We start from the raw sequence: 56,128 nt of genomic DNA, 5'->3' as shown, positions 1-56,128 counted from the left end.
AATGTCCAAGTTGAACTTTGCTGCTCTCGTCGTCGTGGCCGCGATCTCCGGAGCGGCTTCGGCACAATCGTCCGATCCACGCGGCGCGTGCAAGGCGGATTACGACAAGTTCTGTGCCGGCATTGCGCCGGGCGGCGGCATCGTCGCCTGCCTCAACGGCAAGCGCGACCAGCTCAGCGCGACCTGCAAGGCGGCGCTGGACAACAGGAAGAAGAAGTAGGCGGCTGACGGCTTAGCTCGGCAGCGGCGGCGGGCTCGCCGGCTGCTCGACCGGCGGCGGAGAGGACGGCTGCTCGGCTGCCGGCTTTGCCAGCGGCTCCACCACATTGCCGCCCTTGTAGACGCGGGCATAGCGGTGGCCGAGGCTGGTCAGCACCTCATAGCCGATCGTGCCGAAATGATGCGCGAGCTCGTCGACGGTGATGCCTTCGCCGATCAGCGTCACCAGGTGGCCGCGCCGTGCCGCGTTCGGCGGCAGATCGGTGATGTCGATCGCGATCAGGTCCATGGAGACGCGGCCTGCAACCGGGCAGCGTTTGCCGGCAACGATCACCTCTGCGCCGCGCGTGCCGTCGTTTGAACTGGCGGCGCGGAAATAGCCGTCGGCATAGCCGACCGCGATGATTGCAAGCTTGGTCGGCCGGCGCGCGGTCCAGGTGCCGCCATAGCCGACGCTCTCGCCGCGCTCGACATTGCGAATCTGCACGATGCGCGCCTTGAGGTCGACCACCGGCTGCATCGGATTATCGGCCTCCGGCGTCGGGTTGACGCCGTAGAGCGCGGCGCCCGGCCGCACCAGGTCGAACTGGAACGGCGCCCCGAGGAAGATTCCGGACGAATTGGCGAGCGCCGCCGGCACGCCGGAGAATTCGCTGGCGATGCCGCGGAAGGAAGCGAGCTGTTTGGCATTGACGGGGCTGTTGAGCTGCTCGGCCGAGACCAGATGGCTCATCACCAGCGTGATGCCGTGGTCGCCGGCATTGATGCGGGGGATGATGGCCTGTGCTTCCGCAAGCGTCAGCCCGAGCCGGTTCATGCCGGTGTCGATGTGAACAGCGGCGCCTCCGTTCCAGCCGGTGCGGCGGCAGAACACGTCCCATTCGGCGAGCTCGTTGAGATCGCCGATCACCGGACGGCAATTGATCTGGGCGTAGTGCTCGCCGGTGTTCTGGAAATAGCCGCCGAGCACGTAGATGGTCGGCTCCGGTACGGCGGCGCGCACCTTGCGCGCCTCCTCGATGGTGGCGACGAAGAAGGTCTTGCAGCCGGCCTTGTGGAGGGCACGCGCGACCTGCGCGGCGCCGCAGCCATAGGCATCGGCCTTGATCACCGCCGCGCATTCGGCCGGCACCGCCGTCTTCTCGACCTTGCGCCAGTTGGCAATGATGGCGTCGAGGTCGACGGTGAGCACGCCGCCGAAGGCAGCGAGCGCGGCGGCATGGTTGGCCTCCGCTGAGAGAAGGCCGGATTGCGGGTTCATTTTCGGGTCGGACGCCATTGTCATGGCGCCGTTTTACGCAAGAGGCAGGTCTGGTTCAAGGAACTCAGTAGTCGTTGCTGCTGCGAGCCGGCATCTGGCTGTCGGGCGCGAGGTCACCGAACCGCGTGACGGAGGCTTCGAACGCCAGATCGACGGTGCCTGTCGGGCCGTGGCGCTGCTTGCCGATGATGACCTCGGCTTTTCCGTGCGCAAGACTCATGTCAAGCTGCCACTTCTCGTGTTCAGGCGTGCCCGGGCGGGGCTCCTTCATCGCGAGGTAATATTCCTCGCGGTACACGAATAGGACGACGTCGGCGTCCTGCTCGATCGATCCGGATTCACGCAAGTCGGAGAGCTGCGGCCGCTTGTCGTCGCGGGATTCGACCTGGCGTGAGAGCTGGGACAGCGCGATCACGGGAACGTTGAGCTCCTTGGCGAGCGCCTTCAGGCTGGTCGTGATCTCAGTGATTTCCTGCACGCGGCTGTCGCTGGCGCGCTTGCCCGAGCCGGACAGCAGCTGGATGTAGTCGATCACGAGCAGGTCGAGGCCCTTCTGACGCTTCAGGCGGCGCGCGCGCGCCATCAGCTGCGCGATCGACAGGCCTCCAGTCGCGTCGACATAGAAAGGAAGCGATTGCAGCTCGATCGAGACCTCCCGGATCTTCTCGAAATCGGCTTCCGAGATGCCGCCGCGGCGGATGTGGGAGGAGGGAACGCCGGTGCGCTCGGCCACGATACGCGTGGCGAGCTGGTCGGCCGACATTTCGCAGGAGAAGAAGCCGATTACGCCGCCATTGGCGGCCTTCGTGGTGCCGTCGGCCTGGAGTTCCGGAACGTAGGCGCGTGCGACATTGTAGGCGATGTTGGTCGCCAGTGACGTCTTGCCCATGCCGGGACGTCCCGCGACGATGATGAGATCGGAGTGCTGCAGGCCGCCCATCTTGGTGTCGAGGTCGCGCATACCCGTCGAGATGCCCGACAGCTTTCCGTCGCGCTGGAACGCCTTTGCCGCGAGATCGACCGCGACCGCCAACGCCTGCGAGAATTTCTGGAAGCCGCCGTCATAGCGCCCGGACTCGGCGAGTTCGTACAGCTTTCGCTCGGCGTCCTCGATCTGCGCGCGCGGCTGGAAATCGACCGGGGCGTCATAGGCGACATTGACCATGTCCTCGCCGATGCCGATCAGGTCGCGCCTGAGCGACAGGTCGTAGACGGTGCGGCCGTAGTCCTGGGCGTTGATGATGGTGGTCGCTTCGGCAGCGAGGCGCGCCAGATATTGCCCGATGGTCATGCCCCCGACGTCGGTATCGGCGGGCAGGAACGTCTTCAGCGTGACGGGCGTGGCGATCTTGCCCATCCGGATCAGGCTGCCGGCGGTGTCGAAGATGGTCTGGTGCAGCGGCTCGAAGAAATGCTTCGCCTCCAGGAAGTCGGAGACGCGGTAGAAGGCATCGTTGTTGACCAGGATGGCGCCCAGAAGGCTCTGTTCCGCCTCGATATTGTGCGGCGCGCTCCGATAGGTCGGAGTTCCTGCGTCAGGCGCGAGTTTGAGAACGTTCGAATCAGTCAGGGCCATGGTCGGACGTGCTTAGCAATTTTCTTGGGCGGATGCGGGGCCGGGATAAAGCGCCGCCTGCGCCCAAAGCGGAAGCAAAAGCTCGCCGCTATCAACCGCTCAGTTAAAATGGTGGATGATTAGCAGCCGCAGCATGCGCCGCGCTTGACGGATTTTTGCGGAACTCCCCCCGGCCTGGAAGCGGCCGCGACTGTGCCGCGGAAAAATACTGAAACAGTGAACCTAATGGATTGGGGTGCAGACGTATGAAGAGCGCGCGAAATGACGCGCGCTGGCCGCTTTCGGCTCGGGCTCAGACCAGCAGGAGGTAGACCAGTGCAACCAGGGCCGCCCCGACGCCGGTAGCGATCAGGGCGTAATCGGTGCGGAGGTCGTCCTGCACGTCGAATGAGGTTTGGGTCTCTTTGCTCATGGCGACGGTCTAAGCCAGGCCCGACCAGACTTATGTGAAGCAGATCACATCTCCCCGGATTCTTTCGGGGGTAGAGCCTTCGGGGGTAGAGCCGGAACGGACGGGCGGACAGGGGATTGTCCCCGGTAACCCGCCATCAGGGGGACGAGGCAAGCGATGCGGCCAGAACGGCAGCACGGGATATGGCGAAGCGAGGCAGGCAGCCGGCTCTGGCTGTCCGGGCTGATCGCGGCCATGCAGCATGCCGAGCGCCCCGAAGTCCGCCGCCAGCCGGTCGCGCCCGAGATCCTGGCGGAACTGCGGGCGCAGTTGGCGTTAACGGCGTCTTTCCGCTCTTCTCCGATTTCAACCTCGCGCCACTAGCCTCTATTCACCGGCCAGCTTCAGCCGTGGCTTGGCGCCGCCCTCGATGGCCCGGAGGCGGGCTTCTTCGTGCGCGACGTAGTCACGGGTGATTGGCACCACGCCCTGACGCTTGGTGAGCTGGATCTGGAAGTTCATCATGTGCTGCTTGCGGAACGTCATCTCGCTGGCCGCCAGATAAAATTCCCACATCAGGGCGAAGCGCTCGTCGTAAAGCTGCACGGCCTCCTCGCGCCGCGCCATGAAGCGCTCCCGCCAGGCCTTCAGCGTCTCGGCGTAATGCAGCCGCAGGATCTCGATGTCGCAGACCAGGAGACCAGCACGCTCGATCGCCGGCAGCACTTCGGACAGAGCGGGGATGTAACCGCCCGGGAAGATGTACTTGGCGATCCAGGGATTGGTCGAATCCGGGCCCTGTGAACGGCCGATCGAGTGCAGCATCATGACGCCGTCCTCGTTCAGGAGTTCGGCGCAGCGCTGGAAGTAGGCGTCGTAGAACCTGACGCCGACATGCTCCAACATGCCGACCGAGACGATCCGGTCGAACGGCCCGTCAATGTCGCGATAGTCCTGGAGCAGGAATTTGGCCGATCGGGTCAGGCCCTTTTCGGCCGCGCGCGCATTGGCGAGCTGCAACTGCTCTGACGACAGCGTGATGCCGGTGACGTCGGCGCCTGCGGTCTCGGCGAGATAGAGCCCGAGGCCGCCCCAGCCCGAGCCGATGTCGAGCACGCGCTCGCCGCCCTTGACGCGAAGCTTTGCGGCGATGTGGCGCTTCTTGGCGAGCTGCGCGTCGTCGAGGGTGCTCTCCGGCGTCTCGAAATAGGCGCAGCTATATTGCTTGTCGGCGTCGAGGAAGAGGGAATAGAGCCGGGCGTCGAGATCGTAGTGATGCGCGACATTGCGACGCGAGCGCGCGCGCGGATTGAACTGCTTCAGATGCCGCGTCAGATAGCGCAGGTGCCACCAGGGTTTTGCCCACTGCGGCAACAGGTCGGGTTGATCGAGCAGGATCGCGAGGGCATCAGCTATGGTGCCGCGCTCGACGACGAACTCGCCATCCATATAGGCCTCGCCAAGCCCGAGCTCGGGATTGATGAGGATCTTCCGTTCCGCGTCCGCAGTCACGAAACGGACTGCGATCGGTTCGCCTGAGCCGTCGCCGACGGTGAACTTCGACCCCTTCGCCGTGGTCACCGTCATCGACCCGCGGCGAATGAATTGAGACAGGAATTGACGCAACAAACGGTCCATCGACACCTTCCTCTCGAGCGAACCCGAAGAGATGCGACCAACCCGGCTTTCACATCAGACGCTCAGGTCCCGCTCAGGTTCCTATGCGTTTGCATCTAAATCTAGGGAGGGTATTCCGCTCCCGCTATTGCGCTGTATTCAATGCCGATATTCCAAAAGCGCTTAATCACATCCTTGCGCGCGGACCCTGCTTCCATTCGCGGCTCAATCCGGTAAAAGGTGACCGCCGCCGCGCCGGGATGCCGGCTGCATTCGCGGAAATTCAACGGAGATGATGGGAATGTCGAGCCGAGCGCTCAGCCTCGCGACGGTAGTGCTTCTGATCGGCTTCGGTGCGGCCGATGCCGTTCTGGCACAGGCGACGAACCTCGAGGCCGGCAAGGCCCCATCCCAGCTCTTCGCGCAGACCTGCAGTGCCTGCCACAAGAGCCCGAGGGGGCTGCTGAAGACTGTCGCGCCGGGCTCGCTCCCGGGTTTCCTGCGTCAGCACTACACGACCAGCTCCGACATGGCCGGCGTGCTGGCCTCCTACCTCGTTTCGAACGGCGCCACCGACACCCGCTACCAGGCCAAAGACGGCAAGGACAAGAAGGACGGCGCCAAGGACAAGGAAGCGAGCACCAATCCTGCGCAGTCGCCCGAGCATCAGGGCCGTCGCCAGCGCTCCCAGGAGGCCGCCAAGCCGGAAGGCGAAACCGCCGCTCCAGCCGCCGAGGGCGCGCGCCAGAAGCGCGCGGCGCGGCCGAGCGAGGAGGGGGTAAAGGAAGGCGCGAAGCCCGAGGGGCAAGCCACGCCGGAGGGCCGCAAGGCCAAGCGTCTCAGCAAGCGCGGCAAGCCCGAAACCGAAGAGGCGCCGAAGGTCGATGCCGCCGCGCCGGCCGCTGACGACAGGAAGAGCGAGCCCAAGCCCGACACCGCCAAGGTCGAGCCCGGTCGCGACGAAGCCAAGCCCGACAGCGCCAAGGCCTCGGAGAAACCCGCCGAGCCGAAGCCGGAGAGCGCCAGGGTCGAGCCGCGCGGCAGCGAAGCTCCGGCGCTGCGGCCCGATCCGGTGCCGCAGGTGACGCCGGCCCCGCCGGCGGCCGCCACGAAGCCCGCCGAGCCGGCCGCGCCCAAGGCGGCGGAAGAGGCGGCTCCCAAGCCTGCCGCGCCTGCCGCAAGCTCCGAGCCGGCGGTCAAGCCGCAGGAGCCGGCGCCGCCCACGACCGCTGCGGCCCCGCCGCCGGCGGAGTCATCGGGACCGCCAGCACCGCCGATTTCGCGCTAAGCCAACCCGCATTCTCAGATCAAGTTGCGAAGGTCGCGCTCGCCGCGGCCTTCGCATCGTCTTGACCGCGATTGGAGCAGTACTCTAGAGTGATACTCTAGGAGGCGCGATGACGACGAGCGTGCGTGACGACCTGTTGGCGGCGGGGCTGTTCGTGTTCGACCGCGTCGGCTTCGAAGCTGCGACGGTGGCTGCGATCCGCGCCAAGGCGCGCGCCTCCAACGGCAGCTTCTTTCATGCCTTCGGGTCGAAGAAGGAGCTGGCCGGCGCGCTGTTCCTGGAGGTGCTGCGGCATTATCACGCCGCGGTGCTGGCCGCGCTCGATCCCGTGCCCGACGCCGAACAGGGCATCGATCGCCTGATCCGGGCGCATCTCGACTGGGTCGTCTCGAGCCGGCGCGAGGCCCGCTATCTCTTCGAGATCTCGCGCAGCGAATGGGGCGAGGACGTCCGCGACGCCCAGCGCGCACAGAATGCGCGCCTTGCCGAAGGCATCGAACGCTGGCGCGCGCCTCTGGTTGCCGGCGGCGAGCTCCTGCCGATGACGCCGGTGACGTTCATCAGCCAGCTCATCGGCCCGGCGCAGATCTTCTGCCGCGCCTTCCTGTCGGGTCGCGATCGTGCCGATCCGCGGAGCGAAGCCGACACGCTGGTCGCCTGCGCCATCCGCGCGCTGCGGCCGCCCGATCGCATCAACAAGCAATAGGGAGAGATGTCATGCGAGCCGAAGCGGATCCGGAATTTGCGGCCGTAGCCGAGCGCATCCACGCCAATGTCGGCCGCCAGGGCTTTATGAACCTCGTCGGCGCCGAGCTCTCGGAATTGTCGCGCGGCACCTGCACGATCGCGGTGGAGCGCCGGCCGGAGCTGCTCCAGCAGCACGGCTTCTTCCACGGCGGCGTCACCGCCTTTTTGGTCGACAACGCCACGACGATCGCGGCCGCCACTTCGCGCGGCCAGGCGGCGCTGACGGCGGAATACAAGCTCAATTTGTTGTCGCCCGCTGTCGGCGAGAAGCTGATCTGCCGGGCAAGGGTGATCAAGCCAGGACGCCAGGTCTCGGTGGTCGCGGCCGATGTGTTCTGTGTCAGCGACGGGGTCGAAAAACATACGGCAACGGCGCTCGCTTCGATCGCGATGCTGAGCGAGGACGTCGCCGCCAAAGCGAAAAGCCCGGCCGCTTGAAGCGACCGGGCTTTTGATTTGTCTTCGTCATTCCGGGACAGCGCATCGGCGCTGGACCCGGAATCTCGAGATTCGGGTCTGGTCCTTCGGACCATCCCGGAATGACGACGTTGGAGTTACTTCTCGGTCTCTTCCGCAGCCGGAGCCGGCTCGACGTCGTCGTGCTGGGCTTCCGGATCGAAGAACTCGCCGGCGGCGGCGATCGCCTCGGCGGCCGCATCGCGGTCCTCGTTGCGGGTCGAGATGTCCTCGCCGCGGTTGATGCGCTCGGCCTCGTCCTGGCTGCGCGCAACCGTGACGGTGATCTCGACCTCGACCTCGGGGTGAACGGCGACGGTGATGGTGTGCTTGCCGATGGTCTTGATCGGTGCGTCGAGCTGGATCTGCGGGCGAGCGAGCGAGATGCCGTCGGCTTCGAACGCGACGACGATGTCACGCACGTTGACCGAGCCGAACAGCTGGCCGGCTTCCGAGGCCTGGCGGATCACGATGATGTTCTTGCCCTGGATCTTCTCGGCGACCTTGGACGCCTCGGCCTTGGACGCGAGGTTGCGGGCCTCGAGGTCGGCCTTCATGCCGTCGTACTTGGCGCGGTTGTCGGCGGTGGCGCGCAGCGCCTTGCCGCGCTTGAGCAGGAAATTACGGGCGTAGCCGTCGCGAACCTTCACGACTTCGCCCATCTGGCCGAGCTTGTTCACGCGTTCCAGCAAAATGACTTCCATATTCGTTCTCCTTTGAAGTGCTCTGTGAGTTCTGGGTTTCAGGGTTGGACTTAAGGGGTCGGCAGCGGCGGCGGCTGGCGGCTGCGCAGGAAGCGCTCGCGGAAGCCGAACACGGCGTCCGCAAGGCCCAGGATCACCATCGCGATGACAGGCCATCCGAACACGACGACGACGGCGTAGGTCGAGCCGAGCCAGAACGTGCGGCTCTTCAGCGCGAGCGTCAGCGTATGCAGCACGGCAAAGCCGGTCAGCGCATAGCCCATCATCAGCGCCGCCGTGGTGATTTGCGCGACGATCGCCAGCAGCCCGCCGGTGAAGCAGAAGGCGAGCGCGATGCAGAGCGCCACGAGCGTCATCGGCGGCAGCTCGGCCGTCATCAGATCCGGCCAGGGGCGGCGCAGCCGGCCCGACGTCGCCGTCACCCTGGCGCTGAGCCAGAGGTTGAGGGTCAGCGTCATCATGGCGACGATGGTGGCGGCGGCCGGCGCGATGCGCACCAGTGCGTCGACGAACTGGTCGGCTTCGCCGGAGGCTTGCGGATCGGTGGCGCGGAGAATGCGCATCAGGCCGCGCCGCAGCGTGCCGATGATGGTGTCGGCGTCGGTGCCGAGCGTGAGCAGGGCGGCGATCGTGGTCAGCGTGGCGAAGCCCGCGATCCACAGCAGGATGCGGCCGACCGGGTACCACTCGAGCCCAGGCTCGGCCGGCGGCTCGGTGGCGGCGTCCGGCGTGACAGGTCCAACCTGCCGGCTGAGCAGGACGAGATGGCCGAGCCACCAGGCCGGCAGCGCGACGGTGACGGCGAAAGCGATGCAGTAGGGTAGGCCGAACAGGGCGCCGAGGCCGATCGCAGCGGCGATGCCGCCAAGGCTCGCGCAAAGCGGTCCCCAGCCGATCGCGGCGACCATCAGCGGCAGTGGTGCGAGATAGAACAGGACGAGCGAGATCAGCGCGCCCGAAACGATCGAGGCGAACATCAGGGCCGACGCAGCGCCGGCGATCAGGGCTATCAGTCCAAAGGCCATCATCAGCTGTCCCGCTCCTTCCGAGCGGTTAGAGGCATCTCGCCCCAACCATCGGCGACCGGACGACCCGGAAGCCTTATGAAACTTCGAGAGTGCGGCCGGCGGCGATGTCGCCGCCGGCCGAATTCGTCTTAGCGAATGACATAGGGCAGCAGGCCCAGGAAGCGCGCGCGCTTGATGGCGCGGGCGAGCTCACGCTGCTTCTTCGCGGACACCGCGGTGATGCGGCTCGGCACGATCTTGCCGCGCTCGGAGACGTAACGCATCAGCAGCTTGGAGTCCTTGTAGTCGATCTTCGGAGCATTGGCGCCCGTGAACGGGCAGCTCTTGCGACGACGGAAAAACGGACGGCGTGCACCAGCTTCAGCCATTGATCTTACTCCCCATCCGTCGTGGTTTCAGCTTCTTCGCGCGGACGGCGCGGGCCGCGATCACCGCGGAAGCCACCACCGTCACGATCGCCGCCACGGAAACCACCCTCGCGGTCGCCACGGAAGCCGCCTTCACGCTCGCCGCGGAAGCCGCCGCCACGATCGTCACGTTCGCGATCGCGATCAGCCTTGCGCATCATCGCGGACGGGCCTTCCTCGAGCTCCTCGACGCGGACGCTGAGATAGCGGATCACGTCTTCGCTAATGCGCTCCTGGCGCTCGATCTCGGCGATCGCCGCGGACGGCGCGTCGATGTTGAGCAGCACGAAGTGCGCCTTGCGGTTCTTGTTCATGCGGTAGGTGAGGGAGCGAACGCCCCAGTTCTCGGTCTTGGTGACCTTGCCGCCGAGACCCTCGACGATACCGGTCATCTGCGCAGTCAGCTCTTCGACCTGCTGCGGGCTCGCGTCTTGGCGCGCGAGAAAAACATGCTCATAGAGAGCCATGGAAGTCCTTTCCTCATGTTGGCGCATCGCCCGGCGTCAAGCCCTTAAGAGGCCTTCGGAAAGGACTCTGGGATTAAGCTCAGAAGGCGGAAACACGGGACGACGGGCCGACTGGCCCTGCCACACCAAAATCACGAATGATTTGTTGAGACCGTCCGTTCAGCTCCCGGCCGGGGTCTGCGGATGCGCGCCTTATACGGATTTTGGCCGGCTTTGCAAGGTTGGAGGGCCAGGTTTCGCCTCTGGCGCCCGGGCTGGGGGCCCTTCGGCTTGATTTATTTGTTTGTATAGCATACAAATAAATCAACGGGAGGATCCCATGGCAGACAAATCTGCCCGCGCCCCATCCGAGCCGGCCGCCGGCGACCCCAAGCATGCGGCGCGCGCCACACGCTCGGCCGGTCGCAAAATGCGCTCGTTGCTGCTGGATGCGGCCAGCCCGCTGTTCCGGGAGCGGGGATTGTCGGGCGCCTCGATCACCGACATCGCGGCCGCCGCGGACGCATTTCCGAGCCAGATCACCTACTATTTCCGCACCAAGGAGGCGCTGTTCGTCGAATGCGCCTGCCGCGAGCTCCTGTACGTCGCCCGCGCGACCGAGCAGGCTGCGCTGAAGGCGCGCACGCCGCGGGACTACACCCACGCGCTGGCCGAGACGGTGACGGCGAGCGATTCGGTCGCCTTCTTCGCCGAGGCGTTGACGTTGACGCGGCGTCGCCCGGATCTCGCGCCGCTGGTCGAGCGCACCATCGAGCGTCTGCACGCCGAGGGCGCACGCGCCTATGCGAGCCAGGTCGCGCGCCACGGCTGGCGTTCCCTGCGCGCGCCCGACGAGAGCTCGCGGCGGTTCTGGGCCGTCGCCATCGGCGTCATCCTCGAAGGCTATGCCATGGGGCGCTCGCCGGATGAGCTCTGCGCCGAGATGCTGCGCGTGCTGGGCGAGCAGGCGAAATCTGCCGGCGACGCCGCGCGCCTGCGCCTCGTCGACGACCGCGACGCATCGACCACTTCGGATGAGGAGAGCTAGGCCATGACCGCACTTCGCATGCGTGCCCGCGATTTCCTGACCGAGGATCAGCTCGTCGACGTGCGCCAGCGCGTAACGTGGAAGGGTGTCGCACTGATCGCGCATGCCTGGGCGCTGATTGCCGGTGCCATCGCCCTCGTCGCATGGTGGCCGAATCCGCTGACGTACATTTTCGCTGTCGCCGTCATCGGCTCGCGCCAACTGGGCCTGTCGATCCTCATGCACGACGGCGCGCATGGTTGTCTCTCCGCCGATGAGAACACCAATTTGACGCTGAGCCAGTGGTTCTGCGCCTATCCCGTTTTTGCCGAGACGCGCGCCTATCGCCGCTATCACTTGCAGCACCACGCGCGCACCCAGCAGGAGGACGATCCCGATCTCGTGCTGTCGGCGCCATTTCCGATCACGCAGCTGAGCTATCGCCGCAAGTTCATTCGCGACATCACCGGGCAGACCGGCTACCAGCAGCGCAAGGCGCAGCTGCTCAACGCACTCGGCCCGCAGGACTGGCCGTGGCGGCAGCGCGCGGCGCATTTCTGGGAGAAGCTTGGCCCGCAATGCGTTTTCAACGCCATCCTGTTTGCAGGGCTTGCGGCGGCCGGTGTGTGGTGGGCTTACCCGCTGCTATGGCTGGTGCCGCTGCTCACCTGGATGATGGTCATCACCCGCATCCGCAACATCGCCGAGCATGCCGTCGTCCCCGACAGCAGCGATCCCCTGCGCAACACCCGCACCACGCATGCCAATTTTCTCGAGCGCCTGTTCATCGCGCCGTATTACGTGAACTATCACCTCGAGCATCATCTCTTGTTCTACGTGCCCTGCTACAATCTGCCCAAGGTCCATCGCCTGCTGAGCGAGAGTCGTCATGCCGGCCGCATGGAAGTGCAGCCGAACTACGCCGCCGTGCTGCGGCTCGCCACCGCCAAGCCGAACCGCGACGACCGGCCGGGGCAATTGGTCAGCAGCGCGCGCCGCGCGCGGGCTGGCGCCGAGGTCGGCGCGGATCAGAAGGCGGGTGGTTTTTAAGGGGCGCATCCCCAGTTGAATGCCGGTCGACGTTCCCATCTTGGCTTGACATTGCAGGCCCGGACGGTGTCTACGGCCCCCTTTGAGGCACGATCCGGAACCATGGCCCAAGGCCGCGCGTAATCGGCTGCCGGTTCTCGCAGGGATCGTGCTCGACAAGCAGGGAGCGCCGATGACGGCAGCATTCACATTTCCGGGGCAGGGGTCCCAGGCGGTTGGCATGGGCAAGGCGCTGGCCGACGCCTTCCCGGTGGCGCGCAGCGTGTTCGACGAGGTCGATGCAGCGCTTGGGGAGAAGCTGACGGCCACCATCTGGGATGGCCCGGCCGAAACCCTCCAGCTCACCGAAAACGCCCAGCCGGCGCTGATGGCCGTTTCTGTTGCGACCCTGCGGGTGCTTGAGGCTGAAGCCGGTTTTTCCGTAGGGCGGGACGCGGCCTTTGTCGCCGGCCACTCGCTTGGTGAATATTCGGCGCTGGCCGCGGCCGGCAGCCTGACAGTTTCCGATACCGCGCGGCTGCTTCGCACCCGCGGTCTCGCAATGCAAAAAGCCGTGCCGGTCGGCGCCGGTGCGATGGCCGCTCTGCTGGGCCTCGATTACGAGGCCGCCATGGAGGTCGCCAATGAGGCGGCTCAGGGGCAGGTCTGCCAGGCCGCCAACGACAATGGCGGCGGGCAGGTGGTCGTCTCCGGCGACAAGGCAGCGGTCGATCGCGCCGTCGAGATCGCCAAGACCAAGGGCGCCAAGCGCGCGATGCTGCTGCCGGTGTCCGCACCGTTCCATTGCAAGCTGATGCAGCCGGCTGCCGACGCGATGGCGGAGGCGCTGGCCAAGGTCACGATCAAGGCCCCGGCAGCTCCGCTGGTGTCGAACGTGCTGGCAACCGCCATCACCGATCCCGACGAGATCCGCCGCCGTCTGGTCGAGCAGGTCACCGGAACGGTGCGCTGGCGCGAGTCGGTTGCCTATATGGCCGGGCAGGGCGTGACCCGTTTCTTCGAGATCGGCGCCGGCAAGGTGCTGACGGGTCTCGTCAAGCGTATCGCCGACGGCGCCGTCGGTGTCGCGGTGGGCGGACCGAACGACATTGCGGCCGCCAAGGATGCGCTGGCCGCTGCGAAGCAGGCCTGAAGCGCGATGAATCGTCATCGCGCTTTGGTTCTTTAGTTTGCGCACGATCTTGCCGGAAAACCGCTGCGCACGTTTCCGGATCGTGCTTTGAAGGAGTTATCCATGTTCGATCTGACTGGCAAAAAGGCGCTCGTCACCGGCGCGACCGGCGGTATCGGCGGCGCAATCGCGCAGGCGCTGCACGCGCAGGGCGCCACGGTCGCGATATCAGGAACGCGGAAGGAAGTGCTGGATGAGCTTGCCGGCAAGCTCGGCGAGCGCACCTTCGTGCTGCCCTGCAATCTCTCCAAGGCCGACGAGGTCGAGGCGCTGGTGCCTGCGGCGGAAGCCGCGATGGGCCAGGTCGACATCCTCGTCGCCAATGCCGGCATCACGCGCGACAATCTCTTCGTCCAGCTCCGCGACGAGGACTGGGACGAGGTCATCAACGTCAATTTGACCTCGACCTTCCGCCTGGCGCGCGCCGCCACCAAATTGATGATGCGCAAGCGCTTCGGCCGCATCATCGCCATCACCTCGGTGGTCGGCGTCACCGGCAATCCCGGGCAGGGCAACTACACGGCGTCGAAGGCAGGCTTGATCGGCATGATCAAGACGCTGGGTGCCGAATACGCCAAGCGCGGCGTCACCGCCAACTGCATCGCGCCCGGCTTCATCAAGACGCCGATGACGGACGCGCTCAATGACAAGCAGCGCGAGACGATTCTGACCAAGGTTCCGGCGGCCCGGCTGGGGACGCCCGAGGACATCGCGGCGGCCGCCGTCTACCTGAGTTCAAACGAAGCGGCCTACGTCACCGGGCAAACCATCCATGTCAACGGCGGCATGGCCATGATCTGAAGTCCTCGTTCCGTGCCGCCCACATGGCGGTGCGGGATGTGGCAAACGGCCGTTTCCGATGCGAAATGAGGCTTGTAGTCAAGGCAGTTGAAGTATGGTAACCGGACCTTCAACGGATGGGCAAAGAACGCCATTGCAGGTTTTTGAAACCCTGTATATTGGCGATGCGGAGCCTTGGCCGTCGTTCGCCGGGCCCTGCATCGGTTAGGATGGGGCCAAATCAAAGTTCGTAAGCGAAGGCAGTCAACGACCACGACGGCTCGTATCGTCCCGGGGGGTCGGGTCTACAGGGAACAACACGAGGTTATGCAATGAGTGACATTGGCGAGCGGGTTAAGAAGATCGTGGTCGAACACCTTGGTGTTGAACCCGAGAAGGTTGTCGACGCTGCGAGCTTCATCGACGACCTCGGCGCCGACAGTCTGGACACCGTCGAGCTGGTGATGGCGTTCGAAGAAGAATTCGGTTGCGAGATTCCGGACGACGCCGCGGAGACGATTCTCACCGTCGGCGACGCCACGAAGTTTCTCGAGAAGAACGCGAAGAGCTAAGGCTCTTCAATTTTCGCGGGGACAACATTGAAACCGGACGGGCCGCTTCGCAGCGGTCAGCCGGTTTCTTGTTATTGGCCGTGAATCTTTCGATGCGGAGTTTGCGGATATGAGGCGGGTTGTCGTCACGGGTCTCGGCATGGTCTCGCCACTCGGCTGTGGCGTCGAGCCGACCTGGAAACGCATCCTCAACGGCGAAAGCGGTGCGCGCAGGATCGAGAGCTTCGATGTCTCCGATCTTCAGACCAAGATCGCCTGCACGGTGGTGCGCGGCGACGGGTCGAACGACACCTTCAATCCCGACAAGTGGATGGAGCCGAAGGACCAACGCAAGGTCGACGACTTCATCATCTTCGGCATGGCCGCAGCCGGCCAGGCGCTCGACGATGCCAACTGGCATCCCGAAACCGAAGAGGACAAGTGTGCGACCGGCACCATGATCGGGTCCGGCATCGGCGGCCTTAACGGCATCGCGGAAACCGCCATCCTGCTGAAGGAGCGCGGACCGCGCCGGGTGTCGCCGTTCTTCATTCCAGGCCGCCTGATCAATCTCGCCTCCGGTTACGTCTCGATCGCGCACGGGCTGAAGGGGCCGAACCATTCGGTGGTCACGGCCTGCTCGACCGGCGCGCATGCGGTCGGCGATGCCGCCCGCCTGATCGCGCTGGGCGATGCCGACGTCATGGTCGCCGGCGGCGCTGAGTCGCCGATCAGCCGCATCGGCATTGCCGGCTTCAATGCTGCGCGCGCTCTCTCGACCGGTTTCAACGAGACACCCGAGAAGGCCTCACGTCCCTACGACAAGGATCGCGACGGCTTCGTGATGGGCGAGGGCGCCGGCGTCCTCGTCCTGGAAGAACTCGAGCACGCGAGGCGACGCGGCGCCAAGATCTATGCCGAGGTGATCGGCTATGGTCTGTCGGGCGACGCCTATCACATCACGTCGCCGTCGCCCGACGGCGATGGCGGCTTCCGCAGCATGCAGGCCGCGCTCAAGCGCGCCGGCCTCACGGCGTCCGATCTCGACTACATCAACGCGCACGGCACCTCGACGCCGCTCGGTGACGAGATCGAGCTCGGCGCGGTCGAGCGTCTGCTCGGCAATGCCGCCTCCAAGGTCGCGATGTCCTCGACCAAATCGTCGACCGGCCATCTGCTCGGCGCGGCCGGTGCGATCGAGGCGATCTTCGCCATTCTCGCGATTCGCGATAATGTCGTGCCGCCGACAATCAACCTCGACAATCCGTCGGTCGAAACTGCGATCGATCTCGTGCCGCGCACGGCGAAGAAGCGAGAGGTCAACGTCGCGTTGTCGAATTCTTTCGGTTTTGGCGGTACCAATGCGTCGGTGATCGTCCGCCGTTTGGCCAATTAGTTTGCGTTTGAAACGAATCCACCGTTTTGCCGTATTCGGCGATAGTCATGGTAGTGGGCGCGTGCATTTGGCAGGGCAAACGGTTGTCAGGCCGCGATTGAACCGGCAGGATTCAGGTTGCTTCGATGAGTGAAAGGCCGCCCATTTCGCCCCGGAGTCCGCGGGCAGCGCTCGAGCCCGAGCAGGTCCCGCCGCCGCCGAAGCGATCGGACCGCGCGCGCAATCCCTTCGTGATCGTCGGCAACGCCATCATCACGCTGCTCTTGATCTCCATGATCGGGGCGGGCGCCGTCTATTACTACGGCCGGCAGGTGCTCGAAGCGCCGGGTCCGCTCAAGGAAGACAAGATCGTCAACATCCCGCAGCGCGCCGGCAAGCGCGACATCGCCGAGACGCTGAACCGGGAAGGCGTGACCGACGTCAACCCGTGGGTGTTCATCGCAAGCGTAGCCGCGCTGAAGGCGAGCTCGGACCTCAAGCCCGGCGAGTATTCGTTCCAGAAGAACGCATCCCTGCGCGACGTCATCGCCACCATCGTCGAGGGCAAGGTGGTGCAGCATGCCGTCACGATTCCGGAAGGCCTGACCTCCGAGCAGATCGTGGCACGGCTCTCCGACAACGATATCTTCACCGGCAGCGTGCGCGAGCTGCCGCGCGAGGGCACGCTCTTGCCCGAGACCTACAAGTTCCCGCGCGGCACCACGCGCGAGCAGGTGATCCAGCGCATGCAGCAGGCACACAAGCGCGTGCTGACCGAGATATGGGAGCGTCGCAGCCAGGACATTCCGGTCAAGACTCCGGAGCAGCTGGTGACGCTGGCCTCGATCGTCGAGAAGGAGACCGGCAAGCCGGACGAGCGCAGCCGCGTCGCTGCCGTGTTCGTCAATCGCCTGAAGCAGAAGATCAAGCTCCAGTCCGATCCGACCATCATCTATGGCCTCGTCGGCGGCAAGGGCACGCTGGGCCGCCCGATCAAGCGCAGCGAGATCACGCAGCCCTCGCCCTACAACACCTATGTGATCGAAGGCCTGCCGCCGGGCCCGATCTCCAATCCCGGCCGCGCCTCGCTCGAAGCCGCCGCCAACCCGGCCCGCACCCGCGACCTCTATTTCGTCGCCGACGGCACCGGCGGGCATGCCTTCACCGAGACCTACGACGCGCACCAGAAAAACGTCGCCAAGCTGCGCGCGATGGAGAAGCAGATCCAGAACGACACGGTCGAGCCGGCCGAGGACGCGCAGCCGCCGGCGGCGGCAGCGCCCGGCGCTGCCGACACGCCGACCGCGACCACGCCGGCACGGCCGAACCAGCAGAAGAAGCCGCCGGCTGTTCCTCGCCCCGCTGGTCCCGCTCCTGCCCGGCAGGGCGCGGTGCAGCCCTCGCCGCCGGTGATCCAGCGCTAGGCCCGCGCAGACCTGCCTACGGGACTTTGCGGATTCCACTTTCCGGCAAAATAGTCTTAAGATTCGCGTGCCTTGATGGCCTCGCGAATCCTGTGTTTCTGGAGAATTTGACCTGATGGCGCTGTCGTCCATGACCGGCTTTGCCCGAAGCCACGGCGCTAGCGGGCCGTACACGTTCGAATGGGAATTGAAGTCGGTCAACGCCAAGGGCTTTGACCTCAGGGTGCGGCTGCCGCAGGGGTTCGACGAGCTCGAGGCCCACGCCAAGAAGCGCGCCGGCGAGCTTTTGTCGCGCGGCACCGTCTACGCCAATCTCAACGTCAAGCGCGCCAATGCCGCCGCCTCCGTCCGTGTCAACGAGGACGTGCTCAACGCCGTCCTGAAGGCCGCCTCGATGATCGCCGGAAAGGTCGATGCGGTGGCACCGAGCGTCGACGGCCTGCTCGCCATCAAGGGCGTCGTCGAGGTCGCCGAGCCCGAGGGCGACGAGGAGGAGGACAAGGCGGCGCGCGCCGCGGCAGCGGAGGCCTTCGACAAGGCGCTCGCCGATCTCGTCGAGATGCGCAAGCGCGAGGGGACCTCGCTCGGGCAGATCCTGACCCAGCGGGTGGACGAGGTCGAGCAACTGGCGAAGAAGGCCGAAGCCGCACCCGGCCGCAAGCCGGAGGCGATCAAGGCCAGGCTCGCCGAGCAGATCGCAACGCTGCTCGACACCTCCGACCGTTTCGATCCCGACCGCCTGATGCAGGAGGCGATCCTGATCGCGACCAGGGCCGACATCCGCGAGGAGCTCGACCGTATCGCCTCGCATATCGCGCAGGCGCGAGAGCTGATCGGCAAGGGCGGCCCGATCGGGCGCAAGCTCGACTTCCTGGCGCAGGAGTTTCACCGCGAGGTCAATACCTGCTGCTCGAAGTCGAACGACATCGAGCTGACCAATACGGGGCTCGCCATGAAAAACGTGGTCGAGCAATTTCGCGAGCAGGTCCAGAATCTGGAGTGATCGATGACGACGGGCGGTCACGGAACTGACGGTGTCGAGCGGCGTGGATTGATGTTCGTGCTGTCCTCGCCGTCGGGCGCAGGCAAAACGACGCTGTCGCGCTTGTTGATCGAGCGGATGCCGGGTCTGCGAATGTCGGTCTCGGCGACCACGCGGCCGATGCGGCCCGGCGAGGTCGACGGCCGCGACTATCTGTTCGTCGACAAGCCCCGCTTCGAGGCGATGGTGCGGGACGACGAACTGCTGGAATGGGCGACCGTGTTCGACAACCGCTACGGCACGCCGCGCGCGCCGGTCGAGGCGGCGCTGTCGGCCGGGCAGGACGTGCTGTTCGATATCGACTGGCAGGGCACGCAGCAGCTGCGCGAGAAGGCGCGTGCCGACGTCGTCAGCGTGTTCATCCTGCCGCCGTCAGCCGGCGATCTCGAGAAGCGGCTGCATTCGCGCGCGCAGGATTCCGACGAGGTGATCCGCAAGCGCATGAGCCGCGCCAGCCACGAGATGAGCCACTGGGCCGAGTACGACTACATCGTGATCAACCACGACGTCGACGAGGCCTTTGCCGAGGTGCAATCGATCCTGAAGGCCGAGCGCCTCAAGCGCGAGCGGCGGATTGGCCTCGTTGGTTTCGTGCGAGGTTTGCAAGGCCAGCTGCAGGGTTAGAGCCAGGGCCAGGCTGCCTCAGCCGCGGCCCTTCCTGCGCCAGCCGTTCCAGCATCGCGGTGATGATGTCGACGTCGACCGTATCCTCGTCGCGACCAGCCGGCTTTTCATCGCCGTCGGCCCGGTCCGCAGCTAACCGGGGTGAACTGGCCTCGATCTCGAATTCCCTGTCGAATGCCGCGATCTCGGGCTCGGCGGATTCCGCGACTTCGACGATGCCAGCCGGCTCGTGCGCTTCGATCACATCGATCTCGCGGTCGATCGCGGCGAGCTGTGCCGCCTGCGGGCGTGCGGCATCGAAGTCGATCGGGCGCGGCGGCTGCGCGCGCGGCGTGACGGCCGGCATCGCCTTGAGCCAGGGCGCGCGGCTCTCGTCCTGGTCCTGCGGCTCCCAATCGTCCCAATTCACGCGGCGGTGGTCGCTCGCCTTGACGCGGGAGCGCGCACCGGCGAAGCGGTAGATGACGCTGGCGAGGATGCCGGCGATCGCCAAAGCGCCGCCGATCACGAGCAGGAGCGTCTGGAGCGAGCCGGTCGGCTTGTCGACGGGAATTTCGGCCGCGGCGAGCGCCACCGGGGCGTTGGCCTTTGCCGGTGTCGCGCCCGGCTGCGTTGCGGGTGCGGGCGCAGCGGAACTCGCGGAAGCATCGGGCCAGCGCGCGGCGACGGCGGGCTGCTGCGCGTTGTTGTCGGCGATGGCGCCCGGCGGCTGTTGCATGACCTGTGGCGCGCTCGTTGCGGCCGGCGCAGGCGCGGTCATGTTCGGCGAGCTCGGCGCGGCACCAGTCTGCGGTGCAATGTATTCCGCGCGCGCATTCTGCACCGACGGCGGCGCTGCTGAATCTGCGTTTGGCGTGTCGGCCGTCGCTTGCGCGCTCTGCGTCGCCTTGCCGCCTTCGGCACGCAGGTACCAGCACTGCCGCTTGGTCGCGCGATCGAGGCGATAGTGCCAGTGCTGTCCCTGCGGCGCGGTGCTTTTCGGCGAGGTGAGGCAGTCGGCGGCCGCATTGGCCGTGCTCGATGTGCTCGGCGCGTTCTGCGACACCGCAGCGAGGGGGGCGCCGGCAATGATACTGCCAACAAGCGCTGATATGAATTTCGCGGTGCGGTTGCCCATCCTGGTCTCCCGGTTACGCATGACGCAACTCTTAACCTTCCCTTTCTCTTCAAAGAGTTGGGTGGCAATGAGCCGCAAATCCGGAGAGGATGTGGCTTGAATCGGGCCTGCGCGGCGATCGTTCCGCCGCGAAATCAGGCATTTTCGACCATTATTGTTTGGTCGAGGTCCATGTTCCCGAGCAGCCGTCGGAGCGGCGGAAGGTTCCGGAACCGCTGCGCCCCGAAAGGCGGCCGGCGCCCGTGAACGTCACGCCATTGCCCGCGCCGGAGGTATGAACCGCGCCGCTCGCGCTGACGCTGCCGCTGACGCCCTCGCCGATGACCCGGCCCGAGCTCACGACCACCGCGCCGGAGGTCGAACCGCCGCAGCCGACGCTGAGGACGACCCAGGCGCCGTCGAAACCGCCGCCACCACCGCCGCCGCTTCTCCGCGGCGCCGAGCGTTCCTCGGCCGCCGGCTTGCTCCGGCGCGCGGAGGGCGCGGGCTCGGCCGAGCGGCCTGAAGAAGGATCCTGGCGCGAGCCGGACAGCGATTTCTCGTCATTGCCGATCGAGCCACCGGCGCTGCCGGATTGCGCGAAGGCGGACGACGAGGCGAGGGCGAGGAGGGAGGCGAGAGCGAACGTGCGGGCGATGGAATTGGGCATGAGCAAATAATCCAAAATGAAAATCGTATCAGCGGCCGGAGCCGTCGGCGCAGACGGATCCGATAATGCGGCAAGCCTTGCCAGCCTTGCCGCATTCGTCAAGCGCGGCATCCCTGGCGCGCTGGACGCCCTCGCGCTGGACCAGCGACCAGGATTTGTCGGAGATCGCGAAGGCGCCGCAGCCCTTGCCATAGAAGGAAAGCTCGATCGGACATTTGGCGCCGGCGCAGTTGCCGCGCGCATCCGCGACCGCCGCGCGCCGCGAGGCGTGGTTCCACGACATGCCCCATTTACTGCCGTCGGGGCCGTAAACGATCGAGCCCCATGGCTTCAGATCGTCCATCTTGCGCATCCGCAGCAGCAGGCCTTCGGTCGCCTCTCCGGTCGGCGCCATGGATATCCGCTGCTGAAGCTTCGTGATGGAGCGAGTAAGGCCGTCGGGCGTGTCAGGATCGAAATTGAGCTCGTAGAGCCGTTCGCTGAGTTCGCTGAGCAATGCGGCATCGCGTAGGGGGACGCGGTCAGGATCGGCGCGCAGGCGATCCGCCGGCAGCGGATCGGGCTGCACCGCCGCGACCTGCGGCGGAGCCGTCTGCGTCGGCGGCACGAAATAGAAGGTGCCGTCGATCGGCGAGGACGAGACCCAGGGCTGCTGCGCGCCCGATGTGGAGCGCTTCACGGCGAGGCCGACCTGGTTGAAGGTCTGGAATACGTCGAGACCTGCGGTCCGGATCGTCGTCGCCAGCGCCTTGGTGTAGGGGCTATGGCCGTCGCTGCCGTCCTGGGCGACGTTGCCGGGTTGCGTCGCATAGGAGATCAGCGTGCCCTCGGGTGCGCGCATTTGCGCAAGGCCGCCGTCGGAGGAACGCAAGCCGCGCGAGCCGAACGGGTTGTTGCGGCAGGCGTCGAGGATGACGAGGTTGAGCCGCGTGCCGGAGCCCTGCATCTGGCGCAGCACGAGATTGACGTCGGTCATCTGGAAGTCGACGTCGGCCTCGCGCGTCGGATTGGCCCCGACCGGCACGAGATAGTTGGAGCCGGCGACCTGGACACCGTGGCCGGCATAGTAGAACAGCGCGACGTCGGCGCCTTGCACCTGCCGGCCGAAGCTCTGCACCGCGATGTCCATCGCGCCCTTGTCGAGATCGAGCTGGGCGCGGCCGCCGACTAGTGTGAAGCCGAGCGTGCTGAGCGTCTCCGCCATCAGGCTGGCGTCCTTGGACGGGTTGTCGAGCGGCGTGATGTTCTTGTAGGCGGAGTTGCCGACGACGAGCGCGATGCGCTTATCGGCGGATGCGGGCGTTGCCGCGGCGACGAGCAGCGCTGTGGCGAGTGCCGCCAGCCCCACAACGCGATTGAAAATCCTCGCGCGCATAAAAATTCCCCAAAGCAATGGCGCCAATCTACCAGCTAGGTGCGCGGGCGAAAAGCGGTGCGACATTCTGTGCGGCCACGGGCCCGTCCGCATCGTGCCGGGAAAGAGGCGCGGCTGTGCGTTCCCGCGGCAGGTCTTGCCCGAGCCTTGCTTCCGTTCGCCGCCCGATGGAGGCCAAAGGGCGCAGGGAAGGCCGGGCGCCGGCGGCACACGCACGTCCGTGCGCGATAGAAGTGCACACGGTTTGGACCACAGGTGATGCCGGTCGCCCGGCCTTCCCTGCGCGGATGGTTTTAACGGTGTCCTTCGTGCTCTCCCCGGGGAGCGATGCACTATTGCCCCCGTCGCCCTGCCGATCGCTGATACGCGCGCCCGGTCGGGCCGCCACATCACCGCAGGACTTGACGCACAGACCCCGGGCGTCAGGACCACACGACTTCTCCGTCCGCGGACGGCCACGCCTGGTCATGCGCGTCATTCCGGGGCGCCCTGGAAGGGCGAGCCTGGAATCCACGGCAGAACGCGTAGCCCGATGGATTCCGGGCCTGCCTGCTGCGCGCGCATCCCGGAATGACGGAGCGGGAGGTGGCTTCATGGCGAGAGCCGGCGAAGGCGCCAAATTGCGAAAGCCTATTTCCAGACTCGCGCCAACGTCAGCGCCAGAAGCCCCAGCACGGCGCTCATAAGTCCCACCAACGCGTAGGATTGCGCGAACACACCGGTCTGAACAAAGACCTGCGCCGCGATAGCGAAGCAAACAGCCGCGAGCAGCAGGCAAGCGCAGCCGACGATCATCGACAGACAGCGTATCGCGACTGCGACTGGCCTTGCGGGCGATGCGGGATCGTTCATGCGGAATGACAACACATGCAGCCGACGGCGGGTTCCTCCGTTGCTGCGCGCGAGCATCAATCGCGTGCGCAGCAATCGACGAGCGCGCGCCAGATGCGCTGGATTTCGACCGTCCTTTGAAGCTCCAGGACGTGGTTCTCGCTCGTTGGGGAGGATGGCGTCTCAGGGCGGGGTTCGCGCGGCACGATCCAGCGTTCGGATATCGGATCGTACCACTTGCCGAGACTGACCACGTTCGTCTCTCCTCGTTTTACCCCCCGGTGTATCGCTTATCCCTTGCGCCTGTTGCTTGTGTTCTGGGTGAGATTGCCGTGCGCCGCCTGCTCGCGAATATTCTGCTTCTCGTCGTCGCGGTGGCCTTTGGTGGTGTCGACCGGGACCGACGGCGCGCTGCCGGCGCCCTTGTGGCTCTGGTTTTCTTCAGGAACAGGTTGCACTGTCTTCGTCAGCGGCCTTGTCATCAGCTCTGACTCCGTCGTTGCCTTCACGAGAGACAAACGCGCCCGAGGCGCGCGACGTTCCAATGTCAGGCCGAAGTGATCGGCTGGCAATCGGCATGATGGTGTGGCGGAGCGGAAGCTTCCTGTCTTCATCGAAGGGGCGGGCATTGGGCTCGATGGCGGTGGCGCATTTGCCGGAACGGGGCCCGAGGCCATCGCCCGCCGCCCATCATCCGAAGCGGGCTTCCTGCGACGGCCGGCGCTTCGCCGCGTGGGCACGCCAGGTATCGATCGCTCTGTTCGCGAGCATCAACTGCCGGCGTTCACCGGTTCTGAGCTGGGCTTCGATGGCGTCGAGAAGGACATTCGCGGTCTCGTCCGGAGGGCCGAGCTCTCCGCTCTGCTCCAGGAAGCCCCAGGCGATGAAGAACGCGCTCTCGACGGTGCAGCGAATGGACATACTCTGCCAACGCGGCGTGGCCGCAGCCGTTCCGCGCGGCGGGCGAAACTTGCGTCCGGCCGCCGCGGGCGGTGTCAGTTCTTCAGCACGATGCGGCCGACGACCTTGCCGGCGCGCAATTCGTCGATCCATTTCTGGACGTCGCCCATCGGCTCCTCGCGCATCGGCGTCGGCTTGATCTTGCCGGCGCGGGCGAGTGCCATCAGCTCCTTGGCCTCCGCAAGCGTGCCGACCATGAAGCCTTCGATGGTCATGCGCTTGTAGACCCATTGCACCATGGGCAGCGTGAACTGGCCGCCCATCAGGCCGGAGACCACGATCTTGCCGCCGCGCGCGGCGATCGCGACCGCAAACGCCATCGACTTCTCGTTGCCGGCGAAATCGACGATCTCGTCAAAACCGCCTTCGGTCTCCTTGAGGATGCGCTTGATCACGTCGGGCTCGGCCGGATCGTAGGCGTTGGCTGCGCCGTTCTTCAGTGCGGTGTCGCGCGCGGCCGGCGAGAGATCGGCGACCGTGATCGGCTGCTTGAACATCGCCTGCGCGAACGACAGGCCCATCATGCCGACGCCGCCGAGGCCGATCAGCAGCAGGTTGCGCTGGCGCGGACGGTCGACCAGGCGCTTGAGCGCGCCGTAGGCGGTGACGCCGGAGCACATCAGCGTCGCGGCCTGGTTGACGGGCAGGGGATCGTAGTCGAGCAGATATTTCGCGTCGGGCACAAGCACGTGGGTGGCGAAACCGCCGTCGATGGAGACGCCGAGGAAGCGCTGCTTGACGCAGAGGTTCTCGTCGCCATTGGCGCAGTCGCGGCACTGGCCGCAGCCGATCCACGGAAACACCGCCTTCTTGCTGCCGACGAGGCCGCCCGGAACGTCGGGGCCGACTTCATCGACGACGCCGGCGATCTCGTGGCCGAGCGTGAAGGGCAGCGTCATGCCGCGCGTGGTGTCGAGCTTCTTGCCGCCGCCGAGATCGGCATAGCCGTCCTGGATGTGCAGATCCGAATGGCAGAGGCCGCAGCGCTCGATGCGCACCAGCACCTCGGCGCCTTTCGGCTTTGGCGTGTCGACGATGGTCTCGCACAAGGGCGCATCGAACTTGACCAGCGACTGCCGACGCATCAACGCCATTTTCTTTCCTCCGGAATTTCTGTCTTAGCCTTCGCTGCGTATATCCGCCAATTCACGCGCCATGGCAACAAAGCCGGATATCGGAATGGTCTCGGCGCGCCGCGTCGCATCGACGCCGGCGGCCTGCGCAAGCCGCGCCGGATCGACGCCGAGCGATTTCAGGCTTTGCCGCAGCATCTTGCGGCGCTGGCCGAACGCGGCCGCCGCGACCTGCTCGAGCATTTTTCGATCGCATGGCAGGGGCTCGGCGCGCGGCACCAGGCGCACGACGGAGGAGGTCACCTTGGGCGGCGGCACGAAGGCGGACGGCGCGATGTCGAACAGGATCTTCGTCTCGCAGCGCCAGTTGGCGAGCACGCCGAGGCGGCCATAGGCTTCCTCGTCCTCGCGCGCCACGATGCGCTCGCCGACCTCGCGCTGGAACATCAGGACCATCATGTCGTACCAGGGCGGCCATGGTTCGGTGGTGAGCCAGTTGATCAGAAGCTGGGTCGCGATGTTGTAGGGCAGGTTGGCGACGATCTTTGCGCTTTCGCCATTGAGCAACGGACGCGGGTCTAAGGTCATGGCATCGCCGTGGACGATCTCGAGCCGGCCGGGATAGCGCGCGGAAATATCTTGCAGGGCGGGGATCGCGCGCTCGTCATGCTCGATGGCGACGACGCGCCTGGCGCCGAGCGCAAGCAGGGCGCGGGTTAGTCCTCCCGGGCCCGGGCCGATCTCGACGATGGTGGAGTTGTCCAGTGGCGCCGCCGCGCGCGCGATGCGCGCGGTGAGGTTGAGATCGAGCAGGAAATTCTGGCCGAGCGATTTGCGGGCCGACAGCGCGTGCTGGCGAATGACCTCGCGCAGCGGCGGGAGGTCGTCGATCGCGCTCATCAGGTCTTGGCAGCCGCCATGCGGCTGGCGAGCTGAAGCGCTGCGATCAGGCTCGCCGGATTGGCTTTGCCGGTGCCGGCGATGTCGAAGGCGGTGCCGTGATCGGGCGAGGTACGGATGAAGGGCAGGCCGAGCGTGACGTTGACGGCGTCGTCGAAGGCGACCGTCTTGATCGGGATCAGCGCCTGGTCGTGATACATGCAGACCGCGCAGTCATAGAGGCTGCGCGCGGCCTCGTGGAACATGGTGTCGGCGGGCAGCGGCCCCCTGGCGTCGATGCCGTCGTTGCGCAATGTCTTGAGCGCAGGCGCGATGATGGTCTGCTCCTCGTGGCCGAGCGAGCCGTCCTCGCCGGCGTGCGGATTGAGTCCGGAGATCGCGATACGCGGCCGCGCGATGCCGAAGCGGGATTTCAGTTCGGTCGCGACGATGCGCACGGTCGAGACGATCAATTCGCTCGTGAGCTGGGACAGCGCATCGCGCAGGGAGACATGGATGGTCACGGGCACCACGGCGAGCCGCGGCGACCACAGCATCATCACCGGCTGCGGCACGCGGCCGTCCTCTGCGGCGAGCTCGGCGAGGAATTCGGTGTGGCCGGGATGGCGGAAGCCCGCGCGGTAGAGCACGCTCTTGGCGATCGGATTGGTGACGACGGCGCCGGCGCGGCCGGCCCGGACATCGGCCACCGCCTGACGGATCGAGGCGAGCGCAGCCGGCGCGCTCGAGGCGTCGGGCTGGCCGGGTTCGGCCGTGGCGCGCTCGCCGGTCGCAACCACCGGCAGGGCCTCGGTGAAGGCGGCCGCGGCTTCGTGTGCGCTCACGGAGGCGATCCGGATCTCGGCGCCGAGCGCCTTACCCAGGGTCTTGTCCAGTGTCTTGGCGCGCCGCGCGATCAGCGCCTCGTCGCCGAGCAGGTAGAAGGCGGGCAGGTTCAGCTCGCGGCGCCGGAGCCAGGCTGCGATCGTGATGTCGGGGCCGATGCCGGCAGGCTCTCCCAGGGTCAGGGCGAGGGGCTTTGCTGCGTGGTTGGCCATCAGCGGTTGCGATATTCGATCATCGCCGCCTTGCGGAGCTCGTCGAGATAGGCCTTCTGGGTCTTCTCGTACTTCTCCTGATACATCTTCTCGCGGACCTCGCGCTTCTTCGGCGTGTCGATCATGGTCGGCTTGCGCGAGCAGAGCACCACCATCTCGATGCCCGCCTTGGTCACCTCCGGCGCGGTCAGATGGCCGATCGGCGTGTCGTCGAGCACCTTGCGCAGCGCCTCGGGCAGCTCCGCGGTCGTCTTGGTGACGCTCTCGCGGATGGTGGCGTTCGGCGTCGAGCGGAACAGCGAATTGGCCTCCTCGCAGCTCGCAACGCGCGAGCGATATTGTTCGGCTTCCTTCATCCGCGTTTCCTGAAAGGCCGGAGACGAGCCGCGCGGCACGATCAGCACGATCGGCTGCATCTTGTATTCGGTGCCCTCGATCTGCAGCTTGTCGCCGGCCTGGGCCTGCACCGCCTGCGCGACGTCGCGCTCGCCGACCATCAGCTTCTCCTTGAAGCGGCCGCGCACGAGGCTGGTCCAGACCATCTCGGACTTCATGCGGGCCTTCAACGTCTCCGGGCGGACGCCCTTGACCTCGAGCGACTTGGTCAGCTGATCCGTCGTGATGCGCATGCGCTGCGCCATACCCTCGAAGGACTGGTTGATGTCGGAGACGCCGGGATCGACGCCGTACTTCTTGCCTTCCTTCAGCTTCACCCTGTCGTCGATCAGCTCGTTGATGACCTCCTGCCGGCTCGGGGTCTTCTGCGTCGTCAGCAGGTCGAGCTTGGAGCGCTGGTCGATGTCGAAATCGGTGATCGGATCGCCGTTGACCATGACGACGATGTTCTGCGCGCGCGACGGCGTGCCGGCCAGAAACAGGGCGGCGAGGACGAGGAGGAGGCGGAACAAAGGCAAGGCAGTCGTCATGGATCTCGCTCGCATGTCAGCCGCGGTGAACCTGCGATTGGGGCAACGCGGTCGGCACTTCAAACCGTTTACTGGAGGCCGCCGGTACTGCTGGTCGTCGACGAGGTCGCCAGCGTACGCAGCCCGAACGTGAACATGTACGCATGGCTCAGCACTGGCGGCGTAGTGCCCGCCGAATAGCTATACGAAGTTACATAGTTCGCCGCCAGCACGAAGCAATCGTCGACATAGCCGGCGCCGAGCACATACTGGTTGATCTTGTTGGCCTCGAGGTCCCAGCGCGCCGAGCCCGACACCACCCAGTTGGTCGCGACCTTGAGCGAGCCCGAGGTCAGGATGCCCTCGCGGCGCGTCAGATAGCCGAGTTCCGGCTGTGCCGCGTAGTTGCCGTACATCACGCTGATCGACCAGCGATCGAAGTTGGCGCGGCCTTCCGCCTCGAAACGCTGGACGTTCCAGGTCTGCTCGTCCATGCGGGAGCGGACGCTGAACGTGTAGGTGCGGTTGGGCGAGTAGGCGATGCTCGCCACGTAGTCGGAGCGAGGCTTGTCGAGACCGGAATCCACGCCCGTGTTGATGGAGTCCTGGACCGCGTAGGAGTTCATGCCGAACAGCTGGTAGGACTGGCCGAACAGCGTCTTGACGGCGCCGCCCCTGTCGAACTGCGTGGTGGCCTGCACGCCGACATTGGCGCGGCCGCCGCCCTCGACGCGGTCGTAACCGGAGAACTTGTCGACGCTGAACAGGTTCGATGTGTCGAACACCATGCTCTGCGCGTCCTCGTTCGGCAGCTTGCCGGCATAGGTCTCGTTCGGGCGGATGATGATCTGCGCGATCGGCTCGATGGTGGTCGAGCCCCAGGGCTGAACGTTGATGAAGGGATAGCGGTATTCGAGGCCGACGGTCGGCATCAGGCGGATCGCCTGGGTGTCGCCGACCGGCAGGTAGTTCGACACGCCCGGCTGGTTCGAGACCGAGGAGTTGATCGCATCGGCACGGAGGCTGGCGAACGGCGTCCAGATCTGGCCGAGCGGGTCGGTGAAGGATTTGCGCCACTGCGCTTCCGCCGTCAGGCGGGTATAGGTGCCGGGGAAGCCGCGCAGCAGGCACTGCGACGGCGTGCGCGCGAGCGGATCGGCCGACGCCGTCGTGCACAGGCTGTTGGTGTTGGCGAGCGTCGTGATCGGATCGAACACGGCGGTGTCACGCGACAGGTTCACGAAGTTGGTCTTGTAGCTGAACTCGCCGCCGAACACCGGATAGTTGAGCACGTTCGAGTAGTCGATCACGGGGTAGACGATCGGCACCTGGTTCTGGTTGCCCGAGAAGCTCAGCCAGTACATCGTGCGCGCGTCGAAGAAGCTGCGATTGCCGACGCCGGTCAGATAAAGCTGCGAGATCGCATCGGTCGGCAGGTTCAGGAACGATCCGAGCGGGTCCCTGTAGGCCGCGAGGCGATAGTCCGAGAAGAAATAGTAGTCGGACATCAGGACACCGTCCCAACCCCAGACCCATTTGTCGTTCAGCGCGAACTGACCCTTGGTGTCGATAGCGCCGCGGAACTGGCGGTCTCCGGGCTGCCCGGCAAAGGCTCCGGGATCGAGCTGGTAGATGCCGTAGGCGCGGATCTGATAGGCGCCGTCGATCAAGCGCTGACGGAATTCGCCTTGCAGCAACGCGCCCTGTCGCGACATGAAGCGCGGGGTGAAGGTTGCGTCCATGTCGGGCGCGATCGCCCAATAATAGGGAACTTCGGCGCCGAAGCCGGTGTTCGTCGTGCCGGGGAAGTAGCCGGGCATCAGGAAGCCGGACTTGCGCTTCACGGTCGGGTCGGGCGTCGAGAAATAGGGCATGTAGGCGATCGGCACGCCGAAGAATTCGAGCTGCGCCGTCTCGAAGTACAGCATCTTCTCCTGCTGGTCGTGGATGATGCGCGCACCCTTGACCTGCCACAGCGGCGGCTTCTTCGGATCGTCCTTGCACGGCGCGCAGGCCGTGTAGACGCCGTTGTCGAACACCGTGTAGTTGCCGCTGGACCGGTCGGCACGGGTCGCGGCCATGCGGGTCTGGTCGGCGGTGTCCACGCGCAGCGAATCGACGAAACCGTCGCGGTAATCGTCCGAGAGATCCATGATCTCGGCATAGGTGATCTTGCCGTCGGCATCCGTCATGCGGATGTTGCCTTCGGCATGGAGCCGCTTGGTCTTCTGGTCGTAGATGACCTTGTCGGCCTCGACGCTGGTGCCGTTGTAGAACAGCTGGACGTTACCGACCGCGGAGACGCGCGAATTGTTGTAGTCGTAGTCGACCTCGGTCGCCTGAACCAGCATCTGGTTGTCGTTGGCGGCCTTCGGCGGCTTCGGACGTGGCGGCAGCGGATTATAGGTGAACTGGGCCGAGGCCGGCGCCACGGTGGCAATGTCGATCAGCCCGCCGAGCGAGACGGCAGCGACGACAGCGAGCAGAAGCCTGCGCACGGACAAGCCTCGCCCGTTCGCGCGCATCACAGTGCGGCGCGTCAAACGAGACACGGGCCCTCGATGGACGGCAGTCACTAACCGTCCTCCTGGTACAACAAGGCCAAAAAGCCGGTGAGGCCGCCCACCACCACGGGCAACCACGCCGCAGCGATCGGATGCATCAACTCAGCCTTGCTCAAGTCTTCAGTCACTTTCGACAGAACGTAGAGCAGAAAGCCTGCGCCCACGCCACTCAAAACCATCTTCTGCACGCCGCCCATCCGGAAGAAACGCAACGACACCGAGGCCGCGAGCATCACCATGGCGGCGAGCAAAAACGGCTGCGCCAACAGCTTGTGATACTGGAGTCGATAGCCGGCTGTCGCGAAGCCTGAGCTTTCGGAGGAGCGGATGTAGCTCGGTAGTTGCCAAAAGGACACAGTCTCGGGTGTGGAAAAGCTGTTGCGGACCTGGGCCTCGGTCAACGTCGTCGGAATCGCCAGAACGGCCTGCTCGATCGGCGGCCCGTCGAGCGAGAAGCGGCGGACGTTCCTGAATATCCACTGGCCGACTTCGAGGTCCGCCTCGCGCGCCTCGACGCGTTCCTTGAAGTGCTGCTCTGTGTCAAACCGGAACAGCGTGAGCCCCGTGAGCCGGACGCCCTGCTGCTCGCTGCGCGCCGCATTGATGATCGTCTGGCCGTCGTTGGTCACCTGGTTGAGCCAGAAGCCGGAGGCGTCCTGGATGCCGCCGCCGGGCGCCGAGCCGAACAGCTCGGCCTCCATGCGCTTGGAGAGCTCGCGCAGATTGGCCGACATCGGATTGTAGGCGACGGTGGCGATCACCCCGATCAGGAGCGCGCTGCCGAGCGCCGGCGAGATGAACTGCCAGGCCGAGACGCCGGCGGCGCGCGCGACCACGAGTTCCAGCCTTCGCGAGAGCGCGAGATAGCAGGTCATGGCGCCGATCAGCATGCAGAACGGCGTCAGTTTCTCCAGGAGCTGCGGCACCCGGAACAGCGAGGTCTCGGCCACCATGATCGCCGAGGCGGACGCAAGGCCGGAGGTCTTGCGCACCATCTCGATGTAATCGACCAGCACCAGCAGCAGGAAGATGCTGGCGAACACGCCGAGCGCCGCGACCACGAAGCGGCCGGCGAAATAGCGCCCGAGTGTATTGGTGAGCATGCTCATGCGGTGGCCGGCCGTCCGAATAGCCGTGCGATGCGCGCGTTCGACCTGTTGATGGCCTCCATGAGGCGGGGCGGCGGCTCGACCACGATGCCGCCGACGATCATCCACATCCCGACGCCGATGGCGCCCAGCACCATCGCGTATTGGACCAGCACCGCGGCGGGCGACTTCACCGCCATCACCGAGCAGGCGAAGCCGGCCATGCGCAGGCCGAACACCGCGACGATGGACGAGCCGATCGAGAAATTGCGGCTCTGGCGGGTGGTGCGAGGCGCACCGAGGAAGGCGAAGGTCAGCACGGCAAAGGCGAACGGATAGATCGGCGCCAACAGGCTGTCGTGCAAGGCCGAGCGGAACTGACCGGGAATCTGCTTGTAGACGGGATCATCCTCGGACGGCGAGAACAGCTCCCAGAGATAGCGCTCGCGGATGCCGAGGGTGACGTCGCGGCCTTGACCGGAGAACTTCGACATGTCGAAGCCGTAACGGCCGAACGCCACCAGCGCGGGATCGCGTTTGCCGACCTCGAAGCGCTGCAGATTTCCCGTTTCCAGCACCAGGAACGATCCGGTGTCGTTCTTCATGACCTCGCCATGCTCGGCGACGATCGAGACGCGCTCGTTGGGATCGCGGCGGTCGTCGATGAAGATGCCGGCGAGGATGCCGCCCGGCAGGCGCTCGCGGATCCGGATCGTCAGGTTCTTGTCGAGCTGCGCGAAGCGGCCGGGCTGGAGGATGTTGGTGAGCACGTCGGCGGTGATCTCGGCGTCCCACTGCTTGATCCGCCGCATGCCGTCGGGCGCAAGATAGGCCGCGATGAAGGCGACCAGCAGGGCCACCACGCAGGTGGCGTAGAAGAACGGATAGAACAGCCGGAACGGCGAGAAGCCGGCGGCATTCATCACGATGATCTCGGAATCGGTCGCGAGCTTGTTCAGGGTGTGCGAGATCGCGATCATCAGCGCGATCGGCGAGATGATCAGGACCAGCGCGGGCACGACGAGGCTGGTGATGCCGAGGAAGGTGAGGATGGTCTGACCCTGGCTCGTCATCAGGTCGATGCCGCGCAACGCCTGCGTAATCCAGATCACGCCGGTGAGGCTGACCAGGACCAGCGCAAACGACGCCAGCGTCGTGCGGAAGATATACCTATCGATTGACCCCATGCGCTACCGCACGAATCCCACCAAGTCCCCAATGTCGGCCGGAGTTCTGGCCGTCCAACCAATCCCCGGAAGGGGATCCCCAAGGTCGGACAAACAGCTCTTACGCCGGCTTACTCTCTCACTACCATCCCTTTGATCCGTCAACAAAATGGCTGCCCCGTGGCACCCTCAACATATGGTTAATATTTCCCTCTTGTGGCCTGGCCGGCCACGGGCGGTGCTTGGCATCTGCCCGGCCGGTGGCCCATAGTGGGGAAAGTCCAGTGAATCGCCGTTCAGCGCCGGCCCGTGGCCGGACCCGTCGAGCGGCAAAAGCCCCATGTTTTGGAGGAGTTACCCATGTCCGATGCCATCAAGGTCGGCTTCGTCCCGTTGTCTGCTGCCGCCCGTGGCATCCTGGTCGTGTTCTGCGACGACGGTTTGAAGCTGGGCCCGGCGACCGCCAAGGCGCTCGGCGGCGCTACCGAACTTGTGAAGCGGGCGGCCTCGGCCGCCGCTTTCAAAGGTAAAAGCGGCGCCGCGCTGGACATCCTGGCGCCGGAGGGGGTGAAGGCCACCCGTCTGATCGTGATCGGGGCCGGCAAGGCGACGGGCCTGAAGGCGAATGACTTTCTCAAATTCGGCGGCGTGGCGGCGGGCAAGCTCTCCGCCACTGCTGCCGCGATGACCATCATGGCGGAACTGCCTGACGGCGCCATGACGAGCGAGCAGGCGGTTGCGATCGCCGCGGGGCTCCGGCTGCGCGCCTACAAGTTCGACCGCTACAAGACCAAGAAGAAGGACGGCGAGGAGGGCGGCTCACGCGCCGATATCGCGCTTGCGGTGGGCGATGTCGCCGCGGCCAAGAAGGCGTTTGCCTCGGCCGGCCATGTCGTCGACGGCGTGATCATCGCGCGCGACCTCGTCAACGAGCCGCCGAATGTGCTTTTCCCCGAGGAATTCGCGCGCCGCGCAAGCCTGCTCCGCAAGCTCGGCGTCAAGGTCGAGGTGCTCGACGTCAAGGCGATGGACAAGCTCGGCATGGGCGCGCTGCTCGGCGTCGGCCAGGGCTCGACGCGGCCGAGCCGCACCGTAATCATGCGCTGGGACGGCGGCAAGAAGGGCGAGGCCCCGGTCGCCTTCGTCGGCAAGGGCGTCTGCTTCGACACCGGCGGCATCTCCATCAAGCCGGCCGGCAGCATGGAGGACATGAAGGGCGACATGGGCGGGGCTGCCTGCGTCGTCGGGCTGATGCACGCGCTTGCGGCGCGCAAGGCCAAGGCCAACGTGGTCGGCGCCATCGGCCTCGTCGAGAACATGCCCGACGGCAATGCGCAGCGGCCGGGCGACATCGTCACCTCGATGTCGGGCCAGACCATCGAGATCATCAACACCGACGCCGAAGGCCGCCTCGTGCTGGCCGACGTGCTCTGGTACGTGGCCAAGAAGACGAAGCCGAAATTCATGGTGGACTTGGCGACGCTGACCGGCGCGATCGTGGTCGCGCTCGGCACCGAGCATGCCGGCATGTTCTCCAACAATGACGAACTTGCCGACCGGCTGCTGACGGCCGGCATCGAGAGCGGCGAGAAGGTCTGGCGCCTGCCGCTCGGCCCCGAATACGACAAGCTGATCGATTCGCAGTTCGCCGACATGAAGAACACCGGCGGCCGCCACGGCGGTTCGATCACCGCGGCGCAGTTCCTGCAGCGCTTCGTCGACGGCACGCCCTGGGCGCATCTCGACATCGCCGGCACCGCCATGGGCGCGCCGAAGACCGACATCAACCAGAGCTGGGGAAGCGGCTATGGCGTCCGCCTCCTGGATCGCCTGGTGGCGGACCACTACGAGCGCAAATGATCCAAAATGACTGAAGTGCTGTTCTACCATCTGCAAAACATGACGGTGGAGAACGTGTTGCCGCCGCTTCTCGAGAAATCGCTCGAGCGCGGCTGGCGCGTCGTGGTGCAGTCGACCTCGGAGGAACGCGCCGATGCGCTCGATGCGCATCTGTGGACCTATCGCGACGATTCCTTCCTGCCGCACGCGACATGGCGCGTGAACGATGCCGCCGATCAGCCGATCGTGCTGGCGATCGAGGAGGACAATCCTAACGGCGCCCATGTCCGCTTTCTGGTCGACAACGCAGCGCTGCCGCAAGATGCGCAGGGCTATGAGCGCATGGTGCTGCTGTTCAACGGCGACGATCCGGACGCGCTGGCGCTCGCCCGCAGTGCCTGGACGGATTGCAAGGCGCGGGGATTTGATGTCACCTATTGGCAGGCCGACGAACGGGGTCGGTGGCAGCGGCGGAATTAGCGGTCGATCGCAATTAATGATAATTTGCACTTTACGGGTGATGCTGGCTTCGGCCACCTTCGTGCCGCAAAGTGATGTTGGGACAATCGTTTAGGGCTGGTCCTTCACGCGGGGAATTTAGTTTATCGTGCGACATCAAAAGCTTCCCGGCTCGCTCATAGTTGCGTTGGCTGCCGTAGTACCGCTGGTCGCGGGCTGCTCGGGCGGGACCGATCTGCTGTCCAAGGATGCCCAGTGGTTCAACACGCCCAGCCGCCTGTTCATCAGGAACATCTCGATCGAATCGCCGCCGCTGACTCCCGAAAAGCCGGTCGGGGCTGAGGATCTGGTCAGCGCCGACGGCGCCTGTCCCGGCATGGCGGCGCCTCCCGGACCTGCCGATGCCAATGCATCCACGACCGCGCCGGCGGCCGCCGGCGGCACGGTCGCGCTCGGCCATACCGAATGCGACGTGGTGCGCGGCATCGGCGCGCCCTCGAACGTGAACCTCTCCAACGATGCCGTCGGCAGGCGCGTTGCCGTTGTCACATGGACGACCGGTCCGCGCGCGGGCATCTACACGTTCACAGCCGGACGCCTGTCTTCGATCGAGGGCACGCCGGAGGCGCCTGTCTTGCCGAAGGCGACCAAGCCTAAGGCGAAGAAGAAGTCGGCGTAAGCGCAAGCCCGCGTCCCGGCGCAACGCTACGAGCTGGTCGTCGATCCGAACGCGGCCAGGGCGATCGACCTCGACATACGGTCCTTGCCGCTGGTTCGCGCGGATCGCGCAATTGAAGAGCGCGCACCGCGCGCGACCAAAACAACAACATCATCCGCGACAGCCGGCTCGAATACCCGATTTGCCGCAATGGGCTGCCGTTGACGTAGGTCAACACCTTCAATCGCATCCGGCCTAGAAAGACCCGGCAACCGTCTTCGAAGCTGGTATTGATGCGATCTTTCCATCAGAGGGAGCGTTTTCTACGCAGGGCGTGCCGCGTCGTTGTTGCGCTCTCGCTCGTCGGGTGCCCCGGCATCGCTGCGGCCGACGACGACATGAAACTGACGCCCACGCAGATCGAAAGCCTCGGCATTCGTGTCGTGCATCCGGTTTCGAGCAGAACCGACCAGACACTGCCTTATCCGGCGCAGATCGTCGTTCCGACGCCTCAATTGTGGGTGGTGAGCACACCCGTTGCCGGCATGGTCACCAATCTGGCCGTCGCGCGCGGGGATCGCGTGAGCGCCGGCCAGCCGCTTCTTACGCTGGAGAGCCAGGGTTTCGTGTCACTCCAGCGGGACTATCTTCACGCCGTCGCGCAGGAGGCTCTTGCGAACCAGCAGCTCAGGCGGAACGCCGATCTCTTCGAGGGCAAGGCCGTCCCACAACGCGTTCTCGAGGCGAGCCAGACCGAGGCGCGACAGGCCACCATCGCGGTCGCGGAGCGCCGGCAGATGCTCCGGTTGGCGGGGCTCTCCGATGACGCAATCTCCCGGTTGGCGACCGACGCGGCAATCAGCGGGACGCTGACCGTCAATGCGCCGCAGACGGGATCCGTGGTCGAGATCGCGGTCTCGCCGGGGCAGCGGCTGGAGCAGTCCGCGCCGCTGGTCAAGCTTGCCCGGCTTTCGCCGTTGTGGGCCGAAATCGCCATTCCAGCGGCCAACATCCGCGCAATCCGCACCGGTGCGCGGGTCGAGGTCGAAGGTTACGCAACGCCCGGTCGCGTCGTTCTGATTTCCGAGACGACCGATGCGGCGACGCAAACCATCCTGGTGCGGGCCGAAGTGCCGAACAGCGGCCAATTGCACCCGGGCCAGACGGCGTCCGTCCGTCTCAGCTTCCTCTCCGAGGGCGAGAGCGCCTGGGAGATTCCCTATAGCGGTCTCGTCCGTCGTGGCGAGCAGAGCTGGATATTCAAAGCCATCGAGGGCGGCTTCCGGCTGGTATCGGTCACGCTGCTCGCAGAGGACCAGGATCACGTCGTGATATCCGGCCCGATCAGCGACAAGGACGAGGTTGCGATCGCGGGCATCTCGGCGCTTCGGGGCATTCTCTCGCGGCTCGGAGCCGGCCAATAATGCTCCAGCGTCTGGTCGCCTTTGCGCTCTCGCAGCGGCTGTTCGTCCTGCTCGCCGTCTTGCTGCTGATCGGCGCGGGCGCAACGTTCCTCCCCAGCCTGCCGATCGACGCGTTCCCCGACGTTTCACCAGTCCAGGTGAAAATCATCATGAAGGCACCGGGCCTGACGCCGGAGGAGGTCGAGCAGCGCATCACCGTCCCGATCGAGCTCGAACTGCTGGGCCTGCCGAACAAGAAAATCCTTCGCTCGACCACCAAATACGCGCTCGCCGACGTCACGATCGATTTCGAGGACGGCACGGATATCTACTGGGCGCGCAACCAGGTCTCCGAGCGGTTGTCGAACATCGCTCGTGACCTTCCCGAGGGGGTGAGTGGCGGGCTTGCGCCGATCACCAGTCCGCTCGGCGAGATGTTCATGTTTACCATCGACAGCTCCGAGCTGTCGCTGGCGGAGCGGCGAACCCTGCTCGACTGGGTGATCCGACCGGCGCTGCGCACGGTTCCCGGGGTTGCCGACGTGAATGCCCTCGGCGGCTACGTGCGGGCGTTCGAGATCGTCCCGCTCAACGATGCGCTCGCCGCGCGCGGTATTTCGTCGGAGCTGTTTCGCCGCGCCGTCGAAACCAACAGCCGCAACGACGGCGCGGGGCGCGTCAACCAGGGCGAGGACAGTGCCCTGGTGCGGATTGAAGGCAGCATCCGCACGATCGACGACATCAAGGCCATTGTCGTGGACACCCGCGACGGGGTCCCGATACGCGTGAACGACGTTGCGCGCGTCAAGGTCGGGGCCCTGACACGCTATGGGGCGGTGACGGAGAACGGCCAGGGCGAAACGGTTGAAGGGCTGGTGCTGGGCTTGCGCGGAGCCAATGCCGGTCAACTCGTGCGTGACGTCCGCGCAAAGCTCGAGGAGCTGAAGCCCGCGCTGCCCCAGAGCGTATCCCTCAACGTGTTCTATGACCGAAGCCGACTCGTCGGTCGCGCCGTCGGCACGGTGGTGCGGGCGCTCGGCGAGGCGACCGTGCTGGTGGTCGTCCTGTTGTTGCTGTTCCTGGGCAATTGGCGCGCATCGTTGGTGATCGCCCTCAGCCTGCCGCTCGCGATCGTCATTGCGCTCCTGGCCATGCGTGCGGTTGGAATGTCCGCCAATCTGATGAGCCTCGGCGGGCTTGCGATCGCGATCGGCATGCTGATCGATGCGCTGGTGGTGGTGGTCGAGAACATCGTCGGAAATCTCGGCAACCACGAGCCGGGCAGGGGCCTTCCGCTGATCCACGTCATCTTCCGGTCGGTCTGCGAGGTGCTGCAACCTGTCGCTTCCGGCGTGCTGATCATCATGATCGTGTTCGTGCCGCTGCTCACCTTGCAGGGGCTCGAGGGCAAGCTCTTCATCCCCGTTGCGCTCGCAATCATCTTTGCGCTCGCCGGCTCGCTGCTGCTGGCGCTCACCGTGATCCCGGTCGCGACCTCGTTCCTGCTCAAATCGGCAGGGCACGGCGAGCCGCTGCTGATCCGCCTCGCGCAGCGCGTCTACGCACCCGCGCTGGACTGGTCGCTGCGAAACGAGCGAAAGGTCATTGCTGCAGCTCTCCTGGCGCTGGTCGCGGCAGGGTACGCCTATTCGCAACTCGGCAAGACCTTCATGCCGACCATGGACGAGGGCGACGTCATCGTCAGCGTCGAGACGTTGCCGTCGGTCAATCTGGACGAATCCCTCGCGATCAACGCGAGGATCCAGTCGGCGCTCTTGAAGGTTCCGGACGTCACCGGGATCATCGCGCGAACCGGTTCCGACGAGCTCGGGCTCGATCCCATGGGACCGAACCAGACTGACACGTTTCTCGTGCTCAAGCCTGTTGAAGAGAGAGCCGCCCCGGACAGGGCGGAGCTCTTGAAGGCGCTGCGCAACGTGCTCGCCGACTTTCCGGGCATCTCGCTCAGCTTCACCCAACCCATCGACATGCGGGTGCAGGAGATGATCAGCGGCGTGCGTGGCGATGTCGCTGTGAAGGTCTTCGGCAGCGACATCGGCCGGCTCAACGAGATTGCGACGAAACTGTCCGAGATCCTCACCAGCATCGAGGGTGCGGAAGACGTCTACACGACGCTCAACGAAGGTGCGCAATACTACACGGTCGTCGTGAACCGGATGGAGGCCGGCCGTCTCGGTCTGACGGTGGACACCATTGCCAATGCGCTGCGGACCCAGATCGAGGGGCGGACGATCGGCACCGCGCTCGAGGAGGGCCGTCGCACGCCCATTCTGGTCCGGGGAAGCGAGACGACGCGGGAGGCGCCCACATTGCTCGCGAGCCTGCCACTCACGCTCGCCTCCGGGCAGCACGTCGCGCTGTCCCAGGTCGCGCGCATCCAGCGCGTCGACGGCCCGGTGAAGATCGACCGCGAGGACGGCAACCGGATGAGCGTCGTTCGCGCCAATGTGCGCGGCCGCGACATGGTCGGCTTCGTCGAGGCGGCCCAACGGAAGGTCGCCGCCGACCTTTCGCTGCCGAAGGGCTATCGGCTCACCTGGGGCGGACAGTTCGAAAACCAGCAACGCGCTGCCGCGCGCCTTTCGATTGTCGTGCCCGTCGCCATCGGTCTCATCTTCGTGTTGCTGTTCACGACCTTCGCTTCCGTTCGGCAGGCCTTGCTCGTGCTTGTGAACATCCCGTTCGCGCTGATCGGAGGCGTGTTTGCCCTCGTCTCGACCGGCGAATATCTGTCGGTTCCGGCCTCTGTCGGATTCATCGCCCTGCTCGGAATCGCGGTCCTGAACGGCGTCGTGCTGGTTTCGTATTTCAATCAGTTGAGGGCGCATGGCGTCGGCGAGGACCAGATCGTGGTCGACGGTGCCAGGCGGCGGCTCCGCCCGGTGCTGATGACCGCCAGCATCACCGCATTGGGCCTGATCCCGCTCTTGTTCGCTTCCGGTCCGGGATCGGAGATCCAGCGGCCGCTGGCGATCGTGGTGATCGGAGGATTGCTGTCGTCCACGCTGCTTACGCTCATCCTGCTCCCCATCCTCTATCGCCGGTTCGGCGGCACTGTGAAGGAGTCAAAATGACCAGCGAATATGTGTGCCTGTCGTTGATCCTGGCGCGAAAGCTGCGCGAGGAGCTGCTCGACTTTCTCAGCGAGCAGCCGGGCCAGACGTCCGGCTTCACGGTCTCCGATGCCGCGGGACACGGCTCAGGCGTGCAGTTGCCGACGGCCGCCGAACGTGTGAAGGGCCACGCCGATCAGGTGCATGTCCAGATCGTTCTGCCAGGAGCGGACGCCAGGCGCCTGGTCGATCAGCTCCGGCATTCGTTCGCGGGCTGCAATCTCGTATATTGGATTGCTCCGGTGGCCGAGTTCGGAACCATCGCGTAGTCCGGAGCAACCTCTACCCCGCCGCTTCATCAAACTGCGTGCCGGCCCCGAGCCATTGCTCTTCCGCGCGCCTTCGACAGCTGCGCGGCCGCTGGCCGTTTGTCACGCACGTCATAGGGATCAACCGGACTTGATCTGGATCATGGAGCTTGGCCGTCCGGCAGTGCAGGCTGGGATGGTCCCGCCAGATAAGGGACCGCTTTGACGACAAGAACTCCAGAGGATCATCCAGGGACCATTGATGTGAGCAACCTCGCCAAGATTGAACGCGATCCGAACTACCAGGAGCTCGTGCGCCGACGTTCGTCGCTGGGCTGGATGCTGTCGGCGGTTATGCTTGTTGTCTATTTCGGCTTCATCCTGCTGGTCGCCTACGCTCCCAAGTTCCTCGGGATACCGCTGGGCAGCGGCGTGACGACGATCGGCATTCCAATCGGACTGTCCGTCATCGTGCTCGCCTTCCTGCTGACGGGTATCTATGTCCGCCAGGCGAATTCCAGTTACGACGTGCTCATCCGCAAGATTGTCGAGGAGAACCGCTCGTGAAGAAATTCTCATGGCTCCTGGCGATCCTGCTCGCAGGCCTGCCCACCATCGCGCTCGCCGCAGGCAGCATCGACGGCGGCGTTAAGCAGGCGACCAACTGGTCGGCGATCGGTATGTTCGTCGGGTTCGTTGGCCTGACGCTCGTCATCACCTATTGGGCCGCCAAGAGGACCGCATCGGCCGCGGATTTCTACTCGGCCGGCGGCGGAATTACGGGCTTCCAGAACGGACTTGCGATCGCAGGCGACTACATGTCGGCGGCGTCCTTTCTCGGCATATCGGGCCTCGTCTATACTTCGGGCTACGACGGCTTGATCTACTCCGTCGGCTGGCTGGTGGGATGGCCGATCGTCACCTTTCTGATCGCCGAACAATTGCGCAACCTCGGAAAGTTCACCTTTGCCGACGTGACCTCGTTTCGGCTCGGGCAGACCGAGATCCGTATCCTGGCGGCGTGCGGCTCGCTGGTGACGGTTGCGTTCTATCTCATCGCGCAGATGGTCGGTGCCGGTAAGCTGATCCAGCTGTTGTTCGGTCTCGACTACTGGATCGCGGTCGTCCTGGTTGGCGGCCTGATGATGATCTACGTGACGTTCGGCGGGATGAAGGCGACGACCTGGGTGCAGATCATCAAGGCGGTGCTGTTGCTCTCAGGCGCAACGTTCATGGCCGGAGCCGTCCTCTACAAGTACGGGTTCAGCCCGGAAGCGCTGTTCACCAAGGCAACAGAGGTGCATCCCAAGAAACTCGCGATCATGGAGCCCGGCAGCCTGATTTCCAATCCGCTCTCGGCCATCTCGCTCGGCCTGGCGCTGATGTTCGGAACGGCGGGCCTGCCTCACATCCTGATGCGCTTCTTCACCGTGAAGGACGCTCAGGCGGCCCGCAAGTCCGTGTTCTACGCCACGGGTTTCATCGGCTATTTCTACATCCTGACCTTCATCATCGGCTTTGGCGCGATCACGCTGGTTTCGACCGACGCGATGTTTCTCGATGGGAGCATTCTCGAGAAGACCAAGAGCGGAATCGCGGCGATCAAGGGCGGCTCCAACATGGCGGCGATTCATCTCGCGAACGCCGTCGGCGGCAATCTGTTCCTTGGCTTCATTTCGGCCGTTGCCTTTGCCACGATCCTGGCCGTCGTGTCAGGCTTGGCTCTGGCCGGGGCATCATCCATCAGCCACGATCTCTACGGCATGGTGATCAAGGGCGGCAACGCAAACGAGCAGGACGAGATCCGGGTCTCGAAGATTGCGACACTGGTGCTCGGCGTGCTTGCGATCTTCCTGGGCATCGTGTTCGAGAACCAGAACGTCGCCTTCATGGTGGGCCTTGCTTTCGCCATCGCGGCATCCTGCAATTTCCCCGTGCTGGTGATGTCGATCTTCTGGAAAGGCCTGACGACGCGGGGAGCCGTGTTCGGCGGCTTCCTTGGCCTGTTCAGCGCGGTTGTGGGCGTGGTCCTATCGCCGGCAGTCTGGGAGGCGACGCTTGGCTTTGCCAAGGGGTCGGCTCCCATCAAGCTGGACAATCCGGCGCTGTTCTCGATGGCGCTCGCCTTTGCGGGGATCTGGCTGGTCTCGATCCTGGACCGCAGCAAGCGTGCCGCGGCCGATCGCGATGGCTTTGACGCGCAATATGTCCGATCGCAGACCGGTATCGGTGCTGCTTCGGCCACGGCTCACTAGGCGAGAATCTGCGGGACGTCGCTTCGGTACCGACCGGCTCATATGGGCCGGCCGGTGCCGCGCTTTCGATGATCAGTCGTCGGATCCTCGGGTGGTCCGTATCTTCGAAAGGCCGAAATGCCCAAGGCGTTCGACATCACCAACCCGCCGTTCGATCGTCTGACGCCGGGCGAGGCCGAGACGTTGCGGGCCGCGCTGGACATCGGGTACTTCAGTCCGGGCGAAGCGATCATCGGGCGGGACGCCCCGGCGGAGGCGCTCTATGTCGTGATCAAGGGCATCGTCGAGGAGCGGAACGAAGCCGACCTGCTGGCATTGCTCGGTCCCAAAGACACGTTCGACAGTCGTGCGCTCGTTCACGACCATAGCGGCCACCAGTTTATCGCCCGCGACGAGACGCTTTGCTACGTGATCCCCCGGAAGGTCGCGCTCGGTCTGATCAAGGCGAACCCGCGCTTTGCGGCTTTTTTCTACCGGGAGATATCCCAGAAGCTGGACGAACTCGCCAACGACGAGGAGACGGGACGTTACGGCTCGTTGATGCACGCCAAGGTCGGCGAACTGTTCCTGCATCCGCCGGTGTTTCTGGCTGCCAGTGATACGATCGAGGCCGCCGGGCATCTGATGCGCGAGATCAACAGCAATGCGCTGTTTGTCCGGGACGGTGAGCGGATCGGCATCGTGACCGGCATGAACCTGTCCAAAGCGGTGGTGCTGCGGCGCCAGTCCATCCAGACGCCGGTCGGCGAGCTCGCGAATTTCGACATCGTGTCGCTGCGCCGTGACGATTTCGTCTCCTCGGCCCTCCTGCTCATGACCAAGCACAACAAGCGGCGGCTTGCCGTGCGCGACGGCGAAGAGCTCGTCGGAATTCTGGAGGAGATCGATCTGCTGGGGTTCTTGGCGGGAAGCGCTCAAGTCATTGCCGGCCGCATCGATCGAGCCTCGAGTCAGCAGGACCTCGCCACCGCGGCGCGGGAGATCGAGACGCAAACGCGCGTGCTGCGACGGCAAGGGGTCAAGGTAGAGGTCATTGCGGAGATCGTCTCCGACCTCAATCGACGCCTGCTGTCTCGATTGTTCGAAATGGTCGCGCCGGCCGAGCTGCGCACCAGCAGCTGCCTGATCGTGATGGGAAGCGAAGGGCGGGGCGAGCAGACCATCCGTACCGACCAGGACAACGGCCTTATCCTCGCAGGTCCGATGCAGGGCGAAATCCTGGAGGCGTTCCGTCAGGAATTCTTCGTCGCTCTGCAGAGCTTCGGCTTTCCGCCCTGTCCGGGCGATATCATGGTGCGCAATCCGCTATGGTCCCGGCCGCTTTCGGAGTATCGCGCGGATTTGCGTCGCTGGATCGTGCTTCCCGATCAGGCCGGGCACATGAATGTGGCCATCGTCTACGATGCGCAGGCGATCGCGGGCAATGAGCAGCTCCTGAACGACGCCAAGACGGCGCTGATCGACATGACCCGGGGCGAGCAGGCGTTCATGTCCCACTTCGCGCGCGCCGTTGACGCGTTCGAAACGCCGATCGGCCTCTTCAACAACCTGATCACGTCGGAGGGCACCGGCGATGCCCTGGATCTCAAGAAGGGCGGCATCTTTCCCATCGTGCACGGCGTTCGCAGCCTGGCGCTCGAACAGGGCCTGCGCGAGACCTCCACCGACAAGCGGATTTCCCGGCTCTGTGATCTCGGCGTGCTGCAACGGGACTTTGGACGCGACTTGAAACAAGCCTTCCGATTCCTGCTGATGCTTCGGCTCGATGGGCAGCTGGCCGCATCCGCGGGCGCATCGGGAACTCTGGTAAGACCGGCGCACTTGTCCAGCATGGAACGTCATCTGTTGCGTGACGCGCTCCAGGTGGTGAAGAAGTTTCGGGAAATTGTCGGTCATCATTTCAAGCTCGGCATGTTCTAGAATGCTGCCCCGTGCGATCAAACGACTGTTGCACCAGGCGACCCTGAGCGATCAATCGTATCGCTTCATGTTCGATCGCGCTCCGGACGACGAGTTTGTCGTCATCGATTGCGAGACCACCGGTCTGAATGTGCGAACGGACAACGTCGTCGCCATTGCCGCAATCAAGATCCGCGGCAACCGGATTTTGACCAGCGCGCGCTTCGAAGCCATCGTCCATCCCGACAGCGAACTGGAGGCGGAGGCGATCAAGATTCACCGCTTGCGCCGGTCCGACGTCGAAGCGTCGCCGATCGTCTGGAAGGTGCTGCCCGGCTTTCTGCATTTCATCGGGCCGCGCCCGCTGATCGGCTATTATGTCGACTTCGACATCGCCATGCTGGACAAGTACATCCTGCCGCTGGTGGGAATCGAACTGCCCAACGAACGCATCGAAGTGTCGCGGCTCTACTACGAACGCAAATACGGCAACGCGCCGCCGAATACCGAGGTCGATCTGTCGTTCGCCGCGATCCTCCACGACCTCTGCATTCCGCCTCTTGGGCAGCACGATGCTTTCAACGACGCATTGATGACTGCGATGATGTTCCTGCAGTTGCGCGACCTGACCAGGCGCGGCGTCCGTATCGCGCGCCAACGTGCCAGCCCCGTTTTCAATCAGTTCGGGGGATAACCGGGCCCGGCGCAGCGGAGCAGATTGCCCAACAGCTACAGACGGAAACGTACAGGTACTTTAATACCTGTACTGTGCATGGGGTTGTTCTTCAGATTTTGATGGAGCCTTGGCCGGCCGAGCCCGGACCGACGTTCCGCGGTCGCAAGACTAGCCCGCCGCCTCGTCGAATTGTGTGCTCGCCTCGAGCCACTGCTCCTCGGCGCGCGCCAATGCCTCGGCCGCATTGGCGCGGGCCTTCGACAGCTGCGCGGCCTGCTTGGGATCTCGGGTGAAGATGTCGGGCAGGGCGAGCGCCGTGTCGATCTTGGTGATGATGTCGCTGACGCGGGCGATCTCGGCTTCCGCTTCGGCGATGCGCTTCCTGAGCGAGCCGCGATTGTCCGACTTCGGGCGCTGCGGCTTCTCGGCTGCCGTGCTGCGCTCGCGCGGGGCGGGTTCGCTGTTGCGCGCCGACAGGACCAGGCGGCGGTATTCGTCAAGGTCGCCGTCGTAATTGGTGACGGTGCGGTCGGCGACGATCCAGAGCCGGTCGGCGCAGGCCTCGATCAGATAGCGATCATGCGAGACCATGATCACCGCGCCGGGGAATTCGTTGATGGCTTCCGCAAGCGCAGCGCGGCTGTCGATGTCGAGATGGTTGGTCGGCTCGTCCAGGATGATCATGTTGGGGCCGAAGAAGGTCGCAATGCCGAGCAACAGCCGCGCCTTCTCGCCGCCCGACAGTCTTGCCACCTTGATGTCGGCCGCCTTGCCGGAGAAGCCGATCGCGCCGGCGCGCGCCCGCACTTTCGCTTCCGGCGCATCGCCCATCAGCTTGCGGACGTGATCGTAGGCGGAGGCGTCCTCGTTCAGCTCGTCGAGCTGATGCTGCGCGAAATAGGCGATCGAGAGCTTGTCGGCGCGCGTGACCTTGCCCGAGAACGGCGCGAGGCGGCCGGCGAGCAGCTTCACCAGCGTCGACTTGCCGTTGCCGTTGGCGCCGAGAAGGGCGATGCGGTCGTCATTGTCGATGCGCAAGGTGACGCGGCCGAGCACCGGCGTCGCCGGATCGTAGCCGACCGAGGCGTTGTCGACGGCGATGATCGGCGGCGACAGGATTTTTTCCGGCGCGGGGAAGCTGATCTCGCGCACGTCTTCGGTGACCAGCGCGGTGATCGGCTTCAGCCGCTCCAGCATCTTGACGCGCGATTGGGCCTGGCGCGCTTTCGAGGCCTTGGCCTTGAAGCGGTCGACGAAGGCCTGCAGGCGGGCGCGTTCGGCCTCCTGGCGCTTGACCGCCTTTGCATCGAGCAGCTCGCGCGCGGCGCGCTGCTCCTCGAAGGAGGAGTAGCTGCCCTTGTAGAGCGTGAGCTTGCCGCGCTCCAGATGCAGGATCTGGTCGACCGAGCTTTCGAGGAGGTCGCGGTCGTGGCTGATCACGATCACCGTGCGCGGATAATGCGCCAAGTGATCCTCCAGCCACAGCGTGCCTTCGAGATCGAGATAGTTGGTGGGCTCGTCGAGCAGCAACAGGTCGGGGGCCGCGAACAGCGTCGCGGCGAGCGCGACGCGCATGCGCCAGCCGCCGGAGAATTCGGCGCAGGGACGGAGCTGATCGGCGGCGGAGAAGCCGAGGCCGGACAGGATCGCGGCGGCACGGCTCGGCGCCGAATGCGCGTCGATGTCGACCAGCCGGGTCTGGATCTCGGCGATCCGGTGCGGATCGGTGGCGCTCTCGGCTTCGTGCAGCAGCGCGTCGCGTTCGAGATCGGCCTTGAGCACGACCGAGATCAGGCTCTCGGGGCCGTTCGGGGCTTCCTGCGCGAGGCTGCCCACCCGCCAGCGCGGCGGCAGGGTCACCGCGCCGTGCTCGGCCGCGAGCTCGCCGCGGATCACCTTGAACAGCGTCGATTTGCCGGTGCCGTTGCGTCCGACCATGCCGACGCGCGATCCGGGCGTGATCTGCACGGAACTCTGGTCAATCAAAAGGCGTCCGGCGAGGCGGATGGAGAGGTCGGTGATAGCAAGCATGCGGCCTTGTCACCGCAGCCGGGATCAAACGCAACCCGTTTTTGCGCAGCCCGTTCTACGTCTACGGCCTGTCAGTGAGCGCCGCCTTCGCGGTCGCGCTTCTTCAGCTCGTCGAGGAGCTGTTCGAGATGCGTGGGCAGCCGGGGGTCGGGGCGGAGTCTCTGCTGAAGCCGTTCCCCCACGGCATCGCAAATCGAGCGGCTGGTGCGCCGGTCGATTTGTTCGCTGTCATTGGCGAAAGGGCCCGTCATCACGAGGTTCCATGTTGCAGAGTAACGACACGGTACCAAGTCGTTGGCCTCCAAATGGTTTCGCCGGTCGTGGGAAATGCCGGACATTCTCGTGAAAATTGTATGAATTCGTCGTGCCTGCTCAAATGCGAGGCCCCGGCGGGGGGATCGCCGGGGCCTCTCTTGGAAGGTGCCGTGGGGGGCCGGCACCCTGAGTTAAGGTGCTGTCGGGCTCAGTAGCAGCGGTTGATCAGCCGCCAGCGGGGTCCCCAGGGGGTCGGGACCAGCCGGCGCACATAGCAGCCGCCATAACCGTAGGAGACGGGGGCATAGAAGCGCGGGCCACCCCAGCCATAGCCGTGATGCCAGCCGCCGCCGTGCCAGCCCCAGCCGCCGCCATGCCAGTGAGCAGAGGCCGAGGTCGGTGCCAGCGCGGCACCCAGCGCGACCGCAGCGACAGCGGCAAGCGAAAGTTTCCTCAACATGGTGATCTCCTCAAAACTGCCGGCGCGGGGTATCGCGTCGATGGAAAGGCCGCCGAAACGGTCTGCCTGATGATCAGGCTTTGGTTTCGATAGACCCAACCTTACGCCGGCGAAGCTGAACCAAAGCCTGAATGGGGGCTTCAGATTGGGTTCATCTCGATGAAATCTCGGTAATCCATCGCTGGATCCGCCGGGGCGGCCTGCGGCGAAGCGCCCGGGAGGCGGGTTTTGGCGGTCGCTTGCCGTCTGGCGAAGGCGCCGATATAAGCCCCGCAACTCCGAACCACCGCATTTCTTCTCAAGGACAAGATCATGGCCATCGAACGCACTTTCTCGATCATCAAGCCCGATGCGACCGCGCGTAACCTGACCGGTGCGGTTAACGCCGTGATCGAGAAGGCGGGCCTGCGAATCGTCGCGCAGAAGCGCATCCGCATGACCAAGGAACAGGCCGAGACCTTCTATGCCGTCCACAAGGCGCGTCCGTTCTTCGGCGAGCTCGTCGAGTTCATGACCTCGGGCCCGGTGGTCGTCCAGGTGCTCGAAGGCGAGAACGCCGTCGCCAAGTACCGCGACGCGATGGGCGCGACCGATCCGTCAAAGGCGGCCGAAGGCACCATTCGCAAGCTCTACGCAAAGTCGATCGGCGAGAACTCCGCACACGGTTCGGATGCACCGGAGACCGCCGCGATCGAGATCGCGCAGTTCTTCTCGGGCAACGAGATCGTCGGCTGATCATTCAGCCGATAAGTTAAAGCGACGGGGCGAAAGGACTCATTGTGAACTGGCTCTGGCAGATCTTCGATCCCGCTACGATCGGGGCATTCTTCACCCAGTTCCGCAATGAGATGGCCGAGCCGACCTTCTGGATTGCGGTCGGCAAGATCATCTGGATCAACATCCTGCTCTCCGGCGACAACGCGCTGGTGATCGCGCTCGCCTGCCGCGGCCTCAAGCCGCGGCACCGTCTGTGGGGCATGATCCTGGGCGCCGGCGCGGCGGTGCTGCTGCGGATCATCTTCACCGGCATCGTCGCAAGCCTGATGGAGCTGCCGTATCTCAAGCTCGTCGGCGGTCTCGCGCTGATCGTGATCGCGGCCAAGCTCCTGGTGCCTGAAAACGAGGACGAGGACGGCGTCGAGTCGGCCTCGCATCTGTGGCAGGCGGTGCAGATCGTCGTCGTCGCCGACATCGTCATGAGCCTGGACAACGTCATTGCGGTCGCCGCCGCGGCCAATGGCAGCGTGCCGCTGTTGATCCTCGGCCTTGCCATCAGCGTTCCCCTGATCGTCGCCGGTGCGGCGCTGATCATGGCGCTGCTCGCCAAGCTCCCGGTCCTGGTGTGGGCGGGCGCTGCGCTGCTCGGCTGGATCGCGGGCGAGGTGATCGCGACCGATCCCGGCGTCGCACCGAAGCTGCACACGCTGTTCGACGGTCCGTTCGGTGCCTCGCTGGACAACATGCTCGGTGCACTGCGCATCCCGGCCCAATTCGGCCATGGCGGTGGAGGCGGCGAATATTTCTGCGCGGCGCTCGGCGTCATCGTCGTGCTGGTCGTCGGCACCATCTGGCGCCGGCGCAGCCTGAGCCAGGCGGCGCTGGAATCCTCCGAGCGCCACGCCAAGGCGTCGGCAGAGTAAACTTTTCCGAGGGACGCATATCTCACCTCTCCCGCAGGGAGAGGTGAACTACCGACGCACGATCGAGCCGGCCCGGTTGACCAGGCGGGCGAGCTGGCGGAAGCGGCTGCCGACGCGGTCGGCGACGATGTCGCCGAGACGATGCTCGAACACCAGCATCAATTTGCGGCCCTGGCTGCGGAAATGCGTGGCGGGCAGCACGCCCGGCCGCGCCGCCGAGATCAGATGCGCGACGCGGAATGCCGCGCCGAGCAGGCGGGCGCGGTCGAGCTGGGCCGGCGTCAGTAACTCCTGCATGGTGGCCGGCGGTTGGTTTTCCTCGCTCAGGCCCGCATAGCGATAGAACACGGACAGGCCGACGAAGGCGCGCTCGGTGTGGGTGATCGCGCCGAAATTGCCGTTGACGACGAGGCTCAGCGTCTGCTCGCCGCGGTGATCGGGATGCACGCGCCAGCCGATGTCGGAGAGCAGGCACGCGGTGTGGCGCAAGCGGCGGTCTTCCTCGGTCTCGCGCAGCTTCACGACGCGCGCCAGGCGATCGGTCCAGGCGATCAGCTCGCGGGCGTGCTTGGCCGAGCGCGACAGCAGCTGGTTGAGCTCTTCGGCTGCGCAGATCAGCCCGTCCTTGTTGCGCTCGGTTTCCGTCAGCTTCTCGTGCAGCAGGCCCTCGCGTACGCCGAAGGTCGAGAACACGATGGTCTTGGGCTTTGCCACGCGGATGATGTGCTCGAGCACCAGCGCCGCGTAGGTGAGGAGCGGGCGCCGCGCATCGGCAACGATCTCGATATCGGCGAGCATGTCGGCGGCCGCCAGACGGCGAAGGCGGCGCGAAAAGTCGAGCGCTTCCGCTGCAGAGATGGAATAGCCGTGCATCACCTGGAGCGGATAGCCGCTCTGAATGATGTGGATGCGCGCGAGCGCGCGCCAGGTGCCGCCGACGGCGTAGAATGTGCGGCCGCTGCCCGCCTTGAGCTGCGGCACCCCGTCGAGCTCCTCGCGCACGATACGGTCGGCGCGCTTGAGCGATTTGTGGGCGAGGTCCTGGAGCGCGAGCCCGCCGAGCGGCAGCGTCACGCCGCTGCGCACGCTGTTCCTGCGCACGTCGATCAGTTCGAGCGAGCCGCCGCCGAGATCGCCGACGATGCCGTCGGGGTGGTGGATGCCAGAAATCACGCCGAGCGCCGACAGCCGCGCCTCGCGCGGGCCCGACAGAATCTCGATCTTGACGGCGCAGATGCGCTCGGCCTTGGCGATGAAGTCGGGGCCATTGGAGGCGTCGCGGCAGGCGGCGGTCGCGATCGCGAACACGCGACCGACCTGCATCACGCGGCACAGCGCGCGGAATCGCTTCAGCGAGGTCAGCGCCTTGTCGACGGCGTCGGGCGCAAGCAGCCCCGTGCTCTGCACCTCGCGCCCGAGGCCGCACAGCGTCTTCTCGTTGAAGATCGGAATGAGGCTCCGCGCCAGTCCCTCGTAGACGACGAGGCGGACCGAGTTGGAACCGATGTCGATGACCGCGACGCTCGAGCCGCGCTTGCGCGGCCGAGTCACGTCGACGCCCGATCAGGATGGATGGCGTTCGTTCCGGCGCGTGAGACGACGCGGCGAGGATTCCTTGAGCGACTTTCCACGGCCAGACAGACTCGGATTTGTCATGAAGTAGTTGTGGACGTTGAAAGGCTCCTCGCCCTTCGCGGTCTTCATACGCGTTGAGGACCCATCCGGCAACAATTGCCAGCTCTGCTCATTGTCCTTGAGATTCGCGACCATGATCTGTTCGAGAACCTGCTGATGCACCGTGGGATTTTGCAGCGGACACAGCACCTCGACGCGGCGGTCGAGGTTGCGCGGCATCATGTCGGCCGAGGAGATATACACAGCCGCTTTCGTACTCGGCAGCCCCTGGCCCATGCCGAAGCAGTAGATTCGGCCGTGTTCCAGGAAGCGCCCGATGATCGACTTGACGCGGATGTTCTCCGATAGGTCGGGGATACCGGGCCTGAGGCAACAGATACCGCGTACCACGAGCTCGACCTGGACACCGGCCTGTGAGGCCTCGTACAGCGCGTCGATGATGTCGGGGTCGACCAGCGCATTCATCTTCATCCAGACCGCGCCGGGGCGGCCGTGCCGCGCATGCGCGGTCTCGCCCTGGATGTGCTCGATGATGCGCTTGCGCAGGGTCAGCGGCGACACCGCCATCTTTTCCAGATCGCTCGGCGCGGCATAGCCGGTGATGAAGTTGAAGACGCGCGCGGCGTCGCGCCCGATGGTCGGCTCGGAGGTGAAGTAGGAGAGGTCGGTGTAGATGCGCGCGGTGACCGGGTGGTAGTTGCCGGTGCCGGTGTGGACGTAGGTCGTGAGGCTGCCGCCCTCGCGGCGCACCACCATCGAGAGTTTTGCGTGCGTCTTCAGTTCGAGGAAGCCATAGACGACCTGCACGCCGGCGCGCTCGAGGTCGCGCGCCCAGCGGATGTTGGCCTCCTCGTCGAAGCGCGCCTTGAGCTCGATCAGCGCGGTGACGGATTTGCCGGCCTCGGCGGCTTCGGCGAGCGCGCGCACGATCGGCGAATTGTTGGAGGTGCGGTAGAGCGTCTGCTTGATCGCGACGACATCGGGGTCGCGCGTTGCCTGCTGGAGGAACTGCACCACCACGTCGAAGGATTCGTAGGGGTGATGGACCACGAGGTCCTTCTGCCGGATCGCGGCAAAGATGTCGCCGCCATGCTCGCGCACGCGCTCGGGATGGCGCGGCACGTAAGGGGTGAATTCGAGGTCGGGCCGGTCGAGGCGGGTGAGCTGCGACAGCTCGTTCATGGCGAGCACGCCGTCGACCAGGAAGACTTCGTCATCGGCGGCGGAGAGGGCATGCTGCACGAAGTTGCGCAGCTGCTCCGGCATTTTGGCGTCGATCTCGAGCCGGATCACCGATCCGCGGCGGCGGCGCTTCAGCGCGGTCTCGAACAGGCGGACGAGATCCTCGGCCTCTTCCTCGATTTCGAGCTCGGAGTCGCGGAGGATGCGGAAGGCGCCCTGTCCATGCAGATTGTAGCCGGGGAACAGTCGGTTGATGAACAGGGCGGTCGCCTGCTCCAGCGAGATCAGCCGCATCGTGCCCTCGGACGGCAGGCGGATGAAGCGGTCGATCTTGCCGGGCATGCGGATCAGCGCATTCATCTGCTTGCCGTCGGCGGCGCGCGTGAGCTGGAGCGCGATGGTGAAGCCGAGGCTCGGGATGAACGGGAAGGGATGGGCCGGGTCGATCGCGAGCGGCGTCAGCAGCGGGAACACGTTGTTGAGGAAGTAGTCCTCGATCCAGGTCCGCTCCGCCTTGGTGACCTCCTTGCCGTCCACCAGCACGATGCCGACATCGGCCAGCGTGGCGCGCAGGTCGCGCCAGATCGCCTGCTGGTCGGAAGCAAGCTGGGAGACCGTGCGGTTGATCAGCGCGAGCTGCTCGGACGGCGTCAGGCCGTCGGGGCTGCGCTCGGCAATGCCCTCGCGCACCTGGGCCTTGATGCCGGCGACGCGGACCATGAAGAATTCGTCGAGGTTGTTCGCGGAAATCGACAGGAATCGCACCCGCTCCAGCACGGGATGGCTGGGATTGACCGATTCCTCCAGGACGCGGCGGTTGAAATGCAGCCAGGACAGCTCGCGGTTGATGAATCGCTCGGGGCTCGATGCGATCGCCGGCAGGCTCTCGGTCTCCGGGACTTTTTCTTTTATTTCAACAGCTTGCGCGGAGTCCATGAGAAGTCGGTCCATCCAGTTTGCCCCAATTTGCGACTGACGCGCAAAACCGCCGGGAGCATGTGTTAGGGCGATGACGTTTCGATGACATTGATGTTCCGCCGTTCCGCGCCGTCAAGCGGCGTTGGGGCGGGGTCAGGCGTCGCGGAGCAGTTCGGCGGCCAGCGCCCGGGTCACGGGGCGGCCGAGCCGCAGGGCCTCGCTGTCGAGCAGTTCCACGGCCTGCCGGGCGGCGGCCGAGGATCGCTCCAGGCGGGTGGCGAGGTAGCTGACCACGCTCTCGTCCACGGTGAGCTGGCGGTCGGCGCAGAATTTGACGATCAGGCCGCGGAAGAGCTGGTCGTCAGGAGGCAGCAGCGTGACCACCGGCACTGCGCGCAGCCGCGAGCGCAGGTCGTTGAGCTCGATGTCCAGCGCAGCCGGCACATCGCGCCCCGTGAACAGGACGTAGGCGCCGTCCTCACGGGCGAGGTTCATCAGGTGGAAGAGGGCGCGCTCGTCAAAATCCTTGGCCTTGAGATCCTCGACCACCAGCGCGCCGGTGGCGAGCGCGCCAGGAACGCCTGCGGCGGTCAACGCATTGGCCGTGGTCGAGCGGGCGCCGGCCTCCTCGGCCCAGATCGCGGCGAGATGGCTCTTGCCGCTGCCTTCGGGGCCGGCCAGCCACATGATCCGGTTCGGCCATTCCGGCCAGCCGTCGATCAAGGCGAGGCCGGCAGCGTTGGCGGGGCCTTCGAGGAAATTGTCCCGGCTGAGGCTCTCCGCGTGCGGCAGCGAGAACGCCAATTGTCGGGGGTGAACGCGGCCTGCCACGCTTGCTTTGCTCCATGCCGGACGGCCGGCTTCGCTTGAAAGATTCGACTTGATCGGGCGTGAGTTGGCCTTTTGCGGGGCCGGTTCGCGCTCATTTGGCCTCGATCGTGCTCATGTGCCGGACCCACTCGACGAGATAGAGCGACACGGAGGAGAGCGTGAAGATCGTGACGAGGCCCATCAGGATAATATCATAGGGCGCCGGCTTGAACCCGAAGGCAAGCGCGGCCAGCACCAGCGCCGCGAATGCCACCTGGGCGACGGTGTTGAGCTTCGACACTTTCGACGGCTTCATCTCGACGGGCCGGTCGAACAGCCAGGACACGATCACGGCGGCGACAATCATGATGTCGCGGGATACCACCAGGATCACGATCCAGCGCGGAATCGCGCCCCAGATGCCGAGCGACATATAGATCGAGACCAGCAGCGCCTTGTCCGCGAGCGGATCGAGCAAGGCCCCGAGCTCGCTTGCCATGTTGAAGCGCTTGGCGAGGAAGCCGTCCACGGCATCGCTGATCCCGGCGATCAGGAAGACGGCGAACGCCACCTCCATTTGGCTCGACACGATGGCCCAGACGATGATCGGGACCAGCATGATGCGGCCCAAAGTGATGATGTTCGGAATACTCACGCGGCGCTTCCCGGCACCCGGCCTGACCTCGAATCCGCCCCGTTTGAAGGCTGAACCCGTTGATATCTACATAGTATGGCGCCGAGCGCCATGCGAGCCATTGCGCGTCCCCGGAATTCGACGTAACCAGCCGCAACCCCACTGGAAATCGGGCATGACCGACCGCAAAAACGGCCTCACCTACGCCGATTCAGGCGTCGATATCGACGCGGGCAACCGCCTGGTCGATCTGATCAAGCCGATGGTGCGCGCCACCGCGCGGCCCGGCGCCGACGCCGAGATCGGCGGCTTCGGCGGCCTGTTCGACCTCAAGGCGGCCGGTTTCAGGGATCCCGTCCTGGTCGCCGCCACCGACGGCGTCGGAACCAAGGTCAAGATCGCGATCGAAACCGGCCTGCATGGCGGCATTGGCATCGATCTGGTCGCCATGAGCGTCAACGACCTCGTGGTGCAGGGCGCCGAGCCGCTGTTCTTCCTCGACTATTTCGCCTGCGGCAAGCTCGATCCGGAGGCGACCGCCTCGATCGTCGCCGGCGTCGCCGAAGGCTGCCGGGAATCCGGCTGTGCCCTGATCGGCGGCGAGACCGCCGAGATGCCAGGCCTCTACAAGGACGGCGACTATGACCTCGGCGGCTTTGCCGTCGGCGCCGCCGAGCGCGGTACGCTGTTGCCGCGCAAGGACATCGCCGCAGGAGACGCCGTGATCGGTCTTGCCTCGTCGGGCGTGCACTCCAACGGCTTCTCGCTGGTGCGCAAGATCGTCGAGCAGTCCGGTCTCGGCTTCGAGGCGCCGGCGCCGTTCGCGCCTGTCATGACGCTCGGCGGCGCGCTGCTGACGCCGACGAAGCTCTACGTCAAATCCTGCCTGCGCGCGATCCGAGAGACCGGCGCGGTGAAGGGGCTCGCCCACATCACCGGCGGCGGCTTCACCGACAACATTCCGCGCGTGCTGCCCAAGAACCTTGGCGTCGGCATCGATCTGGCGCGGCTGCCCGTGCTACCGGTGTTCAAATGGCTGGCCGCGCAGGCCGGCATCGCCGAGCTCGAAATGCTGCGCACCTTCAACTGCGGCATCGGCATGATCGCGATCGTCGAGCCGGACAAGGTCGACCGGGTCGTGCA

General features: G+C 65.4%; 55 protein-coding genes (1 of these 55 running past the window's edge). 27 read left to right on the top strand and 28 right to left on the bottom strand.

What is annotated here, in order from left to right; all coding sequences use genetic code 11:
- Position 1 precedes the first annotated feature (1 nt).
- Entirely contained in the window at positions 2 to 220 is a 219-nt protein-coding gene (locus ACVWW6_RS31830) for a hypothetical protein (RefSeq protein WP_028171072.1), read from the top strand.
- A gap of 12 nt (positions 221 to 232) precedes the next feature.
- Here ACVWW6_RS31830 and alr read toward each other — a convergent pair whose 3' ends face one another.
- Entirely contained in the window at positions 233 to 1,480 is a 1,248-nt protein-coding gene (gene alr, locus ACVWW6_RS31825; protein ID WP_456682025.1) for an alanine racemase, read from the bottom strand.
- A 64-nt stretch (positions 1,481 to 1,544) separates the two neighbouring features.
- On the bottom strand, positions 1,545 to 3,056 hold the full coding sequence (locus ACVWW6_RS31820) for a replicative DNA helicase (RefSeq protein WP_028171074.1): 1,512 nt from the start codon (positions 3,054 to 3,056) through the stop codon (positions 1,545 to 1,547).
- A gap of 568 nt (positions 3,057 to 3,624) precedes the next feature.
- Between ACVWW6_RS31820 and ACVWW6_RS31815 the strand changes: the two genes are divergently transcribed.
- A complete protein-coding gene (locus ACVWW6_RS31815; RefSeq protein WP_082756721.1) occupies positions 3,625 to 3,831 on the top strand; it encodes a transcriptional regulator in 207 nt (68 codons plus the stop codon).
- A 3-nt stretch (positions 3,832 to 3,834) separates the two neighbouring features.
- Here ACVWW6_RS31815 and ACVWW6_RS31810 read toward each other — a convergent pair whose 3' ends face one another.
- Positions 3,835 to 5,085: an SAM-dependent methyltransferase gene (locus ACVWW6_RS31810; RefSeq protein ID WP_028171076.1), complete on the bottom strand. Its 1,251-nt coding sequence runs from the start codon at positions 5,083 to 5,085 to the stop codon at positions 3,835 to 3,837.
- 280 nt (positions 5,086 to 5,365) lie between these two features.
- On the opposite strand from ACVWW6_RS31810, the gene ACVWW6_RS31805 reads away from it, so the two are divergent.
- From ACVWW6_RS31805 to ACVWW6_RS31795, 3 genes are all read left to right on the top strand, one after another.
- Positions 5,366 to 6,352, top strand: a complete 987-nt coding sequence (locus tag ACVWW6_RS31805; protein ID WP_456682024.1) for a hypothetical protein — start codon at positions 5,366 to 5,368, stop codon at positions 6,350 to 6,352.
- A gap of 109 nt (positions 6,353 to 6,461) precedes the next feature.
- Complete coding sequence (locus tag ACVWW6_RS31800; protein WP_011086850.1) at positions 6,462 to 7,058, top strand: TetR/AcrR family transcriptional regulator; 597 nt, start codon at positions 6,462 to 6,464, stop codon at positions 7,056 to 7,058.
- 11 nt (positions 7,059 to 7,069) lie between these two features.
- On the top strand, positions 7,070 to 7,537 hold the full coding sequence (locus ACVWW6_RS31795; protein ID WP_456682023.1) for a PaaI family thioesterase: 468 nt from the start codon (positions 7,070 to 7,072) through the stop codon (positions 7,535 to 7,537).
- 116 nt (positions 7,538 to 7,653) lie between these two features.
- On the opposite strand, the gene rplI is transcribed toward ACVWW6_RS31795, so the two are convergent.
- From rplI to rpsF, 4 genes are all read right to left on the bottom strand, one after another.
- Positions 7,654 to 8,259: a 50S ribosomal protein L9 gene (gene rplI / locus ACVWW6_RS31790; protein WP_011086852.1), complete on the bottom strand. Its 606-nt coding sequence runs from the start codon at positions 8,257 to 8,259 to the stop codon at positions 7,654 to 7,656.
- A gap of 50 nt (positions 8,260 to 8,309) precedes the next feature.
- Positions 8,310 to 9,287 (bottom strand): hypothetical protein, encoded by a 978-nt coding sequence (locus ACVWW6_RS31785; protein WP_456682022.1) that lies wholly within the window; start codon positions 9,285 to 9,287, stop codon positions 8,310 to 8,312.
- Between the two features lie 128 nt (positions 9,288 to 9,415).
- The gene (rpsR, locus tag ACVWW6_RS31780) at positions 9,416 to 9,655 is read right to left on the bottom strand and encodes a 30S ribosomal protein S18 (protein ID WP_007592020.1); all 240 of its coding nucleotides are present in this window, start codon (positions 9,653 to 9,655) and stop codon (positions 9,416 to 9,418) included.
- Positions 9,656 to 9,660: 5 nt separating this feature from the next.
- Complete coding sequence (rpsF, locus tag ACVWW6_RS31775) at positions 9,661 to 10,161, bottom strand: 30S ribosomal protein S6 (protein WP_028171082.1); 501 nt, start codon at positions 10,159 to 10,161, stop codon at positions 9,661 to 9,663.
- Between the two features lie 319 nt (positions 10,162 to 10,480).
- On the opposite strand from rpsF, the gene ACVWW6_RS31770 reads away from it, so the two are divergent.
- The 9 genes from ACVWW6_RS31770 (at position 10,481) to gmk (ending at position 19,184) form a co-directional block, all read left to right on the top strand.
- The gene (locus tag ACVWW6_RS31770; protein ID WP_304552978.1) at positions 10,481 to 11,188 is read left to right on the top strand and encodes a TetR/AcrR family transcriptional regulator C-terminal domain-containing protein; all 708 of its coding nucleotides are present in this window, start codon (positions 10,481 to 10,483) and stop codon (positions 11,186 to 11,188) included.
- Between the two features lie 3 nt (positions 11,189 to 11,191).
- Complete coding sequence (locus ACVWW6_RS31765) at positions 11,192 to 12,217, top strand: fatty acid desaturase family protein (RefSeq protein WP_304552979.1); 1,026 nt, start codon at positions 11,192 to 11,194, stop codon at positions 12,215 to 12,217.
- Positions 12,218 to 12,389: 172 nt separating this feature from the next.
- Positions 12,390 to 13,349, top strand: coding sequence for an ACP S-malonyltransferase (gene fabD, locus ACVWW6_RS31760; protein WP_028171084.1), 960 nt, complete (start codon positions 12,390 to 12,392; stop codon positions 13,347 to 13,349).
- Positions 13,350 to 13,451: 102 nt separating this feature from the next.
- Positions 13,452 to 14,189 (top strand): 3-oxoacyl-[acyl-carrier-protein] reductase, encoded by a 738-nt coding sequence (gene fabG / locus ACVWW6_RS31755; protein WP_011086858.1) that lies wholly within the window; start codon positions 13,452 to 13,454, stop codon positions 14,187 to 14,189.
- A 311-nt stretch (positions 14,190 to 14,500) separates the two neighbouring features.
- A complete protein-coding gene (locus ACVWW6_RS31750) occupies positions 14,501 to 14,740 on the top strand; it encodes an acyl carrier protein (protein ID WP_008130699.1) in 240 nt (79 codons plus the stop codon).
- A 109-nt stretch (positions 14,741 to 14,849) separates the two neighbouring features.
- Positions 14,850 to 16,115: a beta-ketoacyl-ACP synthase II gene (gene fabF / locus ACVWW6_RS31745; protein WP_304552980.1), complete on the top strand. Its 1,266-nt coding sequence runs from the start codon at positions 14,850 to 14,852 to the stop codon at positions 16,113 to 16,115.
- Positions 16,116 to 16,240: 125 nt separating this feature from the next.
- The gene (gene mltG / locus ACVWW6_RS31740; protein WP_456682021.1) at positions 16,241 to 17,518 is read left to right on the top strand and encodes an endolytic transglycosylase MltG; all 1,278 of its coding nucleotides are present in this window, start codon (positions 16,241 to 16,243) and stop codon (positions 17,516 to 17,518) included.
- A gap of 115 nt (positions 17,519 to 17,633) precedes the next feature.
- Positions 17,634 to 18,521: a YicC/YloC family endoribonuclease gene (locus tag ACVWW6_RS31735; RefSeq protein ID WP_028171087.1), complete on the top strand. Its 888-nt coding sequence runs from the start codon at positions 17,634 to 17,636 to the stop codon at positions 18,519 to 18,521.
- Positions 18,522 to 18,524: 3 nt separating this feature from the next.
- The gene (gene gmk, locus ACVWW6_RS31730) at positions 18,525 to 19,184 is read left to right on the top strand and encodes a guanylate kinase (protein ID WP_011086862.1); all 660 of its coding nucleotides are present in this window, start codon (positions 18,525 to 18,527) and stop codon (positions 19,182 to 19,184) included.
- Here the strand turns inward: gmk and ACVWW6_RS31725 are convergent.
- The 14 genes from ACVWW6_RS31725 to lptF all read right to left on the bottom strand — a co-directional run bounded on the left by ACVWW6_RS31725 (position 19,117) and on the right by lptF (position 32,870).
- A complete protein-coding gene (locus tag ACVWW6_RS31725) occupies positions 19,117 to 20,301 on the bottom strand; it encodes a hypothetical protein (RefSeq protein ID WP_456682020.1) in 1,185 nt (394 codons plus the stop codon). The genes gmk and ACVWW6_RS31725 overlap by 68 nt on opposite strands.
- A gap of 151 nt (positions 20,302 to 20,452) precedes the next feature.
- Positions 20,453 to 20,950 carry a hypothetical protein gene (locus ACVWW6_RS31720; protein ID WP_271612800.1) on the bottom strand — a complete coding sequence of 166 codons (498 nt, stop codon included), beginning with the start codon at positions 20,948 to 20,950 and terminating at the stop codon, positions 20,453 to 20,455.
- A 28-nt stretch (positions 20,951 to 20,978) separates the two neighbouring features.
- Complete coding sequence (locus ACVWW6_RS31715) at positions 20,979 to 22,325, bottom strand: caspase family protein (RefSeq protein WP_456682019.1); 1,347 nt, start codon at positions 22,323 to 22,325, stop codon at positions 20,979 to 20,981.
- Between the two features lie 630 nt (positions 22,326 to 22,955).
- Entirely contained in the window at positions 22,956 to 23,234 is a 279-nt protein-coding gene (locus tag ACVWW6_RS31710) for a hypothetical protein (RefSeq protein ID WP_456682018.1), read from the bottom strand.
- Positions 23,234 to 23,410 carry a hypothetical protein gene (locus ACVWW6_RS31705; protein WP_202633022.1) on the bottom strand — a complete coding sequence of 59 codons (177 nt, stop codon included), beginning with the start codon at positions 23,408 to 23,410 and terminating at the stop codon, positions 23,234 to 23,236. The genes ACVWW6_RS31710 and ACVWW6_RS31705 overlap by 1 nt, the downstream gene beginning before the upstream one ends.
- A 36-nt stretch (positions 23,411 to 23,446) precedes the next feature.
- Positions 23,447 to 23,638 (bottom strand): hypothetical protein, encoded by a 192-nt coding sequence (locus ACVWW6_RS31700; RefSeq protein ID WP_271612803.1) that lies wholly within the window; start codon positions 23,636 to 23,638, stop codon positions 23,447 to 23,449.
- Positions 23,639 to 23,846: 208 nt separating this feature from the next.
- Positions 23,847 to 24,077 (bottom strand): hypothetical protein, encoded by a 231-nt coding sequence (locus tag ACVWW6_RS31695; protein WP_038968058.1) that lies wholly within the window; start codon positions 24,075 to 24,077, stop codon positions 23,847 to 23,849.
- Positions 24,078 to 24,151: 74 nt separating this feature from the next.
- Positions 24,152 to 25,210 carry an alcohol dehydrogenase gene (locus ACVWW6_RS31690; protein ID WP_456682017.1) on the bottom strand — a complete coding sequence of 353 codons (1,059 nt, stop codon included), beginning with the start codon at positions 25,208 to 25,210 and terminating at the stop codon, positions 24,152 to 24,154.
- Positions 25,211 to 25,234: 24 nt separating this feature from the next.
- Entirely contained in the window at positions 25,235 to 26,089 is an 855-nt protein-coding gene (rsmA, locus tag ACVWW6_RS31685) for a 16S rRNA (adenine(1518)-N(6)/adenine(1519)-N(6))-dimethyltransferase RsmA (RefSeq protein WP_304552983.1), read from the bottom strand.
- Positions 26,089 to 27,126, bottom strand: coding sequence for a 4-hydroxythreonine-4-phosphate dehydrogenase PdxA (gene pdxA / locus ACVWW6_RS31680; RefSeq protein ID WP_304552984.1), 1,038 nt, complete (start codon positions 27,124 to 27,126; stop codon positions 26,089 to 26,091). Before pdxA ends, rsmA begins: the two co-directional genes overlap by 1 nt.
- The gene (locus ACVWW6_RS31675) at positions 27,126 to 28,052 is read right to left on the bottom strand and encodes a peptidylprolyl isomerase (protein WP_028171094.1); all 927 of its coding nucleotides are present in this window, start codon (positions 28,050 to 28,052) and stop codon (positions 27,126 to 27,128) included. Before ACVWW6_RS31675 ends, pdxA begins: the two co-directional genes overlap by 1 nt.
- 68 nt (positions 28,053 to 28,120) lie before the next feature.
- Positions 28,121 to 30,607 (bottom strand): LPS-assembly protein LptD, encoded by a 2,487-nt coding sequence (locus ACVWW6_RS31670; protein WP_456682016.1) that lies wholly within the window; start codon positions 30,605 to 30,607, stop codon positions 28,121 to 28,123.
- Positions 30,607 to 31,704: an LPS export ABC transporter permease LptG gene (lptG, locus tag ACVWW6_RS31665; RefSeq protein WP_028171096.1), complete on the bottom strand. Its 1,098-nt coding sequence runs from the start codon at positions 31,702 to 31,704 to the stop codon at positions 30,607 to 30,609. Before lptG ends, ACVWW6_RS31670 begins: the two co-directional genes overlap by 1 nt.
- On the bottom strand, positions 31,701 to 32,870 hold the full coding sequence (gene lptF / locus ACVWW6_RS31660; RefSeq protein WP_011086881.1) for an LPS export ABC transporter permease LptF: 1,170 nt from the start codon (positions 32,868 to 32,870) through the stop codon (positions 31,701 to 31,703). The genes lptG and lptF overlap by 4 nt, the downstream gene beginning before the upstream one ends.
- A gap of 339 nt (positions 32,871 to 33,209) precedes the next feature.
- On the opposite strand from lptF, the gene ACVWW6_RS31655 reads away from it, so the two are divergent.
- From ACVWW6_RS31655 to ACVWW6_RS31610, 10 genes are all read left to right on the top strand, one after another.
- A complete protein-coding gene (locus tag ACVWW6_RS31655; protein ID WP_404522532.1) occupies positions 33,210 to 34,709 on the top strand; it encodes a leucyl aminopeptidase in 1,500 nt (499 codons plus the stop codon).
- Between the two features lie 6 nt (positions 34,710 to 34,715).
- Positions 34,716 to 35,168 (top strand): DNA polymerase III subunit chi, encoded by a 453-nt coding sequence (locus ACVWW6_RS31650; RefSeq protein WP_011086883.1) that lies wholly within the window; start codon positions 34,716 to 34,718, stop codon positions 35,166 to 35,168.
- Positions 35,169 to 35,334: 166 nt separating this feature from the next.
- The gene (locus ACVWW6_RS31645) at positions 35,335 to 35,826 is read left to right on the top strand and encodes a hypothetical protein (RefSeq protein ID WP_456683201.1); all 492 of its coding nucleotides are present in this window, start codon (positions 35,335 to 35,337) and stop codon (positions 35,824 to 35,826) included.
- A gap of 272 nt (positions 35,827 to 36,098) precedes the next feature.
- Positions 36,099 to 37,229, top strand: coding sequence for an efflux RND transporter periplasmic adaptor subunit (locus tag ACVWW6_RS31640; RefSeq protein ID WP_456682015.1), 1,131 nt, complete (start codon positions 36,099 to 36,101; stop codon positions 37,227 to 37,229).
- Complete coding sequence (locus ACVWW6_RS31635; protein ID WP_456682014.1) at positions 37,229 to 40,303, top strand: efflux RND transporter permease subunit; 3,075 nt, start codon at positions 37,229 to 37,231, stop codon at positions 40,301 to 40,303. Before ACVWW6_RS31640 ends, ACVWW6_RS31635 begins: the two co-directional genes overlap by 1 nt.
- Positions 40,300 to 40,611 carry a DUF3240 family protein gene (locus tag ACVWW6_RS31630; protein WP_011086887.1) on the top strand — a complete coding sequence of 104 codons (312 nt, stop codon included), beginning with the start codon at positions 40,300 to 40,302 and terminating at the stop codon, positions 40,609 to 40,611. The genes ACVWW6_RS31635 and ACVWW6_RS31630 overlap by 4 nt, the downstream gene beginning before the upstream one ends.
- Positions 40,612 to 40,854: 243 nt before the next feature.
- Positions 40,855 to 41,157, top strand: coding sequence for a DUF485 domain-containing protein (locus ACVWW6_RS31625; RefSeq protein WP_028171101.1), 303 nt, complete (start codon positions 40,855 to 40,857; stop codon positions 41,155 to 41,157).
- Positions 41,154 to 42,845, top strand: coding sequence for a cation acetate symporter (locus ACVWW6_RS31620; protein WP_011086889.1), 1,692 nt, complete (start codon positions 41,154 to 41,156; stop codon positions 42,843 to 42,845). Before ACVWW6_RS31625 ends, ACVWW6_RS31620 begins: the two co-directional genes overlap by 4 nt.
- 117 nt (positions 42,846 to 42,962) lie before the next feature.
- Complete coding sequence (locus ACVWW6_RS31615; RefSeq protein WP_271612810.1) at positions 42,963 to 44,765, top strand: putative nucleotidyltransferase substrate binding domain-containing protein; 1,803 nt, start codon at positions 42,963 to 42,965, stop codon at positions 44,763 to 44,765.
- 1 nt (position 44,766) lies between these two features.
- Positions 44,767 to 45,438 (top strand): 3'-5' exonuclease, encoded by a 672-nt coding sequence (locus ACVWW6_RS31610; RefSeq protein ID WP_028171103.1) that lies wholly within the window; start codon positions 44,767 to 44,769, stop codon positions 45,436 to 45,438.
- 150 nt (positions 45,439 to 45,588) lie between these two features.
- On the opposite strand, the gene ACVWW6_RS31605 is transcribed toward ACVWW6_RS31610, so the two are convergent.
- From ACVWW6_RS31605 to ACVWW6_RS31595, 3 genes are all read right to left on the bottom strand, one after another.
- Entirely contained in the window at positions 45,589 to 47,451 is a 1,863-nt protein-coding gene (locus ACVWW6_RS31605) for an ABC-F family ATP-binding cassette domain-containing protein (RefSeq protein WP_456682013.1), read from the bottom strand.
- Positions 47,452 to 47,522: 71 nt separating this feature from the next.
- Entirely contained in the window at positions 47,523 to 47,702 is a 180-nt protein-coding gene (locus tag ACVWW6_RS31600; RefSeq protein WP_028171105.1) for a hypothetical protein, read from the bottom strand.
- Positions 47,703 to 47,914: 212 nt separating this feature from the next.
- Positions 47,915 to 48,166, bottom strand: coding sequence for a hypothetical protein (locus ACVWW6_RS31595; protein WP_027576269.1), 252 nt, complete (start codon positions 48,164 to 48,166; stop codon positions 47,915 to 47,917).
- Positions 48,167 to 48,478: 312 nt separating this feature from the next.
- On the opposite strand from ACVWW6_RS31595, the gene ndk reads away from it, so the two are divergent.
- The gene (gene ndk / locus ACVWW6_RS31590) at positions 48,479 to 48,901 is read left to right on the top strand and encodes a nucleoside-diphosphate kinase (RefSeq protein WP_011086893.1); all 423 of its coding nucleotides are present in this window, start codon (positions 48,479 to 48,481) and stop codon (positions 48,899 to 48,901) included.
- 44 nt (positions 48,902 to 48,945) lie between these two features.
- A complete protein-coding gene (locus ACVWW6_RS31585) occupies positions 48,946 to 49,806 on the top strand; it encodes a TerC family protein (RefSeq protein WP_028171106.1) in 861 nt (286 codons plus the stop codon).
- A gap of 48 nt (positions 49,807 to 49,854) precedes the next feature.
- Here the strand turns inward: ACVWW6_RS31585 and ppx are convergent, their stop codons facing one another.
- The 4 genes from ppx to ACVWW6_RS31565 all read right to left on the bottom strand — a co-directional run bounded on the left by ppx (position 49,855) and on the right by ACVWW6_RS31565 (position 55,006).
- A complete protein-coding gene (ppx, locus tag ACVWW6_RS31580; RefSeq protein ID WP_060911754.1) occupies positions 49,855 to 51,357 on the bottom strand; it encodes an exopolyphosphatase in 1,503 nt (500 codons plus the stop codon).
- Between the two features lie 12 nt (positions 51,358 to 51,369).
- A complete protein-coding gene (locus ACVWW6_RS31575) occupies positions 51,370 to 53,559 on the bottom strand; it encodes an RNA degradosome polyphosphate kinase (protein ID WP_456683200.1) in 2,190 nt (729 codons plus the stop codon).
- A 135-nt stretch (positions 53,560 to 53,694) separates the two neighbouring features.
- Positions 53,695 to 54,372 carry a P-loop NTPase family protein gene (locus ACVWW6_RS31570; protein WP_028171109.1) on the bottom strand — a complete coding sequence of 226 codons (678 nt, stop codon included), beginning with the start codon at positions 54,370 to 54,372 and terminating at the stop codon, positions 53,695 to 53,697.
- Positions 54,373 to 54,463: 91 nt separating this feature from the next.
- Complete coding sequence (locus tag ACVWW6_RS31565; RefSeq protein WP_011086898.1) at positions 54,464 to 55,006, bottom strand: CDP-alcohol phosphatidyltransferase family protein; 543 nt, start codon at positions 55,004 to 55,006, stop codon at positions 54,464 to 54,466.
- Positions 55,007 to 55,160: 154 nt separating this feature from the next.
- Here ACVWW6_RS31565 and purM point away from each other — a divergent pair, with 154 nt between their 5' ends.
- Positions 55,161 to 56,128, top strand: partial view of a phosphoribosylformylglycinamidine cyclo-ligase gene (gene purM, locus ACVWW6_RS31560; RefSeq protein ID WP_456682012.1) — the 5' portion only. It continues 106 nt past the right edge of the window; only the first 968 of its 1,074 coding nucleotides appear in the window; it begins with the start codon at positions 55,161 to 55,163; its stop codon lies beyond the right edge, outside the window.

The sequence above is a fragment of the Bradyrhizobium sp. USDA 3311 genome, assembly GCF_054062495.1.
The sequence above is the reverse complement of the archived record's forward strand: the minus strand, read 5'-3'. Positions and strand labels throughout refer to the sequence as shown.

Coding starts and splice junctions, on each gene's coding strand:
- rplI (WP_011086852.1), bottom strand. CDS start 8,259: ATGGAAGTCATTTTGCTGGAACGCGTGAACAAGCTCGGCCAGATGGGC.
- fabF (WP_304552980.1), top strand. CDS start 14,850: ATGAGGCGGGTTGTCGTCACGGGTCTCGGCATGGTCTCGCCACTCGGC.
- ACVWW6_RS31575 (WP_456683200.1), bottom strand. CDS start 53,559: ATGGACTCCGCGCAAGCTGTTGAAATAAAAGAAAAAGTCCCGGAGACC.
- lptF (WP_011086881.1), bottom strand. CDS start 32,870: ATGGGGTCAATCGATAGGTATATCTTCCGCACGACGCTGGCGTCGTTT.
- ACVWW6_RS31830 (WP_028171072.1), top strand. CDS start 2: ATGTCCAAGTTGAACTTTGCTGCTCTCGTCGTCGTGGCCGCGATCTCC.
- ACVWW6_RS31640 (WP_456682015.1), top strand. CDS start 36,099: ATGCGATCTTTCCATCAGAGGGAGCGTTTTCTACGCAGGGCGTGCCGC.
- gmk (WP_011086862.1), top strand. CDS start 18,525: ATGACGACGGGCGGTCACGGAACTGACGGTGTCGAGCGGCGTGGATTG.
- ACVWW6_RS31785 (WP_456682022.1), bottom strand. CDS start 9,287: ATGATGGCCTTTGGACTGATAGCCCTGATCGCCGGCGCTGCGTCGGCC.
- rpsF (WP_028171082.1), bottom strand. CDS start 10,161: ATGGCTCTCTATGAGCATGTTTTTCTCGCGCGCCAAGACGCGAGCCCG.
- ACVWW6_RS31815 (WP_082756721.1), top strand. CDS start 3,625: ATGCGGCCAGAACGGCAGCACGGGATATGGCGAAGCGAGGCAGGCAGC.
- ACVWW6_RS31595 (WP_027576269.1), bottom strand. CDS start 48,166: ATGTTGAGGAAACTTTCGCTTGCCGCTGTCGCTGCGGTCGCGCTGGGT.
- ACVWW6_RS31615 (WP_271612810.1), top strand. CDS start 42,963: ATGCCCAAGGCGTTCGACATCACCAACCCGCCGTTCGATCGTCTGACG.
- ACVWW6_RS31715 (WP_456682019.1), bottom strand. CDS start 22,325: ATGCGCGCGAGGATTTTCAATCGCGTTGTGGGGCTGGCGGCACTCGCC.
- mltG (WP_456682021.1), top strand. CDS start 16,241: ATGAGTGAAAGGCCGCCCATTTCGCCCCGGAGTCCGCGGGCAGCGCTC.
- ACVWW6_RS31720 (WP_271612800.1), bottom strand. CDS start 20,950: ATGCCCAATTCCATCGCCCGCACGTTCGCTCTCGCCTCCCTCCTCGCC.
- fabD (WP_028171084.1), top strand. CDS start 12,390: ATGACGGCAGCATTCACATTTCCGGGGCAGGGGTCCCAGGCGGTTGGC.
- ACVWW6_RS31630 (WP_011086887.1), top strand. CDS start 40,300: ATGACCAGCGAATATGTGTGCCTGTCGTTGATCCTGGCGCGAAAGCTG.
- alr (WP_456682025.1), bottom strand. CDS start 1,480: ATGAACCCGCAATCCGGCCTTCTCTCAGCGGAGGCCAACCATGCCGCC.
- ACVWW6_RS31765 (WP_304552979.1), top strand. CDS start 11,192: ATGACCGCACTTCGCATGCGTGCCCGCGATTTCCTGACCGAGGATCAG.
- ACVWW6_RS31710 (WP_456682018.1), bottom strand. CDS start 23,234: ATGCTCGCGCGCAGCAACGGAGGAACCCGCCGTCGGCTGCATGTGTTG.
- ACVWW6_RS31800 (WP_011086850.1), top strand. CDS start 6,462: ATGACGACGAGCGTGCGTGACGACCTGTTGGCGGCGGGGCTGTTCGTG.
- ACVWW6_RS31700 (WP_271612803.1), bottom strand. CDS start 23,638: ATGACAAGGCCGCTGACGAAGACAGTGCAACCTGTTCCTGAAGAAAAC.
- ACVWW6_RS31750 (WP_008130699.1), top strand. CDS start 14,501: ATGAGTGACATTGGCGAGCGGGTTAAGAAGATCGTGGTCGAACACCTT.
- ACVWW6_RS31650 (WP_011086883.1), top strand. CDS start 34,716: ATGACTGAAGTGCTGTTCTACCATCTGCAAAACATGACGGTGGAGAAC.
- lptG (WP_028171096.1), bottom strand. CDS start 31,704: ATGAGCATGCTCACCAATACACTCGGGCGCTATTTCGCCGGCCGCTTC.
- ACVWW6_RS31805 (WP_456682024.1), top strand. CDS start 5,366: ATGTCGAGCCGAGCGCTCAGCCTCGCGACGGTAGTGCTTCTGATCGGC.
- ACVWW6_RS31695 (WP_038968058.1), bottom strand. CDS start 24,077: ATGTCCATTCGCTGCACCGTCGAGAGCGCGTTCTTCATCGCCTGGGGC.
- ACVWW6_RS31810 (WP_028171076.1), bottom strand. CDS start 5,085: ATGGACCGTTTGTTGCGTCAATTCCTGTCTCAATTCATTCGCCGCGGG.
- fabG (WP_011086858.1), top strand. CDS start 13,452: ATGTTCGATCTGACTGGCAAAAAGGCGCTCGTCACCGGCGCGACCGGC.
- ACVWW6_RS31605 (WP_456682013.1), bottom strand. CDS start 47,451: ATGCTTGCTATCACCGACCTCTCCATCCGCCTCGCCGGACGCCTTTTG.
- ACVWW6_RS31735 (WP_028171087.1), top strand. CDS start 17,634: ATGGCGCTGTCGTCCATGACCGGCTTTGCCCGAAGCCACGGCGCTAGC.
- ACVWW6_RS31725 (WP_456682020.1), bottom strand. CDS start 20,301: ATGGGCAACCGCACCGCGAAATTCATATCAGCGCTTGTTGGCAGTATC.
- pdxA (WP_304552984.1), bottom strand. CDS start 27,126: ATGGCCAACCACGCAGCAAAGCCCCTCGCCCTGACCCTGGGAGAGCCT.
- ACVWW6_RS31610 (WP_028171103.1), top strand. CDS start 44,767: ATGCTGCCCCGTGCGATCAAACGACTGTTGCACCAGGCGACCCTGAGC.
- ndk (WP_011086893.1), top strand. CDS start 48,479: ATGGCCATCGAACGCACTTTCTCGATCATCAAGCCCGATGCGACCGCG.
- ACVWW6_RS31655 (WP_404522532.1), top strand. CDS start 33,210: ATGTCCGATGCCATCAAGGTCGGCTTCGTCCCGTTGTCTGCTGCCGCC.
- ACVWW6_RS31795 (WP_456682023.1), top strand. CDS start 7,070: ATGCGAGCCGAAGCGGATCCGGAATTTGCGGCCGTAGCCGAGCGCATC.
- ACVWW6_RS31690 (WP_456682017.1), bottom strand. CDS start 25,210: ATGGCGTTGATGCGTCGGCAGTCGCTGGTCAAGTTCGATGCGCCCTTG.
- ACVWW6_RS31600 (WP_028171105.1), bottom strand. CDS start 47,702: ATGACGGGCCCTTTCGCCAATGACAGCGAACAAATCGACCGGCGCACC.
- rpsR (WP_007592020.1), bottom strand. CDS start 9,655: ATGGCTGAAGCTGGTGCACGCCGTCCGTTTTTCCGTCGTCGCAAGAGC.
- ACVWW6_RS31635 (WP_456682014.1), top strand. CDS start 37,229: ATGCTCCAGCGTCTGGTCGCCTTTGCGCTCTCGCAGCGGCTGTTCGTC.
- rsmA (WP_304552983.1), bottom strand. CDS start 26,089: ATGAGCGCGATCGACGACCTCCCGCCGCTGCGCGAGGTCATTCGCCAG.
- ACVWW6_RS31820 (WP_028171074.1), bottom strand. CDS start 3,056: ATGGCCCTGACTGATTCGAACGTTCTCAAACTCGCGCCTGACGCAGGA.
- ACVWW6_RS31675 (WP_028171094.1), bottom strand. CDS start 28,052: ATGACGACTGCCTTGCCTTTGTTCCGCCTCCTCCTCGTCCTCGCCGCC.
- ACVWW6_RS31770 (WP_304552978.1), top strand. CDS start 10,481: ATGGCAGACAAATCTGCCCGCGCCCCATCCGAGCCGGCCGCCGGCGAC.